We start from the raw sequence: 56,392 nt of genomic DNA, 5'->3' as shown, positions 1-56,392 counted from the left end.
TGGTCTTGGTCAGCTTCTGGGCTGCCAGTGTTCCGAGATAGGCGATGGCCGCGATGATCAGTACGACTGCGTTTGCCGCCTGGGTGTAGTGGTAGTCGACGAGCCGCAGCGAATAGGTCGTGAGCACGTCGGTGCTGGGCACCGCGAGGATGACGAACAGGCTGAGGCCCTTGATGCCCGAGATGAACGGCAGCAGCACACCGGTGACGAGCGAGCCTTTCTGGATCGGGATGACGATCGACATCATGCGGCGGAACCAGCCGGCACCGGCAATCTGGGCGGCCTCTTCCGGATCCTTGCCGAGTTGGGTCATCGCCGAGATTCCGGCCCGCGAGGCGTAGGGCATCTGGTCTGCCATCAAGGCCAGCACCAGGATGGTGACCGTGCCGTAGAGCGCCGGCATTGGGCCTCTGGGAACCGCAAAGAGCGAGAGATAGGCGGCCGCAAACGCAATGCCCGGCACCAGATAGGGCAGGAACGTCACCTGGCGCAGATAGACCGACAGGGCCCGGACCGGCGTACGGATGACGACATAGCCGACGAGCAGGCCGAGAATGCCCGAGGCCAGTGAGGCGAGGCCGACGATCATCAGCGTATTCTTGGCAGCAGCCCAGAGATCGGGGCTCAAGAGCACGCCGGTCTGCAGCGCCACCGTGTGCAGGTCCTGGCCGATCCAGTAGTCGAGCGTGAAGTTGTCGAGCGTGAACTGCGCCGGCAGCTTCATGATCGTCGACAGGAACAGGGTCAAAAGCGGCAGGCCGACGCTCAGCATGAAGATGGTCGCGGCAAACCCCGTTGCCGGAAGCCTCAGCTTGCCGAGGCGGCTTTGCCGGTTCATCGAGCCCTTGGAGCCGATGGTGACGAAGCGGCGCGCTTCACGCACCAGCCGCGCATCGATCATCAGGGTGATGATGCCGATCAGCATGATGGACGCGGCAACGACACCGGCGACGCCGGTCTGGCGGGAGGCGATGCTACGAAAGAGCGAGGTAGAAAGCACCTCGAACTTGACCGGCAGGCCGAGAACGTAGGGCACGCCGAACTCGCCGAGGCATTTTGCGAAGATCAGGATCATCGACGACATCAGCGCCGGACGCATCAGCGGCAGGATGATCTGCATCGCCACCTGGTAGCGCTTGGCACCGAGAATGCGCGCGGAATCTTCGAGCTGGGAATCGAAGCGCCGAAGCGCCGAGCCGAACAGCAGGATGACAAAAGGGGTATAGTGCAGGGCGAGAATGATGGTGATCGGAAAGCGGCCATAGGCGACCCAGTCCGGCGGCGTCCATCCCAAAGCCTCGAACCAGCCGGGTTGACCGCCAACCGTGCGGTTCTTGAACAGCGTCGTCCAGGCAAGCGCGAAGGTCCAGGCGGGCAGCATGTAAGGCACGATCAGGGCGGTCGCGAACCAGCGCCTTCCGAACATGTCGGTGCGGCTGATCAACCAGGCGAGAATGGTTCCGATCAGCAGCGACAACAGGATCGCGCCGACGGCAACCGTCAGCGTGTTGAACAGTGGCCGCCAGAAGAGATCGACGGAGACAGGGGACAGGAACGTCCTGTCGAGATAGTACGGCGTCAGATCGCCGAAATCCTTGCCGAGCCGGCGCTCATGGCCGAACTGGACCCGCACGGCATCGAGCACGATGGAGATGATCGGCACGACAATCAGATAGGTAAAGAGCAGCGCCGTCAGCACGCCGATCAATGTCGTCGGCTCCCGGGAGGCGACCTTCAACCGATATCGCCAGACCTGCCAAGACGAAGGCACAGCCGCCTCGCCGCTCGCTGCCGGCGGCGCCTTCGCTGAATCACTTAGAAAAGCCATGCTCTTTCCCCTTGAGACCTCGTCTCGCAACGCGATCCGGCTATGCGCCGAGCACCTTGCGGCCGAGCGAACATGCGAACGGGGAGGATCAGGGAAAGCCGCGCGGTGGGCCGCCCCTGCTCCATTTCGAGCAAGGCAACCTGCCGCGAGGACGCGATACGTCGTCATCGATCCAATCCTCCCTATCCGCGACTGACCCCGTTCAAACGATCCTGTCCGGATCGGGTCCGACGGCAGCCAGCCACTCCTCAGAGGCCGGCGCCATCATCACGAACATAGACGGAACAGAAATTCCATTTCGGAACCGCCTATGGAATGCATGATCCATTGAGAGGGCGCGCTTGTCAACAAAAAAATGCACACGTGCGCAATGATCTATCATGATGTTTTTATTTATTATTTTTAATGGACAGATGCACTTTTTTCGAACACGTGATCACTGCCACGTGACCACTCGGCGATGACGCGCCAGCGGCATACGGAATGGTGAACCAAACAGCCGGATTTCCGGCGGGCGCGCGGCGCTCAGGCGACAGTGCCAGCCGAGGCAAACGATACTTTTTCGTTGGAATGAACCGGCTTTTGTGGCCCAGATAGCCGCGAGCTGATTCTTGAGGGAACCCATGGCACGAGGGTTCGTCACCGCCGAGGAAGTCGCAAAGCGCGCAGGTGTTTCGCGCTCGGCGGTCTCGCGAACGTTCACACCGGGCGCCAGCGTCTCGCAGTCGGTCCGGCGCAAGGTGCTGCAGGCAGCGCGCGAGCTCGGGTACCGGGTCAATCGGCTGGCTCAGGGATTGAACAATGACCGTTCGAACCTGATCGGCGTCGTCGGTACCAACCTCAGTGCACCGTTCATTTCCAAACAGCTCGATCTTCTCAGCATCGGCCTGCTCAGACGCGGGCTTCAGTGCCTGCTGTTGAACGCCGCGGATGCCCGCAAGGATATCGCGCCGCTGATCGAGCTGCTGTTCGAGTTCCGCGCCCAGGCGATCGTCGTGCTCTCCGGCGAGCCGCCGTCATCGATCGTCGACGAATGTATCGCCAACGGCGTGCGGCTGATCCTGGTCAATCAACGGCTCGACCGCACCGACACCAACATGGTGCTGAGCGACGATTCACGTGGGGCGGATCTTGCCGCGCTCCGGCTGATTGCAGCCAAATGCAAGAAAGTTGCCGTCGTCTCCAGCGGCAGTCAGACACCGGCCCAGGTTCGCCGAGCGACGGCGTTTACGCAAAGGGTGCAGACCGCCGGCATCGAGGTGGTCGCCTGGTCGGACGGGCCGACGAGCTACGAAAGCGGCTATCAGGCCGGGTGCGATCTCTTGAGGGACAAGAGGATTGACGGTGCCTTTTGCGTCACCGACCTGCTGGCGCTCGGCTTCCTGGACGCCGCGCGCATCGAGATGCATCGTCGCGTGCCGCAGGACGTGTCCATCGTCGGTTTCGACGATATTCCGCAGGCGGGCTGGAAGAGCTATGAACTCACCACCATCGCGCAGTCATTATCGGCTCTAACCGACAACGTGTTGGTGGCACTCGGCTCTGACGAGCCCGCGACTCGGCTGCAGGTGGTGCCGGTCTCCATGATCGAGCGCAAGACGGTGCGTTAGTCCTTCCTCCGGGCGGCGCGTTGAAATCAGCGGACCTGCCGGATGCGACTTTCGATCAACAGACCGCTGTCATCGAGGATCGGGTGCGCAACCGACGCGATATGGGCATTGATGCGCTTGAGGTCGCGCAGCATATCGAGGTGCAGCGAACTGGTTTCGATGCTTTCCGCCCGACCGTCGCGCAGGCGCTGCAGGTGCTGTTCGGCCGATTGCCGCTCTAGGCGGCGCACGTCTTCCTTCACCTCCACCAGCCGCCGGGCCAAAGCCGCATCGCGGGTGGCAAACACCGTCTGCGCCATACGCAGATTGTCGAGCGTGATTGCAAAGAGCCGCGTCAGTTCCTCGTGGCCATCCCTCGAAAACGTCAAACCCAGCGCGATCTTCTTTGCGAGTTCGGCAAGGAGGCCCTTCTCGATGATGTCGCCGATATGTTCGAGATTGATGGCGTAGTCGACGACATCCATTGCCCGCCGGCGGTTGTCGTCGCCAATGTCGGCCTGGCCGAGGCGCGAGACATAGACCTTGATCTGATGCTGCAGCCGATCCACCCGGCCTTCGAGCGTGCTGATCCCAGCCAGCTTTGCCGGGTCCGCATGCTGCAGCGCATCGCTTGCCTGCACCAGCATGCGTTCGATCAGATCTCCGACGCTTAAGACCTCGCGGCTTGCACCGGCAAGCGCTGCGACCGGCGTCGAAAGCTTGTCCTCGTCGAGATAACTCGGTGCGTCCAGCATCTGCTTCGGTTCCGGCAACAGCCGCGCAAGCGGTCGCGACAGCGGCCAGGCAAGCATTGCCAGCGCCAGATTGAAGATGAGGTGTGCATCGACAGGCAGCTTGTCATGCGATAGCGGCAGGATGTCGAGCAACTGTGCCGAGTAGCCAGCAAGCGGCAACGCCACAAGGCAGCCGATGGCGCGCACGATGAGATTGCCGATCGTCACGCGTCTCGCGCTGATCGGCGCACGCAACGTCGCCAGAACCGGCGGCACGGCGCCGCCGAGATTTGCGCCGAGAACCAGGACGATGATGAGCCCGGTGGAAATGCCGCCCGTTGCCGCAAGCGACAGGATGAGCACGACGATGGCAAGGCTTGAAGATGCAAGGATTGCCAGGACGGCCGAGAAGACGAGGGCGACCGGCCAGGCATTGTCGAGCATCGCAAGAAAGGCCGAGAGCGCCGCAGACGCGCGCACCGGTTCTGTCGCAATGCCGATGAGATGCAGCGACAAGAGCATGAGGCCAATGCCGACAAGGGCAGAGCCACCGCCCTTTCGCGCATTCGACGTTCCGCGCGAAAGGATAACGCCGACAAGGATCAGAAGCGGCGAGAGCCAGCCGATCCCGAGCGATACGATCCAGGCGGTCATCGCGGTTCCGACATTCGCACCCAAAAGCACGATCTGCGCCATACGCGGCGCGACGAGATTGCGTTCGGCGAAGGATGCGATCATCAGCGCCGTCGCGGTCGAACTCTGGAGTGCGACCGTCGCGACCAGTCCGGCGAGGAAGGATCGCACACCGTCGCGCGTGCCGGCGGCCAACCCCGCCTTCAGCCTGGCGCCAAAGGCGCGCTGAACGCCGTTCTTGACCTCCGACAGCCCGAACAGCAGCAGCGCCACGGCGCCGAAGAGATTGATGCTGACAATGGTCGATTCCATGGACTTAACTCTGCTCGGACGATCCGTTTTGGCCTATTGCGGCTGACGGCAGCGCTTTACTGCCTGCCGCGCCGCAGCTCCTCGCGGAAGAGTTGTTGGAACGCAGCGTATTTCTCAAAGCCCAGGTCGTTGACGAGCCGCATCACCGTGGTGGTCGAAACGCCGGCGCGCTCAGCCACTTCCCGTGCGCTGGCAAAGGCGACGTCATAGGGATGCGACAGGGTGAACTTGGCGACCTCGAGCCGCCCGCCTTTCAGCCCGCGGGCACGAAGGCGAAACGCTTCCTTCAATTCGGGAACATTCGCCGGCGGTTTCGGCCCCCGGCTGGGCAAGACAAACGACTGCTGGTCCATGGTCAAACAACCTCCTTCGCTTCCGGTTGCAAGATGATCTCGATCTGCCGCGCACCGGTTTCCGCTCGGTCGAGGAAAGCGGCAAACGCGCCGAGGAAGATCGACAGAAAACTGGCAGCAGAGCCGTTCCACCCCTCTTCCGGTTCCCGGCCGAACTGGTCGGAAAGGGCGCGGTAAAGCCGCAGCCGCTCTTGCGATATGGCGGGCAACGCCAGGAAGCCGGCCTGGCGCAGGCAGTACCAGTCGGCGATCACATCGATCATGCCGCAAGCCGCGACCTGTTCCGCTGTCATTCCAGAAGATTTTGCAAGCGCGTGCAACGCCGGTGCTGCTGCAGTAGCTCCAAGGAGCTCCATGCAGACATCGGCAAGTGTGGCATCCGAGACGCGGCTCACGACATCCTGCGGCCACTCCTTAGGGAAATAGCGGTGATGAACCAAAGCCAGCTTATGGGCACGCAGGAAGGCGCCATAATTCCCGGCACTAAAGGCGACATCGTCAGCTTCCCGGAGGCGCGCCGTCTCGCGTCGATAGGCCTGCGACAGACGCGGATCCACCGCCGTCACCGATAACTCGATGGTATCGACGACGATGCCGCCGGTCGCCGGCTGGATGACCTTGAAAGCCGGCGGATAGGCGACAAGCGAGGGCACTGCCACATTGGTGAGCTGACGCTCGGCACGCCCGCGCCGCGTCACGCCCTCGACATGAAGGTGGCCGCTGAAATGCACACTCAGCCCGGCGCCAAGCAAGGCGTCGGTTACGGCGTCGCGGGGCGTGCGCCGGGCGACGTTGGTTTCTCCGAAGAGCACGCGCTCGGCGCCGGTCGCGCCGTCGAACGGATCGAGCGCCGGGTAATGGGAGAAGGCGAGCACAGTCTTGCCCAGCGCTTTTGCCCGCGCGCAGACGTCCGTGATCCAGGAAACGATGAAGGGTTTCAGACGCAGCATGGCATTCCAGCCGGCGGCGGTGCTGTCGACAAAGGCCGCGTCTTCGCCGTTGATGAATGTGCCGTCCCGCGGCTCGAACACATTGGCGTCGATCATCAGTAGCCAGATACCCGGCTCCGGCTCCACCAGATAGGAGGCATCCATCAACGCATACCGGTTGCTTCCGTCCGGCGAGGCGACCTCGTAGCGCCGGCTTTCGATGTCGTCGGAAAGACCGAACGGCGTCTCCCAATGGAGATATTCCGGCTTGCGGAAATAGCCATAGGCGGCCATCGGGCCGAGACCGGTTGGATATCCCTCGCAATACATGCGTGGGGTGACGATCGCGCCCGCCGCTGCCGATGCCGGGTCGCTTGTCACCCAGACCCCGGCGCCATCCTGATCCAGGAATTCCTTGGTGTGGTGGCGTCCCGTCGGGCCGAAAATATCGTGATTGCCAGGCAGGACGTAAAACGCGGTTCCGTGTTGGCTCGTGTGCCGGTCAAGGATGCGGCGCAGGCTTGAGGTCGTCTGCCGCTGGCCGTCATCCGTGTAATCACCGAGCAGGACGACGTGCCGGATGCCGCGATTTCTGACCTCGTCCAATGCCACTGAAAGTGCCCTGACGCTTTCGTTAAAAACACGGGTCGACTGGCGGGTTTCCGCCCAGCTGCGAACCATCATCCGCTGACCGTCGATGGTCATGCCAGGGAAATCGAAGTCGCCTTCAAGATCGTGGAAATGCGCGTCGGCGATGACGGCGATGCTAGGTTGGCTGCGCTTCAACATCAGCCCTGCCCGGAGGTCTTGCCGGCGATCATGTCGATCCATCCGGACGCCCGGCGTGCCGCCTCGTAAAGCATCGGCTTGGGTGTTTCGAACCATTCGTCCGGACGCAATTCACGGTGTTCGCGGATATGGGCGACGGCAGCGTCAAGCGTCGGGAACAGCTCCGGCTGCTGCTTGTGCAGGAACAGCGCCACGAGCGAGACCGATCGGCTGCGTCCGCCGCGGCAGTTGACCAGCACATTGCCGCCATCGGCAAAGGGATAGGTTTCGCGCTTCGGCATCGCCTGACGCAACGCGCCATCGAGGATGTAGTAGGCGCCGAGCATCATCGTGTCTGGGCTGCCTTCGCCGTCGATCAGACCAAGCTTGTAATAGCGAATGTCGGCGTAGCCGCTCTGCCGCAGATCGCCGTTGTCCTCAGCCTCGATCTCGCGCACCCAGTTGATGTCAAGATTGATCGCGCAGTTGACGACGATCGAGATGCCATGTCGCTTGAGCAATTCAAGATCGCGTGCGCCGTCGCTGCCACCGATATAGAGATCGGATTTGTGCGGACCCAGGCCCTTGGCGATCAGACTGATTGCCGGGCGCGCATATACCGGTGCATCCATGCCGTTTCCCTTTCCAGATCGGGCGGTGCCGAAAGGCATGCCCATGATTCTCAGTCTCCGCGTCTTTTGGCGCAGCCGTTCAGGCGAGCCGCAGTTCGGCAACTGGCCCATCTGCCGACGCGATCGGTATCCGCGATGCCCGGCTTACTCCACCGGCGATGCCCGGAGCGGACGCGAGAACCGGTCCACCACCGCGAAGGCTACCGATCTCCATGAAGGGGCAGACGTCGCCGCCAGCCTCGGCAACGAGCAGCAATCCGGCCACGCAGTCCCAGGAGTTCATATGCAGTTCGACATAGGCATCCGAACGGCCGTCGGCGACATAGGCGAGTGCCAGCGCGCCCGAGCCCGCCCTGCGCACATTGGTGCCGAGCGCCAGCAGATCGCGGATCGTTTCGAGATAAATCTCGTTCGACACGCGACCGGACCAGCCCATCTCCACCGACGCCGTTTCGAACGCCGTGGTGGCGGAAACGGCGATCGGTTGACCATTGCGGGTCGCGCCCGCGCCGCGTTGCGCGAAATAGAGCTCGTCCAGCGCGGGGTTGTAGATGGCGCCGATCTCCGCCCGGCCGTTTTCGATATAGGCGATCGAGATGCAAAAGTGCGGAATGCTGCGGGCGAAATTGGCCGTACCGTCGACGGGATCGACCACCCAGAGACGATTGCTGATCGAGCCGCCGCCCTCTTCGCCAAAAAAGGCGTCGTCAGGAAAGTGGTCGGCGATCGCCTTGCGGATATGCGCCTCGGAGGCAGCATCCGTTTCGGTCAGAAAGTCCTGCGGACCCTTCATCGAATAGCCGCGCGTCGCGCTGTTTTCAAAGCCGCGAAGCACAAGCGCTCCGGCCGACAGGATGACGTCTCGGCACAGCTTTGCCCGACCCTGCAGATCGTTCGAATAGAGTGGTCGTTCGAGGTTCATTCGGGCATGACTCCTTTGCACACGCGAGCATCTTTGCACGCGCGTTCATTGGTGACAAGCCCCCGTTTTGCGCTGGGTCGAGCAGCGAACATCTCGCTCGTTGCCAATGACCGGTGTTGGGCGCACGCACCTCATGTCGGCAATAGCGCCCCCACCTTAAATCACCTTGCTCGTGCGCCAGTGCGCAAGTCGGCCAAACGCCAAAGCATCCTCCCGATGCACCCCTGGGCACTTGTTTTCAAACGTGAGTTTACAAAAGTATTATTATATGATTTTTTGAGCCCGCTGCGAGGAGAGCAGCTTTCTTTGGGAGGAAATCATGAAATTCGCCAAAGCACTCGCGAGTGCAACGATCCTTGCTGCCTGCACGTTTGGCAGCGCATCTGCCGCAGATCTCGTTGTCGGTTTTTCGCAGATCGGCTCGGAGTCCGGCTGGCGCGCTGCGGAAACGACGCTGACGAAACAGCAGGCCGAAGAGCGCGGCATCGATCTGAAATTCGCCGATGCCCAGCAGAAGCAGGAAAACCAGATCAAGGCGCTGCGCTCGTTCATTGCGCAGGGCGTGAACGCAATCCTGCTTGCCCCCGTCGTCGCCACCGGTTGGGATGAGGTCCTGCAGGAAGCCAAGGATGCCGAGATCCCCGTCATCCTGCTCGACCGGACCGTCGATGCTTCCGACGACCTCTATATGACTGCTGTCACTTCGGACCTCGTGCATGAGGGCAGCGTCGCCGGCAAGTGGCTTGCCGACACGGTTGCCGGTAAGCCGTGCAACGTCGTCGAACTCCAGGGCACAACAGGTTCTTCGCCGGCCATCGACCGCAAGAAGGGCTTCGAACAGGCCCTTTCCGGCCACGACAACCTCAAGATCGTCCGCAGCCAGACCGGCGACTTCACCCGCACCAAGGGCAAGGAAGTCATGGAAAGCTTCCTCAAGGCAGAGGACGGCGGCAAGAACATCTGCGCGCTCTACGCCCATAACGACGACATGGCCGTCGGCGCCATCCAGGCGATCAAGGAAGCCGGCCTGAAGCCGGGCAGTGACATCCTCGTTGTTTCGATTGATGCCGTCCCGGATATCTTCGAGGCGATGGCCGCAGGCGAAGCCAACGCCACAGTCGAACTGACGCCGAACATGGCGGGCCCCGCCTTCGACGCGCTTGCCGCGTTCCAGAAGGACGGAACTAAGCCGCCGAAGTGGATCCAGACGGAATCGAAGCTCTACACCCAGGCTGACGATCCGAAGAAGGTCTACGAAGCGAAAAAGGGCCTGGGCTACTGATCCCAAACATGACCGGCGCCTGTGCAGGACGCTTGCCCGCATGTCTGCCTGAACCGAGTGAGATCCGGGGAGAAAATCATGCGGCAGCTTTCAAGCACTGCGGCGCCGGCTGCCGGCAAGCGGATGCGGGTTGCCTCGGCGCCTCATCCTATCTCGGGCAATAGACGCCTGCGGAAAGGTCGATGAGACGGCACGCCGACTTCGTCGACCTCGAGGCCTCAATGCTCCGCCGGCTTGCCGCATTCGGCCATCGAGGCCGAGAGCGAGGCACGTGTTGCGGCACACTGAAGCAATGTGGAGCGCCCGACCGGGCGCTCCACGTTCCACTCAGGGAGGGATCATGCAGACCGCTGGCGACAACCTGCTTTCAGCGACCCGGATCGACAAGGTCTTTCCCGGCGCGAAGGCCCTGGACAAGGTCGACTTTCATTTGCGCAGGGGCGAGGTTCATGCGCTTCTCGGCGAAAACGGCGCCGGTAAGTCGACGCTGGTCAAATGCCTCACCGGCGCCTACCGGCGCGACGGCGGGACGATCCTGCTCGACGGCGTCGAGGTCGATCCGCGCGACACGTTCAATGCGCAGAAACTCGGCATCGGCACCGTCTATCAGGAGGTCAACCTGCTGCCCAACCTGACGGTGGCGGAAAACCTCTTTCTCGGACGCCAGCCGCGCCGGTTCGGTTTCGTCGATGTCGGCACCATGAACCGCCAGGCGCGCGAACTGCTTGAAAACTATGAACTTGACCTCGACGTCACCCGCGCACTCGACAGCTACTCCGTAGCGATCCAGCAGGTCGTCGCGATCGCCCGTGCAGTCGACCTGTCGGGCAAGGTTTTGATCCTCGATGAGCCGACCGCAAGTCTCGACGCCCATGAGGTCGAGATGCTGTTTCGCATCGTCCGACGGTTGAAGGCCCGCGGCCTCGGCATCGTCTTCATCACCCACTTCCTCGAACAGGTGTACGAGATTTCCGACCGCATTACCGTGCTTCGCAACGGTCAACTGGTCGGCACCCGTGACACGGCCACGCTCGAGCGGCGCGATCTGATCTCGATGATGATCGGCCGCGAGCTTGCGGCGGAGATCCACTCTGCGCGCAAGGAGCCGGATGTCACCGGGCCGGTGCGCTATCGCTTCAAAGATTATGGCCGCAAGGGCCACATCTCTCCCTTCGACCTCGACGTGAGGGCCGGAGAGGTTGTCGGCATTGCCGGGCTTCTCGGCTCCGGCCGCACGGAGACGGCAGAGATCCTCTTCGGCGCCCATCGCGCCGACAGTGGCACGGCCGAGTTGGACGGCAAGGCCGTCCAGCTATCGTCGCCGCGCCGGGCGATCGCGCAGCGGTTCGGCTTCTGCCCTGAGGACCGCAAGACCGCGGGCATCGTCGGCGATCTCTCGGTGCGCGAAAACATCGTGCTGGCGCTTCAGGCCAGACGCGGCTGGACCCGTCCGATCTCCCGCACCGAGCAGAACCGCTTGGCGGACCACTATATCCGCGCACTCGACATCCGCACGGCCGATCGCGAAAAGCCGATCAGGCTGCTTTCCGGCGGCAACCAGCAGAAGGCCATTCTCGCCCGCTGGCTGGCGACAGAGCCCGAATTCCTGATCCTCGACGAGCCGACGCGCGGCATCGATGTCGGCGCGCATGCCGAGATCGTCCGGCTGATCGAGGGCCTGCGCGAGAAGGGCATGTCGCTGATGGTCATATCGTCGGAAATTGAGGAGCTTGTCGCCTACAGCACGCGCATCGTCGTGCTTCGCGACCGACAGCATGTGGCCTCACTCGAAGGCGAGCGGATCACGGCGGACCAGATCATCGAAGCCATCGCATCGTCGAACGAACGGGGAGCGGCATGACAGCAATACTAAGGAGCTATTCGCTCAGGCTCCTGCCGCAGCTCATCGCGCTGGCAGCAATTCTCCTGATGGTATCCTTCGTGTTCCCGGGTTTCTTCCGCCTCGAAATCCAGAACGGCCGCCTCTATGGCAGCCTCATCGATATCTTCAACCGCGGCGCCCCGGTGGTTCTTCTCGCCATCGGCATGACCGTCGTCATCGCCACCAGGGGCATCGACCTTTCCGTCGGCGCCGTGATGGCGATCTGCGGCGCAGTCGCCGCCTCGTCGATCACGTCGGGCCACTCCCTGGCGATGACACTTCTGATCACGCTCGGCACGGGCATTCTCTGCGGTCTGTGGAACGGTGTCTTGGTCGCGATACTTGATATCCAGCCGATCATCGCGACGCTGGTCCTGATGGTCGCCGGGCGCGGCATCGCCCAGCTGGTGACCGAGGGCGCGATCCTCACCTTCAACGATCCGGGATTGATCTTCCTTGGCAGCGGCTCGTTTGCATGGTTGCCCCTGCCCGTGATCATCTGGCTGGTCTTCGGCATCCTGGTGGCCCTGATCGTGCGCAAGACCGCGCTTGGCATGCTGATCGAGGCGATCGGCGTCAACCGCCAGGCTAGCACGCTATCCGGCGTATTGACCCCGGTCCTGCTGATCGCGGCCTATATGCTGTCCGGGCTCTGTGCCGCGATTGCCGGCATCATCGCAGCCGCCGACATCAAGGGCGCCGACGCCAACAATGCCGGGCTCTGGCTCGAACTCGACGCCATCCTCGCCGTGGTCATCGGCGGCACCTCGCTTCTCGGGGGCCGCTTCAGCATCGCCGCCTCCGTTCTCGGCGCCATCATCATCCAGTCGATCAACACCGGCATCCTGCTTTCCGGCTTCCCGCCGGAATTCAACCTGATCATTAAGGCGGCGATCATCGTCTTCATTCTCGTGCTGCAGTCGCCGCCGGCACGCAACGCCTTCACCTTTTTAGCGCTCCTGCGCGCCAGCAGAAAACCGACGGAGCGGCAAGCGCGATGAACCCCAAATACCTGCCGCTGACCGCCACCATCGTCATCTTCGTGCTGAGCTATGCGCTTTGCGTGGCGCAATATCCCAACATCCTGTCGACGCGGGTGATCGGCAACCTCTTGACCGACAATGCCTTTCTCGGCATCGCCGCCGTCGGCATGACCTTCGTGATCCTCTCCGGCGGCATCGACCTGTCGATCGGCTCCGTCATCGCCTTCACCGGCGTGTTCCTGGCCGTCGTGCTGGAGAATACCGGCATTCATCCGCTCGTCGCCTTTGCGATGGCCCTTCTCATCGCGACGCTTTTCGGTGCGGTGATGGGCGCCATCATCCACTACCTGGAGATGCCAGCCTTCATCGTCACGCTCGCCGGCATGTTTCTGGCGCGCGGCATGGCCTTCGTGCTGTCGATCGATTCCATCGCGATCAAGCATCCGTTCTACGGCACATTGAAGGGGCTCTACTACAAGCTTCCCGGCGGTGGTCGGATCACGCTCATCGGCGGGCTGATGCTGCTCGTCTTTGGCATCGGCATCCTCATTGCCCATCGCACCCGCTTCGGCACCGACGTCTATGCCCTTGGCGGCGGCACTGCCACCGCCAAGCTGATGGGTGTCCCAGTCGGCCGCACCACCATCATGATCTACGCGTTGTCAGGCCTGCTCGCCGGGCTTTCCGGTATCGTGTTCTCGCTCTACACCTCGGCCGGATATTCGCTTGCGGCCGTCGGCGTCGAGCTCGATGCGATAACGGCAGTGGTGATCGGGGGCACGCTTCTAACCGGCGGCTCCGGCTTTGTGGCCGGAACCTTCATCGGCATCCTCATCCAGGGATTGATCCAGACCTACATCACTTTCGATGGCTCGCTCTCCAGCTGGTGGACGAAAATCCTGATCGGCCTGCTGCTGTTCGTCTTCATCCTGATGCAGAAGGGCATCGTCTACGTATCGCGCAGCGAACGGCGGCATGCCTAGAGCATTTCCAGGAAAAATGCGAAGCGGTATTCCGTCCGTAAATGCAGTAAAAACCAAGAGATAGAGCGTTTCTGCGATCCCGTTTAAGCTGAAAACGCTCGAGGAAAGGGCCCAGTTGCACCTCATGCTGCCAGGAACCTTCGCAAAGCAACCGGTGAAACGCTCGAGCCATGGCCATGTCGTGGACGAGCTCGGGCGCGCGGTGATCGGCGGCGAGTTCGCAGCCGGCGATATTCTGCCTGGTGACATCGAGCTGGCGGCGCGTTTCAAGGTGTCGCGCACCGTGCTGCGGGAGGCGATGAAGACGCTCGCGGCCAAGGGCCTGGTCTTCCCGCGTGCGCGCATCGGGACGCGGGTGATGCCGCAGGCGCATTGGAACCTGTTCGACAGCGACGTGCTCTCCTGGCATTTCAGCGTCGGCGTCGACGAGGACTTCTTGAACCATCTGAGCGAAATCAGGCTGGCGCTCGAACCCTCTGCGGCGGCACTTGCCGCCGAGCGCGCCACCGACGCCGACATTGCCCAGATGATGCGGCTCGCCGTTGCCCTGGGCAATGAAGACCACAGCGCCGAAACGCTGGCCCATGCCGACCTCGAATTCCATCTGCACCTGCTCGAGGCGTCGCTCAACCCGTTCATGCGCACGGTCGGCAGTCTGATCGAGGCCGCGCTCATCGGCGTCTTCAAGCTCACCAACCCGACCGCCGACCGGAGCGAAATCGACCGCGTCGCCGTTACCCATATCCGCATCGTCGAGGAAATTCGCCGCGGTGACGCCGAAGGCGCGCGGCATGCGATGCAAGACGTGATCCGGGCCGGCCAGCAGCGGCTGATGTCGGACCTGACGATGCGAAGAGCCAGGCCGTCATAACGGACTGGAGATTTCCTGCAGCCGATGTGGGACGCGCCGAAACACCGGCTCGGCGCCGGTGCCCCCTGCTAATCGTCGCAACCGCCATTTGCGAAACCTTTAAGATTCCGGCGCATAACGTCGCTCAGAATCCAGGAGTGGACGGTGGAAGCGCTACATACCCCGACGATCATGATCAGCTCCTTCGCGACGCTGGTGGTTTTCGCAGTTTACTTCGCGCTCGCCTCACGCCAGGAGCGCAACAGCCTGGAACTGCGGCTGTGGTCCTGTGCATTTCTGGTTGCGGCCCTCGGATTTACCCTGCTGGCTCTCAGAGGCCCGGGCTATTCCTTCGTCCCGGTTTCGCTCGGCAACGCTCTGGCGGTTCTGGGGTTGGCGCTGATCTGGCTTGGCTTGCGTGCTTTCGATAATCAGCCGCTGAAGATCGCGTCCGCATTGGCCGGACCCGTGTTGTGGCTGTTGGCCACAGGCTTTTCCGACTATGTCCAGAACAGTGTCACCAGCAGGATCGTGCTGTTTTCGGCGCTGATCTTCGTCTATTCGGCGATGATCGCGGTCGAGATTTTCCGGTCCGACAATTTCCGCAAACTTCCAAGCTCCTACATCGTCGCCTTTCTCTTCGCGACGCATGGGCTGTTCTATCTCGTGCGCATTCCGTTGATCTTCGTCTGGCCGCTTTTCGGCAACACGGCTTCGGGCGCAGAGCAGCCGCTGTGGTATCAGCTCCTGACGTTCGAACTGTTCATTCACAGCCTTGCGGGCGGGTTCTCGTTCTTCGCGCTGATCAAGGAAAGAACGCAATACAGATACAAGCTGGCTTCGGAAACCGACGCTCTCACCGGTGTGCAGAACCGGCGCGCCTTCATGTCGAAACTCGACGACTATATGGCGACGGCGTCGGGCGAAGGCGCTTTGATGTACATGGACATCGACCACTTCAAGGCGATCAACGATCGCCATGGACACGCCGTCGGCGACAAGGTGCTCATCGAGTTCGCCGCTGTCGTCTCGCAAGCGATAAGTGGCCAGGCCTTCCTGGCGCGCATGGGCGGCGAAGAATTCGCGGCCTGCTTCCCAGGGGTCGGTCGGCCGCAGGCCGCCGCGATTGCCGAGGATATCCGCAGCGCCTTCGAGGAGGCGCTGGTCAGGGCCGGCAATGCCACGCTTTCGGCGACTGTCAGCATCGGCGTGGCCTTTGTTGGCAGGCAACAGGAGGCAAGCGAGCTCCTGTCTTGCGCCGACCGAGCGCTCTACGCGGCAAAGGCCGCAGGGCGAAACGCGGTCTGGATCGCCGGCAAGGATGGCGCTCCCCAGTTCGCATCGGGGCTGGCGGCCCAATCGAGCAAGAGAGCGCCCTCCCCGGGGAGGACCGAGAGTGGTCCGATGGCGAACTGCGCCTAACCTTCGGCCCTTGCAGCAATCATCGCATCCGCAGTTCAGACGCAGCTGGTCACCAGCGAGAACCTCGTCTAGGCCTTCTGCATCAAGGCGATGGCGCGATCGAGGGCGGCTCCGAATCCCTTGAGCGAGATAGAAAAGCTGACCTCCTTCTCCGTGTCGCTGGCAAAGGCGACCAGCTTCAGCACGTTGCCGCCACGCAGAAGCTTGATCGTCTCCTCGGTAAATGTCAGTGCGGCGATGCATCCGACCGGCATGCAGGTGCGAAATCGCGACGGCTTGCTGCCTGTGGCATCATCGACCCCAAGGGAGACACCCTTGTCGAGATAAAGGCCAAAAGGCAGCGCCAGCTTGCCCTGAACGCCTGTCCCGTCGGCCGGTTCCAGTTCCAGCGTCAGTACGCGCTGCCCGCTCTGGTGAACCTGGCGTTGCGATAGAACGCACCTGCGACTGCCGTCTGTCGTTGAGCAGGCGACGCTCCAGTCGTCATAGGTCTCGGCAAGCGAAGAAGGAGCCGGCCCGTCCTTCGGCGCCTCCTGCGCATGGAGCGGGCTGATGGCGACGATCGTCGCCATCAGCATTGGGGAGGCCCAGCGTACAAGCCGCATCAGAAGCGCACGTCAAGCTTGGCATCGATGGCATTCTGCGTCGTGCCGGAGCCGAACTGCCCGGTGTAGGTGATGCCGAGGCTCGCATTGCCGGTTAGTGCGAAATCGATGCCGGCCTCGATGATCGCCGCATCCTCGGCGATCGGCGTACCGGCAACCGAGAAGGCACTGCCCGTGCCGAAAGCCACCGTCGAGAGGGGCGACGTGTCGCCAAAGGCGTGCTGCCAGCCGAGCATGCCGCGCACCTTCGCATCAGTGGTGCCAAGGCTGAGAGGAGCCGAGGCGCGCAGGCCGAGCGTGGTGAAGGTCGTATCGGTCGTGTTGCTCCTGCTCGACAGAGCCGCCGCAGCGCCACGCTCGGTGAAGCTATCGGTATGCAGGCTGACATAGGCGAGGTTGGCGAAGGGCTCGAGCGCCACGCTCGGCAGGTCGATGCGGTAGCCGACTTCGCCGAATGCCTGGAACGTCCCGGCATCGTAGTCGGCTTTCAGCTGATCCCTGAAACCTGGGAACGCGACGGTTCTCTCCGTATTGATCGAATGCCAGGTGTAGGCGAGCCCGGAGCGCAGGGCGACATCGCCCCAACGGCCGCCACCGTAAACGCCAAGGTGGTAGTTGTCGCTGTCACCCGACGACGAGCGACTGTCGACGTCGAAGTTCGACCGGCTATAGCCCGCCATCAGGCCGACCAAGGTGTTTTCGGTGACTGCCGCGTCGAAGCCGGTGACGAAACCGCCTGTCGACTGATCCAGCTCTCCCGAATTGCCGTTGCCGTCCGTGTTGCTCCAGGCACCGAAGACCTGGCCCCAGCCGACGATCGCGGCAGGCTCGACCGATGCGGCATCGATCGCACCGACAGCCGCGCTCGTCTTGCCCTTGCCTTCGGGGCCGTAGGCAAGAACCGGAACATTGGTCGCCGCCACGTCGTCAAATGCCGCGCGGATGCGGTCATTGGCCGAATTGCGCAGCAGCTGGCTATCGTTGATCAGTGCCGTCTTCACCGATGCGTGAACTTCGCCGGACAGGCGCTCGAAAGCGCCGCGCGCATTGTCGGCGTTGAGCTCCAGTAGAATGTTGTAAAGCGCAAGCGATGGCCCGCTCTGCGCAAGCGTGTTGAGGGCTAGGGCCGTGTTCCTCTGATTACCGTTGATGGCGACGCGTTCGAACCTAGCCGATGTGCCTGGTGTGCCGGGATTTGGGTTTCCAGGGTTGGGATTGCCTGGGTTCGGGTTCCCGGGATTCGGATTGCCTGGATTGGGATTCCCCGGATTTGGGTTGCCGGGGTTGGGGTTACCTGGATTGGGGTTCCCCGTGTCCTTGATCGCGATCTTGAGGTCTACCTGCTTGTCCTTGTGTTCCAGCGTGACATCGAGAAAGGCGGACTTCGAAATTGCCTGGGCAAACTGGCCGTCGACGCCGTTTTCGGCGGTCAGAATGGTGTAGGTGTGGCCGTTCTGATAGCTGGTATTGGCATCGAGCGCGGTCACCTCGACGTTGACGCCATCGCCGATCGTCGCGACACCGTCGCCCCGCACACCGTTCTGCAGGCCCCTGACGGCGATCCTGTCGGAGCGGCCGTCACCGGCGATATCGGCCTCATAGATCGAGCCGTCGCTCATTTCCAGCTGCCCCATGATCGTCAGCGTGCCGATCGAATTGTTTCCCGGCGCAATGACCGCTCTTTTGTCGACCGCCGTGGCGCCGATGGTGCCGGAACCGCCAAGACGGCCAAACGCCGTCGAGGTCGGATTGCCGATACGGTTCAGCGTTTCCCCCCAGACGACGACGGAGTTGGTGTAGGTCTGCCCGCCGAGAAAATTTGTCTGCACTCTTCCCGCTTCGCCATCGACGATCAGGGTTCCATCCTTCACGTCGAACCGGGTCGTGCTGTAGTCCACGGGGCCCGTGTCCGCGTCGTTATCGATAGTGTCGAGGTTGCTCTTGAGAACCAGCTTACCGCCGGAGACGTTCACCTTGCCGTAGAACTTCGTCAGGTCGCCGGTGACAATGGTCTCGCCGGAGAAATTATTGATCGCGCCCTTGCCACCGATCGTGTTGGCGAAGTCGTAGCCGGTGTTCGTGTGGTTGAAATTGACGTGGCCCTGTCGTGGGCCGAAATCGATCTTCGTCGAGGGATCGACCGTGCCGGCCGCTTGCGCCTGCCGAGCGATCGGACCGCCGACACGATCCATGTCGACCTTGCCGCCGATCGAAAGGCTGCCCATGCCTTCCCGGATCGCGCCACCAACGCCAGAGAGGACAATACCACCGCCGGCTGAGAGCTTTGCGCCGTTGGCAACCGAAAGATTGACGTCTCCGGCCTCACCGATCATCAGCTTGTCGTTGACCTTGAACTCACTGCCGGCGCCATCGACATACACATGGATGGTGTCGACGCTCTCATCCTCCCGCAGGGTCGCAGTGTTGGTGGAGACCACGGCGCCCTTCTCGATCGTGAAGTTGTCGCCGATCGTAAAGTCGCCGGTGTTGATCCAGCGCGAATTCTCGCCGCTCACCAGAACCGTGCCGTTCTCGAAAATGGCCTTGTTGGAGTTGATGACGCCACCGTCCTCGATCCTGACCGCGCCAGTGTTGAGCTTCAGCGCGCCGAAGGCGACCCCCAGAAAATCGGTACTGAGCATGGATCCGGCACCGCGCACCACAAGCGTTCCATTGCCTTCCTGCAGGGCTCCGATGTAGGTCTCCTTGGCGGAGACTTTGCCACCATTCTCGACGATCAGCGTGCCCTTGCCACCGTAAATGCCACTCTCGAAACCGCCGACGAAAAGCATGCGGTAGCCGCGCGGATCGGGATCGACGATATCCCAGGTCGAGCCAGGACCGGAGATGACGACCGTTCCGACCGTGCCCCTGCCGTCAGCGATGTAGCCGCCCTTGCTCTCGACGGAGGCGCCGTCCTTGATCGTCAGCGTGGCGCCACTGGGACCGCCGCGGATCACGAGATTGCCGTTGATCGTATGGTCGGTGGTCCAGGTCGTGTCGTTTGGAACGAGCAATCCGGCCGCCTTCGCCGGCGACGGGACGAACGGTACGGCCAGCATGATCGAGACAAGACCGGCGCGTCCAAGCGCAGTCGAGCTCAGAAGGTTGATCCTCAAAACGTCCGCCTTCACACAGGTATTCAATGTCTGCCCCTTTTCATTTGCGTTCGTCAGCGCACAACCCCCAGGCGAATACGAGCCGGGGGGCGGCGGGTCATGGGGCGCTATAGCAAGCCGGGGAAAGGGGAGAATTCTGCTTTCTGCAAACGGCAAATTGCAGCGCCGAAAGGTTGGGGCTTTCTGCAAACGGCTCGATTTCGCCGACGAACGGCAATCGACAACCATCTCGGCTTGAGGGATAAACCCACATGGCACGAGGAAATGACACGGCTTCGCCGGAAGAGACTCAGTATACCGCAGGTGTTCGCCGTGCGACGCTTTCCTTCGGCTTCCTCTATCAATTCATGCAGGGCGTCATCAGCAGCGTATTATGGGCAGTCCTCGGATATGACCCAATAGAAGTTGCGCCGATCACCTTGATCCTGGTGTTGAACGGCACGCTGATGTCCTATGCGATGGCGGCCACGCTCTTCAGGTGCAGGGAGCGTTCCATTCTCTTCAAGCTCCTGGTCGGCTCCGCCTTGTCGCTCGTCGCTGCAGTGATCAACGCCGGCGTCGACCTCGCTTGCCACTTTCTTATCGCGCATGGCGATCCGGCGGACGTCAACTGGACCAATGTCACCTATACCGTCATCTATTGCCTGGCGCTGTTCCACGGATGGGCTTTCTTCTGCATTGCGCTTCTCTCCAATTTTGAGCTGCGCGAACGCGAACGGCGCCTGGCCTTGACGCGAGAAGAGGCGTTAGCGGCGCAGATGCGGGCGCTGCGCTACCAGGTCAACCCGCACTTCCTGTTCAACACCTTGAATTCGATCGCCGGGCTGATCGAGGAAGGTTCTTCGACGGCGGCGGGTCGAATGGTGCTTTCACTCTCCTCCTTCCTGCGCACGACGCTCGAACTCGACCCAATGCAGGACGTCTGTCTCGCCGACGAACTGGCACTGCAGATCGGCTATCTCAACATCGAGGGCGAGCGCTTCTCGGACCGCATGCGACTGAAGCTCGACATCGCACCCGGCCTGGAGCAGGCGCTCGTGCCGAGCCTCATTCTCCAGCCGCTGATCGAGAATGCGGTGAAACACGGCGTCGGCAGTTCGGCCGGCGCGGTCGAAATCCTGATCAGTGCGGCACGCCACGGTGAAACCCTCGAGCTTTCCGTCGAAAACGATCTGACGACCGAACCGCAATGCGCGATCAAAAAGCCTCCGGGAACGGGCACAGGCCTCAAGAATGTCGCCGACCGCATCAGGGCCCGATTTCCCGAGATGGGGGCCTTCATCTCCGGTCTTGTCGCACCACACCGCTTTCGGGCGGCGATCACCATGCCCTTGAGGCTGGCATGCCCCTAAGGCCTCCGCGGAGCGGCAAGCCGGCAAAAGCAAGGGGGTTTGCATTCCGCAAGCGGCAAATGGCAGCGCCCGAAAGGTCAGGACTTTCTGCAAACGGCTTGATTTCGCCGACCAACGACAATCGACATTGGCGGCCGGTTGAACGATAAAAATGGCATGAAACCCAAGGACGAAACAAAATCGCGGGACGAAAGCGCCTATATCGGCAGCGTTCGGCGCACGACGCTCTGGCTCGGTTTTCTCTATTGGTTCGTGGAATTCCTCATCAGCAGTATCCTGTGGGGCATACTCGGAATCGATCCGATCGTGTCTGCCCCCGGCAAATTGCTGCTGATGTCCTGTGGCATGGTTCTTTCCTACGGTATCGCGGCGGCGATGTTTCGGGTTAGGCACCGGCATATCGCCACCAAGATCGTCGTTGGATTCTCGACCTCTCTCATTGCCGCCTTTGCCAATACCGGCATCGACTTCCTGCTCTATGTTTTATTCGTGCGTCCCGACCCGATCACGGTCGACTGGACGAATACCGGTTACACGCTCGTCTACAGCATGGCGACGTTCGTGGGGTGGTCGTTCTTCTTCGTCGCGCTGCTCTACAGCTTCGAGCTGCGTGAGCGCGAACGGCGCCTGGCGATCTCGCGCGAGGAAGCACTGGCCGCGCAAATGCGTGCGCTCCGATACCAGGTCAATCCGCACTTTCTGTTCAATACGCTGAACTCCATCACCGGCCTGATCGAGGAAGGGCAGACCATTGCAGCGACGCGCATGGTGATGTCGCTTTCGAACTTTCTGCGCACGACGTTGGAGCTCGACCCGCTGCACGACGTGCGGCTTGCGGATGAACTTGCCCTGCAAACCGGATATCTGCATATCGAAGGCGAGCGTTACTCCGACCGGATGAAGCTGCGGATGGACATCGCCAATGGCCTGGAAGAGGCTCTGGTGCCAAGCCTGATCCTGCAGCCCTTGATCGAGAACGCCGTGAAACACGGCGTCGGCCGCTCTCCTGATCAGGTTGAGATCGTCATCAGCGCGGCCAAGGTCGGCCATGCGCTCGAGATCGCCGTCGAAAACGATATCGCGCCGGAGACCGGGGGCGGGCGACGCCAGTCTTCCGGCACCGGGATCGGTCTCAAGAATGTCGCCGATCGGGTGCAGGCGCGCTTTCCAGGCGTCGGCGCCTGTGTATCCGGCCTTGTAACGCCCAAGCGTTTCAGAGCAGCAATCACAATGCCCCTGAGGCTCGCATGAACGAAATCCAGATAGAGCCCCTGTCGATCCTCGTCATCGATGACGAGCCCCTGGCGCGGCGCCGCCTTATACGCCTGCTCGGGGCTATGTCCGGGATCAAGATCGTCGGGACGGCCGGCAATGTGGAGCAGGCCTGCGTTCTCGTCGCCGAACTTTTGCCGGACGTGATCCTGCTCGACATCCAGATGCCCGGCGGCACCGGCTTCGACATTTTGGAACGGCTGGGCAACAACGCACCTGCCGTCGTTTTCGTGACCGCCTTCGACCACTATGCCCTTCGCGCCTTCGAGGCCGCCGCGGTCGACTATGTCACCAAACCGATCGAGCCCAATCGTCTACGAACCGCGATCGACCGGGCCCGCATGGCGATTGCGGCACGAACAAGCGCCGAACGCGTGCTGGAACTCAACGAAACCGTGCGGGCGCTCCGGCAGGCGCTTCGCAAGCAGGAAGCGCAGGTCGCCGATATCTGGGTGAAGGCCAGAGGCGAGTTCATTCGCATCGCGCTCGATCGCGTGGTGCGGTTCCAGGCGGAGCGCGACTATGTCCGCATCCACACCGAAAACAAATCCTACCTGCACCACGAGAGCCTGGCGTCACTGGAAGGCTGGCTGGACCCGGCTGAATTTCTCCGGCTCCACCGAAGCTCGATCGTTCGGCGCCATTGCATCGTCGGCTTGCGCCAGGCGCCCTTTGCCGCCTTGATCGCGCTTCTGTCGGACGGAAGCGAAATCCGCGTCGGGCGAACCTACGTAAAGCACGTGCGCCCCCTCTCCACAGAGCGCTAGAGCATTTCCAGGAAAAAGTGCGAAGCGGCATTTCCGTCAGGAAATGCGTAAAAACAAAGAGATGGAACGTTTCTGCGACTCCGTCTAAACCGGAAACGCTTTAGCACGCCGGCCGACCGCAGCATCCAACGGCGCACTGTCGCCGATGGCAAAGGTCAGGCTACCATCCCCCTAGTCCTCGGTAAAGATCGGGTCCTGCGTGAACAATCCGCCCTGGTAGACGGCCAGCGGCGACGATACCTCCGGCCGGCCGGGGGAGGTCTCAAGTTCGGCGCGGAAGCGCTCGGCATTGTCGCGCGGCCGCCAACCGAGATAGGCGGCGTGTGAGTTGTCCCACCAGCGGCTGTCATTGTCTGAGATCCCCCAAAGGATCGGGCAACCGAGCATCGGCGCTCTAAAGACGCAGGCGATCAGCGCCGCAAAATCGTCATAGGACATCCAGGTCGAAAGCATGCGGTGGTTCACCGGCTTCTCCATGCAACTGCCGATGCGAACCAGCGCCGTCTCCTGGCCGAATTTCTCGAAATACATGCGGGCCAGTGCCTCACCGAAACATTTCGACACGCCGTAGAGGCCATCGGGACGCATCGGCGCATCCGCCTCCACGTGCTCGTCCTGCCGGTAGAAGCCGACCGTATGGTTGGAGCTGGCAAAGAGAATGCGCGGCTGTCCATAGGCCCGTGCTGCTTCGTAGAGATTGTAGAGACCCAGCAGGTTCGCATTGAGGATCTTGGAGAACTTGTCTTCGACCGAGATACCGCCCAGATGGAGAATGGCATCGCAGCCCTCGACCAGCCGATGCACGGCAGCCGCATCGCCGAGATCGCAGGACATGATCTCCTCATGCGGCGCTGCGGTGCCAAGATCGGCGATATCCGAGAGGCGTACGACCTCGGCTAGATGGGCCACCCGCCCCCGCATGGCGCGACCCAATGCGCCCGCAGCACCTGTGATCAACAATCGCTTCAAGTCTCGTCCTCCGCAACCGGCGCGCCGCGCAGCCGGTATCGATGCATTGCATTTACGCTCAACTCATCATACAGGTTGAGGCAATGGCGTCAATAAATCGGACATGGGATGCAAGCGCCGATGAATTTGGCATACAGGTTGGCCAGGTAGCCGGTAGCATGCCAACGACCACAAGAAGGAGACGAGATGAGCGTTCAGGTGAAACTGGAGCCGGGCACCGGAACAGGCACGTTGACGTCGAGGCTCGGCGACACGCTGCGGCGCGCGATTGCCGCCGGCCAATTTCCCCCGGGCAGTAAGCTGCCGAGCGAGGCGCAGCTCTCCGAAACCCATGGCGTTAGCAGAACGGTCGTGCGCGAGGCGATCGCCGCACTTCGGGCAGACAGGCTGGTCGAAGCGCGCCAGGGCGCCGGTGTTTTCGTGCTCGACACTCCGCCCGCCGCCGGCCCCGTAGCGCTCTTCCTGCAGCATATCGACCCGGCACGGGTATCTTCGATGATCGAACTGCTGGAATTGCGAACGGCAGTGGAGGTGGAAGCCGCGGGGCTTGCAGCGCTTCGCCGGTCGCCGGCGCAGGAAGAGGTGATCATCGAACGGCACTATGCGGTGCGCGCCTGTCTCAACGCCGGCGTCTCCAGTGTCGAGGCGGATTTTGCCCTGCATCTCGCCATAGCCGAGGCCACCAACAACCCGCGCTTTCGCGAGTTCCTGGCCATGATCGGCCGAAACGTCATCCCGCGCGGGGCGCTGCGCAACGACGACAGCGAACAGGACCAGTCGGCCTATATCGCTATGCTCGACAATGAGCACAACGACATCGTCGTTGCCATATCGAACGGCGACGAGGAGGGTGCCCGGGAAGCAATGCGGCGGCATCTGCGCGGCAGCCAGGCACGCTACCGGACGTTGCTACGCGAACAGCGAGAACCTGTACGATAAGCTGTTGACACAAATTCATCATACATGTACGACAACATTGCCAGAGGAGGCAGGCAGAGGAAATCCAGCATGACGCCGCAAGAAATCAAGGCCGCGCTTGGCGCCGGCCTGCTGTCATTCCCCGTGACGCATTTTGACACGGAGCGAAAGTTCCGTCCCGAAAGCTACCGTCGCCACGTCGAATGGCTTTCCGGCTTCGACGCTCCGGTGCTGTTTGCCGCCGGCGGAACCGGCGAGTTCTTTTCGCTTTCACCGAAGGAAATACCCGGCATCGTCGCCGCCGCGAAGGAGGCTTCCGGCAAGACCGCGATCGTTTCGGGATGCGGCTTCGGCACCGAGATCGGCGTCGAACTGGCCCGCGCGGTCGAAAAATCAGGCGCGGACGGCATCCTGCTTCTGCCGCATTACCTGATCGACGCGCCGCAGGAAGGGCTCTTCGTTCATGTGAGAGAGATCTGCCAATCTGTCGGCATCGGCGTCATGGTCTATAACCGCGACAACTCGGTGCTGGCGGTCGATACGCTGAAGCGCCTGTGCGACGAATGCCCCAACCTCATCGGCTTCAAGGATGGAACGGGCGATATCGGCCTCATCCGCCAGATCACCGCTACGATGGGCGACCGGCTCACCTATCTCGGCGGCATGCCGACGGCCGAACTCTTCGCCGAAGCCTATCTCGGAGCGGGCTTCACCACCTATTCGTCAGCCGTCTTCAACTTCGTGCCGGGGCTCGCCGTCGAATTCTACAGGGCACTGCGCGCCGGCAATCGGACACGCTGCGAAGAAATCCTGCGGGATTTCTTCTACCCCTTCATGGCCATCCGCAACCGCCGCAAGGGCTATGCCGTCGCCGCGATCAAGGCCGGCGTCCGGCTGCAGGGTTTCGATGCGGGCAGCGTTCGACCGCCGCTCGACGACCTGACGCCTCAGGAAGAAGACATGCTCGCAACGCTCATTGCGCCCTGGAAACGCTAGGATGAAAATCACGGCCATCCGCACGCATCTGCTGGAGCATCGCCTTGCGGTGCCGTTCGAGAGCGCGTCGATGCGCTTCGACCGGCGCGCCCATGTGCTGGTGGAGATTGTCTGCGACGACGGCACCACCGGCTGGGGTGAATGCCTCGGCCCGGCAAGGCCGAACGCCGCAGTGGTTGGCGCCTATACACCCTGGCTTGTCGGCACCGATCCACTGGAAACCGAAAAGATCTGGGCGCGGCTCTACAATGCGCTGCGCGACCAGGGCCAGCGCGGCCTCGCGCTCACTGCCCTGTCGGGGATCGACATCGCGCTTTGGGATATCAAGGGCAAATATTTCGACGTACCTGTCTCCACGCTTCTCGGCGGGCGCTTCCGGGAAACGGTCAGGGCCTATGCGACCGGCAGCTTCAAGCGCGACGGTATCGACCGCGTCGAGGACAATGCTGCAGAAGTCGCGCGCTATCACGCAGAGGGTTTTCACGCCAGCAAGATCAAGATCGGCTTTGGCGTCAGCGAAGACCTCGCCGTCGTGCGTGCTGTGCGCGACGCCGTCGGGCCGGACATGCGACTGATGGTTGACGCTAATCACGGCTACGACGTGCTCGAAGCGCTCGAATTCGGGCGCAAGGCCGCCGAACTTGATATCGATTGGTTCGAGGAGCCGGTCGTGCCGGAACAGCTCGGCGCCTATCGCGAGGTGCGCGCCGGCCAGCCGATACCGGTGGCCGGTGGCGAAACCTGGCACAGCCGCTGGGGCATGCGCGAACCGGTCGAGACGCGCGCCGTCGACATTCTCCAGCCCGATCTCGCCGGCGTCGGCGGGTTCACCGAGGCTCGGCGCGTCGCCGATTTGGCAGCACTCCACGGCATCCGCGTCGTGCCGCATGTCTGGGGCACGGCGGTTCATATCGCTGCAGCCCTCCAGTTCATGGCATCGATGGTACCCAATCCGGTACGCGTCAATCCGATCGAGCCGATCCTGGAATTCGATCGCACTGAAAACCCGTTCCGACAGGCGGTGATCAAAACACCGATCGAGCATGACCAGGGGGTTGTCAAAATCCCCGATGGCCCGGGACTTGGCATCGAGATCGACCGCGATGCGCTTGCCGAGTTCCGGATGAGGGATGATTGAGATGCTGGTCAGAATGCTCTCCGGTCGCCCGCCCAAAATCGCGCTGCCAAGAGGCACGGTTGACACGCAGATGCATATGTATCTGCCCGGCTTTCCCGCCCGCCCGGGCGGGCCAGCGCTGCCCGCCGGCGCCCTGCCCGATGCGGATCAATATAGAGAATTCATGCGCTGGCTCGGCATAGACAGGGTCATCATCACCCAGGGCAATGCCCATCAGCGCGACAATGCCAACCTGATCGCCTGCCTGAACGCGATGGGCCCCGTGGCCCGCGGCGTCGCAGCCTTCGGCGCGGAAACCTCGGAAAGCGAGCTGAATGCCCTATCGGCCGCAGGGGTCATCGGCGCAAGGATCATGGATCTGCCTGGTGGCGCCGTCGGCCTCGACGAACTCGAAGCGGTGGATGAGCGCGCGGCAGCACGCGACTGGATGGTTGCCGTCCAGTTCGACGGCAGCAACATCCTTGAGCACGAACCAAGACTGAAGACGCTAAAATCCCGCTGGGTCCTTGATCATCACGGCAAGTTTTTCTCCGGCGCGGCACCCGATGGGCCCGAAATCGCCGCGGTCAGGCGACTGATCGACGCCGGCAATTGCTGGTTCAAGTTCGCAGGCGTCTACGAATCCTCAAAAGTCGGCGGCCCCGACTTTGCCGACGTCGCCGCGCTGTCGCGCGCGATTGCCGCGCACGCGCCCGAACGCGTCGTCTGGGGCAGCAACTGGCCGCACAACCTCGCAAAGACCAACGCCGACTATCCCGACGACGCCGAACTGACAGACACGGTTCTGGGCTGGCTGCCCGATGCTAAAGCCCGTCATCGCGTGCTCGTCGAAAATCCTGAACGGCTCTTTGGCTTGAAGCCATTCACGGACGGAGGTGCCTGAAGCCACCCGCATTCGTCCGGAGCGAGGAGGCTTCGGCGCTACAAGAAGGAGGAGGACAAAATGAACATCGCAAAAACGCTTTGCCTGGCCCTGGGCGTTGCCCTTGGCGCCGGCACCTTGCAGGCGCAGGAAATCACATTGCGCTCGGCCGACATCCACCCGGATGGTTATCCGACCGTCGAGGCGGTGAAATACATGGGCGAGCTGGTTGCCAAGCGCACAAATGGCCGCATCAAGATCGACGTCACCAACAACGCAGCGCTTGGCAGCGAGAAGGACACGATCGAGCAGACCCGCTTCGGCGTCATCGACCTGAACCGCGTCAACGCCGCACCGTTCAACAATCTGGTGCCGCAAACCGTGGTGCTCGGGCTTCCTTTCCTGTTCCGCTCGACCGAGCACATGCACAAGACCGTCGACGGACCGATCGGCGACGAGGTGCTGGCCGCCTTCGAACCGCACGGCCTGATCGGGCTCGCCTTCTACGATTCCGGCGCGCGCTCGTTCTATTCGACCAAGAAGCCGATCGAGAAGCTGGCCGACCTCAAGGGCATGAAGGTTCGCGTCCAGCAGTCGGATCTGTGGATCGCGATGATGGAAGCCTTCGGCGCCAACGCCACTCCGATGCCCTTCGGCGAGGTTTATTCGTCGCTTGAGACGGGTGTCGTGGATGCCGCCGAAAACAACTGGCCGTCCTACGAATCCTCCAGGCATTTCGAGGTTGCCAAGAGCTACACCCTGACCGAACACTCCCTCAATCCGGAGATCCTCGTGATTTCCAAGATGAGCTGGGACAAGCTTTCGCCCGACGACCAGAAGGTCCTGAAAGAAGCGGCGAAGGAATCGGTGGTGAAGATGCGTGAACTCTGGACGGCACGGGAGAAGGCGTCGGAGGAAACGGTTCGCGCAGCCGGGGCCAACGTCATCACCGTCGACAAGGCCGAATTCTCCGCGGCGATGAAGCCGGTCTACGACCGCTTCGTCACTGATCCCCAGATGAAGGATCTTCTCGAACGGATCCGCGCCATCAACTAGCGGCATCCCGCGACCTTACGGAGTGTCCGGCTCGATGGGGCGGACACTCCGCTCGTCGGCAGTCTACGGAGGAAAAGGCAATGTGGCGTTTCATGCAGGCCGTCAGGCCTGTGCTTGCCCGGCTTAGCCGGCTTTCGCTCTACATCTCGGGCCTGGGTCTCGTCACCATGACGGCAATCGTCGGCTGGCAGGTCTTCGCCCGCTATGTCCTCAACGACACGCCCAGCTGGTCGGAACCGCTGTCGCTGCATCTGATGTCGTGGTTCATCGTGCTCGGAGCTGCCGTCGGCGTGCGCGAGAGCGTGCATCTCGGCCTCGACTTCATCCGCCATTCGGCGTCCCCTGCCGTACAGCGCCTGATGGACCTCGTCAGCCTCTCCCTGATCGTGCTCTTCGGCCTGGCCATGAGCTTTTATTCGACCCTGCTTGCCGCCGGCACCTGGGCCGCGACGATCCCCGTGCTCGGCTGGCCGGGCGGCGTCGATTTCTTTCCGATGATCGCAGGTGGCCTGCTGATCGCGCTGTTTGCGGCGGAGCGGCTCGCCGACGTGTCTCTGGGCGCAGCTCCGGTAGCCGACATCGTCATTCAGGAGGCAGCATAGTGGCCTACAGCATTCTCTTCGGCACCTTCACCATACTGATGATGATCGGCATGCCGATCGCCTTCTGCCTCGGCATCGCCTCGCTCGCGACCGTCATCTACATGGGGCTGCCGCCGATCGTCGTCTTCCAGCAGATGAATTCCGGCATGAACGTCTTTGCCATGATGGCCATTCCGTTTTTCATTTTCGCCGGCGACCTGATGGTGCGCGGTGGCATCGCCGACCGCCTGATCCGCTTTGCCGCCGGCATCGTCGGCCATCTGCGCGGCGGCCTCGGCCAGGTCAATATCGTCGCCTCCACGCTGTTCGGAGGGATTTCCGGATCCGCCGTTGCCGACGCATCCGCTGTCGGCGGGTTGATGATCCCACAGATGGCGGCGCGCGGCTACGACCGCAGCTACGCCGTCAACGTTACGGTCAACGCGGCGATCATCGCGCTGATGATCCCGCCCTCCCACAACATGATCCTCTATTCGATCGCGGCCGGCGGCAACGTCTCCGTCGCCGATCTCTTTACCGCCGGCATCCTGCCCGGCCTGTTGCTGGCCGCCGCCCTGATGGTCACGGCCTATGTGGTGGCGCGGAAAAAGGGATACCCGTCGGAGCCCTTCCCGGGCCTGCGCCGCCTCGGCTTCTATCTGCTGGCTTCGCTTCCGGGGCTGCTCTTGATCGGCATCATCTTCGGCGGCGTGCGCTCGGGCGTGTTCACGGCGACCGAAAGCTCGTGCATTGCCGTGTTCTACGCCCTTCTCGTCGCACTCCTCGTTTACCGCGAACTTGATTGGAACGGCTTTGTCGAGGCCGTTCTGCAGGCGGTGCGCACCACCGCGATGGTGCTGCTGGTCATCGGCACCGCCGCCTCCTTCGGCTGGCTGATGGCGTTCCTGCAGGTTCAGCAGGGCATGGTCGCGGCAATCAGTGCGATCTCCGACAATCCAATCATTGTCCTACTGCTGATCAACGTCATTCTGCTGCTGCTCGGCACCTTCATGGACATGGCGCCGCTGGTCATCATCAGCACGCCTGTGCTTCTACCTGTCGTCAAGGCGTTCGGCATCGACCCCGTGCATTTCGGCGTGGTGATGATTTTGAACGCCGGCATCGGCCTCAACACGCCACCGGTCGGCACCGTGCTCTTTGTCGGCTGCGCCGTCGGCGGGATCTCGATCCGCGAGGCGATGCGCACGATCTGGCCGTTCTTCGGCGCAAGCATCGCCGTGTTGATGCTCGTCACCTATATCCCCGGCCTATCCCTCTGGCTGCCAAGCCTGTTCCGGTAGCCGGCGGCTCCACGCGTCTCACATAGACGAGGTTGTGGATCAGCCCGAGCGTCAAGCTCGGGCTGATCCACAATTCGACCGCATTGCCCCGGCACCGCACCAGCGGCACTGGCAAGGGGGCGATTCGCGTGGCTCGGCGATCGGACGATAGACGTTTCACATCGCTCGAAGCGCGCATCGACGCGGCCGCGCACCGGCTGCTCGACCGGCTTCCCGACAGCGGCCTGCTTGGCGGTCTGACGGAACTGCTGGTTTTCGGCATCAAGCAGGCCTTCGCATGCCTTTTCGGCGGCGCGCTGCTGGCGCTGATGATCGCCACCAAACTGTTCTGGCCGGACGAGATCGGCCTTGCCCGTTACGATTTCCTTTTCCTGGCTGCACTCGGCATCCAGCTTCTCATGCTCGCCTGCAAGCTCGAGACCATTGCCGAAGCCAAGGTTATCCTGATCTTCCATATCGTCGGCACGCTCATGGAGATCTTCAAGACGTCCGTCGGCTCCTGGATCTATCCGGAGCCCAGTTTCTTTCGCATCGGCGGCGTGCCGCTTTTTTCGGGGTTCATGTATGCGGCCGTCGGCTCCTACCTGGCGCGCGTGACCCGTATTCTCGAGCTGCATTACACCCACTATCCGCCGCGCTCTGCGACGGTACTGCTGGCTCTCGCCATCTATGCCAACTTCTTCACGCACCACTTCGTCTTCGACCTGCGCTATCTGCTTTTTGCGATCATCGCGATCCTGTTCTGGCGCACGACCGTGCACTACCGCGTCTTCCGGTTCCGCCACCGCATGCCGCTGGTCATTGGTTTTCTGCTCATCGCCCTGTTCATCTGGTTTGCCGAAAACATCGGAACCTGGTCCCGCGCCTGGATCTATCCCTCGCAGCATGCCGGCTGGACACCGGTATCGCTGCATAAGCTGGGCGCCTGGTACCTGTTGATGATCCTGTCCTTCGTGCTGGTTACGCTCGTCCATCGACCGCGACCGCTGCCGGCGGTGCTTCAGCCGCGGTCGGCCGGTAACCTGCATGCGGCGACCGGTGATGGGGGTGCCATCGTCGGCGAGGCACCGCAGATCAGCCGGTGATATCAGCGCAAAAATCCGTGGAGGAAGCTGCGGCGGTCGTCATTTCAGCACAGCCCTGAGCCGAGGGGCGGCGAAATCGACGAAGGCCCTGAGTTTCATCGGCACGTGGCCCTGCGGCAGATAGACCAGTTGAACCGGCAGCGCCGGATGCTCGAAAGGTTCCAGCAACGGCACGAGCAAACCGTCGGCGACGGCGCGTGCCGCCTGGTAAGACAGAACGCGCGTCAGGCCGAGCCCGGCAACCGCAGCGTCGACCGCGGCCTCTGCAGTGTTGACCGCGAGGCGTGACCGGATCGGTGCGGCCATCTCGCCCCTCTCATCGGCAAAGCTCCAGCTACGGTTCGACATCAAGCCTTCGAACGTGATGCAATCATGGTCGGCAAGTTCCTGCGGATGGCCCGGCTTGCCATGTCGGGCGACATAGCTCGGGCTCGCGTAAACGACCCGCCTTATCGTACCGAGCTTGGTGGCGATCAGATTGCTGTCGCGCAGATTGCCGATCCTGAGTGCGACGTCGATGTGATCGTCAACGAGGCTGACGAGCCGATCGCCAAGCGACAGGCGCATGTTGACCTCAGGGTTGGCTTTCAGAAAATCGACGACGACGGGCAGCACATGCAGCCGTCCGAAGACGATCGGCGCCGTCATCGTCAGATCCCCCTTTACCGCGCTGTATTCGCCGGCGGCCACCCGCTCCGCCTCGTCGACCCGAGCGAGAATTTCCCGTGCCGCTTCGACATAGGATCGCCCCGCCTCCGTCAGCTGGACCCTGCGGTTCGTCCGGGTGAGTAATTGCGCGCCGAGGTGGGCTTCAAGCTCCGACACCTTGCGGCTGACCGTTGCCAGCGGCATGCGCAGCTGCCGCGACGCAGCAGACAGGCTTCCGCCCTCGACGACACCGAGCAGCACGGTCATTGCATCCAGTCGATCCATCTGCCTTCCAATATTCAAGAGCCCATCTATCAAGAACGCACTCTACAGCTAAAATCTGGAAGGGCATAGATTGCTGGGGAAGGCAGTTCATTCCGAACCGTCCGAAACCGCGCCAGGCGCTCCGATGATCCGGTTTTCGCTACCGCAGACGCAGGCGAAATGGGGCGCATGGAGCGTCTGCCAGTGCTCCCGATCCACGGGCTCCGCTACCAAGAGGAAATTGCAATGAAACTCTACCGCCATCCGCTTTCGGGTCACTCGCACCGCGCACAGCTCTTCCTGGCTCTGCTTGGCGTGCCGCACGAACTGGTCGATGTCGACCTCCTGGCCAGGGCGCACAAGGCGCCGGATTTCCTCAAGCTCAATTCCTTCGGGCAGGTCCCGGTGCTCGACGACGACGACACTGTGGTAACCGACTCCAACGCCATCCTCGTTTATCTCGCCAAGAAGCTCGGCCGCACCGACTGGCTGCCAGAAGACGCCGTCGGTGCGGCGAAAGTACAGAAATGGCTGTCGGTCGCCGCCGGCGAAATCGCCTACGGACCGGCCGCCGCACGGCTGGTTACCGTTTTCGGCGCAAGCCTTCGCCCCGAAGAGGTGATCGCGAGAGCGCATCGGATCCTGGAGCGGATCGAGGCCGAACTCGCCGACCGCGACTTCCTGCTGGGCAGCCGGCCGTCCATCGCCGACATCGCGCTCTACAGCTATGTCTCCAGTGCGCCCGAAGGCAATGTCGACCTCAGCGGCTACGCCAACGTCAGGGGCTGGCTCGGGCGCATCGAGGCCTTACCGGGTTTCGTCGGCTTCCAGAAAACGGCGGCAGGCCTTGCCGCATAATTGCCCTTGCCAGGGCGGATTGCTTCGCCCTGGCCTTTCCCGTCAGCAAGGAAGCCACCGATGCCGGACACGATCGAACCGAACCGCGCCGCGTCACCGTGGCATGAGGGCGAACTCGCCATTCAACGCAGCCTCGGCGTCGTCGACCGCATGGACGCGCCGGGCCGCAATTTCGTTCGCACCTTCATGCCCGAACAACATCAACAGTTCTATCCGCTGCTGCCCTTCATCGTGCTTGGGACCGTCGATCCCACCGGCAATGTCTGGGCAAGCCTGCGGGCGGGCGAACCGGGTTTCATGCAGGCGCCCGACGCCCATGCCCTCGATGTTCAATTGCCACGCGACCGGAACGACCCCGCCGATGTCGGCATGGAGGACGGAGCCGCGATCGCCATGCTCGGCATCCAGCTGGAAACGCGGCGGCGGAACCGATTGAACGGCACGATCCGACGGATGGACGACGATCGCTTTGCCGTCGCCGTCGGCCAGAGCTTCGGCAACTGTCCGCAATATATTCAGCTTCGGGATTTTTCATTCGTGCGCCAACCGAACGCTCCGCCGGAGACGCGCCCCGTCCACCTCGACGATCTTGATGCCCGTGCGAAGGAGATCATCGCCAACGCCGACACGTTCTTCGTCGCCTCCTACGTCGACCGCGACAACGGCGGGCGTCAGGTGGACGTCTCGCATCGCGGCGGCAGGACCGGCTTTGTCCGTGTTAGCGAGGATGGCGTGCTGACGATCCCCGACTTCGCCGGCAACCTGTTTTTCAACACGCTTGGCAATTTCATGCTCAACCCCAAGGCGGGTCTGCTCTTCGTCGATTTTGCGACCGGAGACATGCTGCAAATGACGGGCGAGGCCGAAGTCATCCTCGCCTCGCCGGAAATCGACGCCTTCCAGGGCGCCGAACGCCTCTGGCGCTTTCGGCCGCGGCAGGTGGTCTACCGGCCGGACGGATCGCCGCTTCGCTGGTCGTTTGGCGAAGCTGGCCGGTCGCCCAATTCGCTGATGACAGGCGATTGGAAGCAGACGGAGGATCGCCTGCGCGCCGCTGCACGTGCCGGAGAATGGCGGCCTTTTCGGGTCATACGCACGCAGGCGGAGAGCACGACCATCCGCTCGCTCTACCTTGAGCCGGCGGACGATGCGGGACTGGTACCGTTTCGCGCCGGCCAGCATCTGTCGATCCGCATCAAGACGGCGGGCAAGCCGGCCGTTCGAAGCTACACGCTTTCGGCCGCCGCTTCCGATGGAGCCTACCGGATCAGTATCAAGCGTGACGGCACCGTCTCGTCCTTTCTCCACGCCCTCGGCCCGGGCGACATCGTCGAGGCACGGGCACCGGCCGGCAGCTTCGTCATCGACGCGACCGAACGGCGGCCGGCGGCGCTTCTTGCCGCCGGCGTCGGCATCACGCCGATGATCGCGATGGTGCGCGACATCCTCTATGAGGGGCAGCGCAAACGGCGTATCCGCCCGACATGGCTGTTCCAATCGGCCCGCAATCTCGATGAACGCGCCTTCGACCAGGAGATCGCATCGCTGATCGATGCCGGCCAAGGCAAGATCCACTTGACGCGCGTGCTCAGCCAACCGGATGGAGCCCGCATTGGCGAGGACTACGACGCCGCCGGCCGCATCGACATCCCGTTGCTGCAATCAATCCTGCCCTTCGACGACTACGACTTCTATCTCTGTGGTCCGCGGCCTTTCATGCAATCGCTCTATGACGGCCTGCGCGCGCTGAACATCGCCGACGCCCGCATCCATGCGGAGACCTTCGGTCTTTCTTCACTCACGCGCAGCCCCGATATCGGATTGTCGGCAACGGCGAAGCCACCGGCCAGCACACCGGTCCGCGTGATTTTTGCGGCCTCCGGCAAGGAAGCTCGCTGGCAACCGGGCGAAGGTACTCTGCTCGACCTGGCCGAGGCCCGCGGCCTTTCGCCAGAATATGGCTGCCGCAACGGCAGCTGCGGCAGTTGCAGCACGCCGGTTCTGGAAGGCGACGTCGCCTATCCGCAGCGGCCCTCGTTCGAGGTCAGCCAAGGCGAGGCCCTCATCTGCTGCGCTGTGCCGGCGAAAAATGACGGGCGGGCACTCCAGCTGGCCGTTTAGGTCCGCGGCATCAATCGCCCGACGACGCTTCGGCACCGTTGCTGCGAGCCATTCGGAGAATCGTGCAAGAATACCGGAGTGCTGTTCTACCGCTCCTTCAGCGGGACGGCGCATGGTGACTTTCGGAACCGGGGAGGTCCTCAGTCTATCTCGAAAGGAACAACATGTCCGAGCTTCAAGGCAAAGTCGTTGCCATCACCGGTGCCAGCAGCGGCATTGGCGAGGCCGCCGCGCGATATCTGGCCGCCGCCGGCGCCCGCGTCGTCCTCGGTGCACGACGCACCGATCGGCTGTCGGCCCTTGCCGGCGAAATCCGCGCCGCCGGCGGCGCCGCCAGCTTCAAGGCGCTTGATGTCACCGACCTTGATGATATGCAGGCCTTCGTCGCCCATGCCGTTTGCGAATTCGGCCGGCTCGACGTCATCGTCAACAATGCGGGCGTCATGCCGCTGTCGCCACTTTCCGCCGTCAAGGTCGATGAGTGGAACCGGATGATCGATGTCAACATTCGCGGCGTGTTGAACGGCATTGCCGCAAGCCTGCCTGTCATGAACGAACAGGGCAGCGGCCAGATCATCAACCTGTCATCGATCGGCGGTCACGCCGTCTCGCCGACCGCCGCCGTCTATTGCGCGACAAAATTTGCCGTCCGGGCGATCTCCGATGGCCTTCGCCAGGAAACCGATCGGATCCGCGTCAGCGTCATCTCGCCCGGCGTCACCGAATCGGAACTGGCCGAGAGCATCTCCGACGAGACCGCCCGCGGCGCGATGCGCGACTTCCGGCGGATCGCGATACCGGCCACCGCAATTGCCCGGGCAATCGCCTATGCCATCGAACAGCCTGAAGATGTCGATGTCAGCGAAATCATAGTGCGCCCGACGGCAAGCCCGCACTGACCCGGTTCGAGGGAGCGCCCGCAGATGAACCGCACTCTTCGAACATGGATGGCGATGGGCCTTGTCCTTTCCGCTCTCTCGCCAGATCCGCTATTCGCACAGGAAAAAACCATGCAACAGGCACTGCACCCCTATATCGGCATGTGGGCAACCGAAGATGGGCATGTCCGCCACCACCTCCTGCCCGACGGCCGCTATGACGAAGCGCGCGGCAAACGGCAGAGCGCCTATCAGGGCCGTTACTGGGTGACCAGCAATCATATCGACTATGTCGACGATACCGGCTTTACCGCCGACGGCGATTTTATCGACGGCGTGCTCTACCATGCCGGCATGGTCCTGCGCCGCGAAGATTAGACCAAGGGGGCGGCGGCTGACGACGTCTGCCGCTCCCGCCCCATATATCCCGTTGAACTTGCGCCCGGGAAAGGTCAGCCTGCGCCGGACGCCAAACCCGCACGAAGGAAAACGGCCTTGGGCGATCTCGAAGAATTCCAACGTCTGATGGAGCGCAACAGCGGCATTGACGGCGTGCTGTCGACAGCGATACCGCGCCTCATTTTGATCCGGTCGTCGAGCCCGACCGAGCCAATCCATACGTTGCACGTGCCCGCTGTCTGCTTCATTGCGCAAGGATCCAAGCAGGTGATGCTGGGCGACACAGTCCACAGCAACGATCCCAATCGGTATCTCACCGTTTCCGTCGACCTGCCGATCATCGGCCAGGTCATCGACGCATCATCGGAAAAGCCCTACCTCTGCCTGCGCCTCGACCTCGACCCGACCATGTTGAGCGCAATGGTGGTCGAGGTTGGATCGTCGCTGATCGATGGCGGTTTGCCCGGACCGGGCCTGTTTCTCAGCGACACCACGCCGGAGCTGCTCGACGCGATCGTCCGGCTGCTGCGCCTGCTCGACAGACCCGATGAAATCGCCGTCCTGGCGCCGCTGGCGGAACGCGAGATCCTCTACCGCCTGCTGATGGGCGAGCAGGGCCACCGTCTGCGCCAGATCGCCCGGGCCGAGAGCAAGCTGACCCAGGTCAACCGCGCGATCGACGTTATCAAGCGCGACTTCCGCAAGCCGCTGCGCATCGAGGACCTGGCGGAGCGCGCCAATATGAGCCTTTCGTCCTTCCACCAGCACTTCAAGACGGTGACGGCGATGAGCCCGCTGCAATATCAAAAGCAGCTCCGGCTGCAGGAAGCCCGCCGCCTGATCCTTAGCCAGGCAATCGACGCAGCCACGGCGGGACATCATGTCGGCTACGATAGCCCTTCGCAATTTTCGCGCGAATACGCCCGCCTTTTCGGCGCGCCGCCGCTACGCGACATTGCCCGGCTGCGGGCGGCGCCATCCTATCTGCTCGAGACCTGAACCGTGGCGGGCCCTGGAACCGCACAGAGCCTTGAGGGGTTGCTTGTTCTCATGCCGGACTCGGCTATTGATAATGCGTGAGGCTAATGCCAACCGCAAAACCACCGGCAGCTCCAACGCGGGACAAGCAATGAACGACCAACAGATCCGCGACATCATCCTGTGGCTGTCCGAAGAAGGCCTGAAGGGCCTGGAGGAGCCCGAGATGCTCGCTGGCTTTTGCGAGCGTTGCCTGGCGGCGGGCATGGACATTGCCCGGGCGCAGGGACTGATCGACACGCTGCATCCGGAATTCGAGGGACGCGCGTTCCAATGGAACAGCGAAAGTGATGTGACGCCGGAGGTCGTGCAATATTCCTCGACCACGGGAGGAGAAGCGCAGGCGAACTGGCATCGCTCGATCTTCTACCACATGCTGACGGCGCGCGAACCGGAGCGGCGCGTGCGCCTCGCCGATGAACCTTCGGTGCCATACCAGGTGCTCGACCGCCTCAAGGAAGAGGGCCATACCGACTGCCTCAACATGATCCACCATTTCACCGACCGGGGCCGCGTCGGCGAAATGGACTGTTTCTATTCCTATTGGACCACACGTCGGCAAAGCGGCTTTGCAGACGAGGATATCGCCGCGCTTCGCATTCTTCTGCCGACCCTTGCCCTTGCGGTGAAGACCACCTCCTGCGTCCGGATCATCGGCACGCTTGCCGATGTTTATCTCGGCGCCGACGCCGGCCGGCGCGTGGTCGAGGGCAGCATCGTGCGTGGAGAGGCCGAGCGGATCGAAACCGTGATGTGGTTTTCGGACCTGCGCAATTACACCCGGATCTCCGACACAGCCGCCCCAGAGGACATCATCCCCTTCCTCAACGACTATTCGGGGACGGTGATTTCGGCCATTCATGATCACGGCGGCAGCGTCCTCAAACTGATCGGCGACGGCGTGCTCGCCATCTTCAACGCCGACGAGCCGGCGACCGCCTGCGCCAACGCGATCGCCGCCGAGCGGCAACTGCGGCGCATGCTGGTAGTGCTGAATGCTCGTCGCGAAGAAGAGGGAAAGCCGACCACCGATGTTTATCTCGGTCTGCATATCGGCGAGGTCTTCTACGGCAATATCGGCAGCCAGAACCGCCTCGATTTCACCGTCGTCGGCCCGGCGGTCAACGAGGTCAGCCGCATCGCTTCGATGTGCCGCTCGGTCGAACGGCAGGTGATCATGTCGGCGGATTTCGTCGAGGCCTGCCCGCCGCAGCTTCAGGCGGACGCTGTGTCGCTGGGGCGCTTTGCCCTGCGCGGGATCGCGCGGGCCAAGGAACTGTTCACCTGGGATCCAGAACTGCCGGCGGATTGAAGATCCGCTATCGAATGTTGCCCGCAGCGAACACGCCGGCCAGCCAGTCGATGAAGACGCGCACGCGCGGTGAAAGCTGGCGGTTGCGCGGATAGAGCAGGAAAACCGGCGTCGGCGTCGGACGGCAGCTTTCGAGAAGCTCGACAAGCGTACCCGCATGCAGGTCTCGCTCGACGTGATATCGCGGCACCTGAATGAGCCCGAGCCCGAGCCTTGCGGCGGCAACGAAGCTTTCGGCAGCGTTGACCGCGACCGTCACCGGCAGCGCGACATGTTCGACCTTGTCCCCGACCTGGAATTCGAGCGGTATCGGAACGCCTGTTATCGACGAACGGAAGCCGACCATGCGGTGTCCTTCCAGGCCGCCGAAGCTTTTGGGCCTGCCGTGGCGGGCGATGTAGTCGGGCGACGCGCAGGTAACCTCGTCCAGCATCGTCATGCGCCGCCCGATCATGTCGCTGTCCTGCGGTTCGCCGACCCGAAGCACGCAATCGATGCCCTCCCGGACGAGATCGACCAGACGGTCGCCCTCGCTCATGTAGAGCTCGATCTCCGGGTAGGCTGCGAGAAAGGCGGGCAGACTCGGCAGCACGAAGTGTCGCGCCAGCGTTCCATGCACGTCGATGCGCAGCAGGCCCTTGGGCCTGGCACCGGCAAAGGCGCCCTCGGCATCTTCGATGTCGTCGAGAATGGAGATGCAGCGCAGGTGGTAGGCAGCACCGTCCAGCGTCGGGCTGACATGGCGTGTCGTGCGCTGCAGCAGGCGAACGCCTAGCCGTGCCTCCAGCTGCTTGACGGCGTCGGTCACCGTCGAGCGCGGCAGGCCGAGATCCTCCGCGGCCTGAGTGAAACTGCGCCTTTCGACAACGCGCGAGAACACGCGCATGGCATCGAATCTGTCCATTTGTTCGTACTTTCCGGATTATGATGCAGAATTATGCATGATTATCCGGAATGTGAAAGGCGTCATCTTCTCCTCACCAACGAAGCCAAGCCGCTTCACAACGAAGGAGAAAGATCATGCAACAACACACCGACAGGGTCGCGATCGTTACCGGCGCCTCGCGCGGTATCGGCGCGGCGATTGCCGAGCGCCTGGCCACCGACGGCTTCACAGTCGTCATCAACTATGCCGGCGACGCCGCTTCCGCCGAGAAACTGGCACGCAGGATCGAGGAAAAGGGCGGCCGCGCCCTGACCGCCAGGGCCGATGTTGCCGACCCTGATGCGGTCAAGCGGATGTTCGACGCAACCGAGGCGGCCTTCGGCGGCATCGACGTGCTGATCAACAATGCCGGCATCCTGAAGACGGTGGCGCTTGCCGAAACCAGCGACGAAGAGTTCGACCGTCACTTCGCCATCAACACCAAGGGCACCTTCAACACCCTGCGCGAAGCGGCAAAGCGCATGCGCAACGGCGGCCGGATCGTCAACTTCTCCTCGACAACGCTCGCCCTCAACCTGCCGGGCTATGCCGTCTACAACGCCACCAAGGCCGCCGTCGAAGCCCTGACGCATGTCTTTGCCAAGGAGCTTCGCGGCCGCGACATCACCGTCAACACTGTCGCGCCAGGTCCGATTGCGACCGATCTATTCCTGTCGGGCAAGAGCGAGGAGCTTGTCGCGCAGTTTGCCAAGATGCCGCCGCTTGAGCGGCTCGGTCAGCCGGACGACATCGCCAGTGTCGTGGCCTTCCTTGTCGGTCCCGATGCCGGCTGGGTCAATGGCCAGGTGCTGCGCGCCAACGGCGGCGTTGCCTGACATTCCCGCCCATCCCATCGTCGAACCAAGGAAAAGAACCATGTCTTCCGTCATTCTTGTCACCGGCGCCGGCTCAGGCATCGGCAAACTTTCCGCAGAAGCGCTCGCCCGCGCCGGGCACACGGTCTACGCCTCCATGCGCGGCATTGATGGCCGCAACAGCGAACGCGCCTCAGCGATGCGCGCCGCTGCCGAGCGCGATGGATACGATCTGCGCCCGCTCGAACTCGACGTGGTGTCCCAGCCCTCTGCGGACGCCGCCGTTGCGGCGATCATTGCGGAACAGGGCCACATCGACGTGGTCATGCACAATGTCGGCCATCTCGTCATCGGTCCGACCGAGGCGTTCACGCCGGAGGAACTGGTCAAAGTTTTCGACACCAACCTCTTCGGCGTGCAGCGGGTCAATCGCGCCGTGCTGCCCGAAATGCGCAAGCGTGAGCACGGGCTTGTCCTGTGGATCAGCAGCACCACCACCAAAGGCGGCTTTCCGCCCTTCCTTGGGCCCTACGCCGCTGCCAAGGCCGCAATGGATTCCCTTGCCGTCACCATGTCCTACGAACTGACGCGTTTCGGCATCGAGACCTCGATTGTCGTGCCCGGCGCCTTTACCCGTGGGACCAACCATTTTCCGACCGCGGGACGTCCGGCGGACAAGGAAACGGTTGGGGCCTATTCCCGTTATGACGGTCTTTTGGACCGGGTCGGCGAACGTCTCAGCGAACTGACGCCGGATCATGCCGATCCGCAGGCCGTCGCTGACGAAGTCGTGCGCATCGTCGGCTTGCCGGAAGGATCGCGCCCCGCTCGATCGGTCATCGATTTCGTCGGTGACGGCGCTGCCGAAGTGATCGAGATCGCCGAGCGCATGCGCATCGACTTCGCCCGGCGCATCGGCATTGCCGACCTTCTGTCGATCGAAAAGCCCCAAGCTTGAACTTGGGCTATCCGGTGACAGCGCCCTTTCAACCCAATTTCGAGGATATGTCATGACCGTGCAAACAGAACCAACCGAGCGAGCGCCTTTTGCCTGGAAGTACAATCTGCTGACGGTCGTGGCGGCAACCACCGCCGCCATCGCTGCCACCACGTCCGCAAGCATCGGCTGGCCCGTCTGGGCGATGTTCATGGGGTGGGTTGCCTTCTTTACCCGTGGCCATAGCGCTAGCGAGGCACTGAAGAGCTACACCTGCCTTGTCGTCGGCATCGCGATCGGCATGGCCGCGGCCCTCGCACTCCAGGCATTGATGCCGGCAATGGGCGCCCTGGCCTTTGGGCCGGTCGTCTTCATCGTCGCGATGATAGTCGTCTCCTTGCGCGCACTTGCGCCCGTCAATAACGTGCCCGCCTACTTTCTTGGCCTGATCACGTTCTTTGCGGCGCATCTTGAGCCCGGATGGCTCGCATTTTGCGAGCTGGCGGGCGTCGCCGCTCTCGGTTGTGCGGCCGCTTGGCTGGCGCATCGCTTGCAGGGCGCCATTGCGCGCTGACGATCATGGCTCCGGCGGACACGCCGGGGCCATTCCTCGTTGGTGGTTCGACCTAAGCGCGGGCCGAGCTGTCGAATTACTGGCTTACCGCGCCAGCGGAAAGCCGCGACTGGTGGCGCTGCCAAAGCTCGGCCTGGACCTCGGCCTGGAACGCCATGACCTGCTCCCGCATTTCGGCTTCGGAGCAGCCGATCGCAAGCAACTCGTCGGCAAGCAGCCGGCATTCGCGCCGCCAGTATTGCACGGCGTCATCGCCATGAAGATCTTCGAGTTCGGCGGCGCAGAAGCGAATGGTGCTCAGTCTTCTTGCCATCGGAAACGGGACGACGTCACGTCCGCCAAACACCGCTGCTTCATCTGATCGATCGCCTGCCATTGCTTCATTCGCTCCCCTGGTGATTCCTTGTTCTACGGAGCTTATGGTTAACGTTTTCTTCCTTCCGCCCCGCGTCATGCCTCGTCCGGGGACCACACGCCCGGGTTGGTGCGTCTGGTGGCAGCATCGATGCACTTTTTCGGTCGCATATCTGTTGGCTTCCGGGTAGAAACATGACATTTGAACTCAAATTTTACGGCCGTACCCAAGCGGCTGCCCATGTGAGTGCGGTTGTCATGTTGAAGCGCTTCTTCGCGTTCTACCGGCCCTATCGCGGCCTCTTCATTCTCGATTTCACCTGCGCGGTGCTGTCCGGCCTGCTGGAACTCGGCTTCCCGGTCGCGGTCAAGTTGTTCGTCGACCAGTTGCTGCCGAGCCAGGAATGGACGCTGATCCTCCTGGCCTCCGTCGGTCTTCTCGTCGTCTACCTCGTCAATACAGGCCTGATGGCGACGGTCACCTATTGGGGACACATGCTCGGCATCAACATCGAGACCGACATGCGTCGCATGGCCTTCGACCACTTGCAGAAGCTCTCCTTCAGCTTCTTCGACAATCAGAAGACCGGCCATCTCGTCGGCCGCCTGACGAAGGACCTGGAAGAGATCGGCGAAGTCGCGCATCACGGCCCTGAGGATCTGTTCATCGCGATCATGACCTTCATCGGCGCCTTGCTGCTGATGCTGACCGTGCATTGGCAATTGGCGCTGATCACGGCGGCCGTCGTGCCGATCACCGCCTGGGTCACCAGCCGCTACGGCGGTCGGATGGCCAACAACTTCCGCAACCTTTATGGCCGCGTCGGCGACTTCAATGCCCGCATTGAGGAGAATGTCGGCGGCATCCGCGTGGTCCAGGCTTTCGCCAACGAAGAGCACGAGCGCAGCCTGTTCGAGACCGACAACCAGAATTACCGCCAAACGAAGCTCGAGGCCTATCGCATCATGGCCGCCAGCACATCGCTCAGCTACATGAGCATGCGGCTGACGCAATTGATCGTGATGATCACCGGTAGCTATTTCGTATTGACGGGACAATTGAGCAATGGCGGTTTCATTGGCTTCCTGCTTTTGGTCGGCGTCTTCTTCCGTCCGGTCGAGAAGATCAACTCGGTCATCGAGACTTATCCGAAGGGCATCGCCGGTTTCAAACGCTTCATCGAACTGATGGAAACCGAGCCTGATATTGAGGATCGTCCGGGCGCTGTCGACGTGTCGGGCCTGCGCGGCGACATCACCTATCGCAACGTCTCTTTCGGCTACAGCGCTGACAAGCCGACCATCGCCAACATCGACCTGACGATCAAGGCCGGAGAGACGGTGGCGTTCGTCGGCCCTTCGGGTGCCGGCAAGACGACGATCTGCTCGCTGCTGCCGCGCTTCTACGAGGTCGCCGAAGGCAGCATCACCGTCGACGGCATCGACATCCGCGACATCAAGCTCGCCTCGCTTCGCGGACAGATCGGCATCGTGCAGCAGGATGTCTTCCTGTTCGCCGGCACGATCCGCGACAATATCGTCTATGGACGCTTAGGCGCGAGCGAAGCCGACATTCTCGATGCTGCCCGGCGGGCCAAGCTCGAAGGCATGATCGCGGACCTGCCTGATGGCATGGACACGGTTATCGGCGAGCGCGGCGTCAAGCTTTCCGGCGGCCAGAAGCAACGCCTGGCGATCGCCCGGATGTTCCTGAAGAACCCCTCGATCCTGATCCTCGACGAAGCCACGTCGGCGCTCGATACGGAAACCGAAAAGGCGATCCAGCAATCGCTGGCCGAGCTTTCGAAGGGCCGCACCACATTGGTCATCGCCCATCGCCTGGCAACGATCCGCGATGCCGATCGCATCATCGTCGTCGACGCGAACGGGATCAGCGAACAAGGGCCACACGACACGCTGCTGGCCGCCAAGGGCACCTACAGCCGGCTTTATCACGCCCAGGCCGGATTGCGCTGAGGAGACACGGAGCGCTGTTGCAACTGCACGGACGGAGCGGTAGGTACGAAACCGATCCGCCCGGCCGGGCGGCAGGTTCCTTCCCGACCGACTGGCATTGCACACCATGAACACCCTGGATCTTCCCGCCCTCGAACGAGCCATCCTTGCCTTGCCGCAGCGGTACAACGGGCCGGGCGGCGTCGTCGGCGTGGTCAGGGATGGCGAGGTGACCCTGAAGCACGTCTGGGGCTACGCCGATCTCGCTGCACGCAAGCCGATGACTTCAGGCACGCTGCTGCCGATCTGCTCGATCAGCAAACACTTCACCTGCGCGGTGCTGCTCGACACGGTCGGCGATCCCACCAGGCTCAACAGCGCACTTAATGCCTACCTGCCACTCATCGAAGGCAAGCGCCCTGACGTTGCACACCTCTGTCACAACCAATCAGGCCTGCGCGACTACTGGGCCTTGACCGTGCTGCAGGGGGCCATGGCCGACGGCGTCTTTCGCCGCGAGGACGCCCGGCCGCTGCTGTCGCGCGCAAGCTCGACCCATTTCGAGCCTGGCACGCGCTATTCCTATTCGAACGGCAACTTCCGTATCCTGGCCGACCTCATCGAAAACCATAGCGGCAAATCGCTGTCCGAACTCTACGGTCGCTGCGCTTTCGATCCGGCCGGCATGACAACGGCCGCCCTCACTCCAGATACCAGCGTCTCGCCGAACGGCGTGGTCGGATACGAGGGCAACGAGGCGACAGGTTATTTCGAGGCGGCGAACCGGATCTATTGGGCGGGTGACGCCGGTATTTCGGCAACGCTCGACGACATGCTGGCTTGGGAGTGCTTCATCGACCGGACGCGTAACGACGAAGGCGGTCTCTACCGCAGGCTCTCCGCACCGCAGTCCTATACGGATGGGCGGGCCGCGCCTTACGGCTTCGGTCTTGCCCACGAAAAGATCGGCGACGTCGCGATCACCGGCCACGGCGGCGCCTTGCGCGGTTTTCGCAGCCGCCGCCTTCACGCCGCAAGCGAACGCCTCTCGATCGTCGTGATGTTCAACCACGAGGCCGACGCCCATGCCGCCGCGACGGCTCTGATGAAGGTCGCGCTCGGTCACCAGGATGTCGAGAGGGCAGCCGGCGTCTGGGATGGCCGGCAATTCGGCACCTATCTCGAACCGGAGACCGGCCTTGCCCTATCGACGCGCCCCTTGGGACCGGGGCGGATCGAGCTGCGCTTTGCGACCGCAGGAGAACCTCTGCAGATCGCAGCGGACGGCATTGCCCGCTCCGGCGCGGTCTCGCTGACGGCAAACGGCACCGGCCTGCAGATGGAACGGGAACGCGAAAATCTGGCCACGACCGCCGAAAGGGTCGTCGGCAAGGCGAAGCCGGATATTGCCGGGCGCTACCACTCCGCAGAACTCGACGCTGACATCGAGATCGTTTCGACCAACGGTATGTTCTTTGCCGGCTTCGACGGCATGCTCGGCAAGGGCGCGATGCATGCGATGCAGCCGTTTGCCGACGATGTCTGGCTGCTCAGCTGCAAGCGCTCGATGGACGCGCCGGCGCCGGGGGACTGGACCGTGCGGATCCACCGCGACAGACAGGGCGCTATTTCCGGTCTGACGATCGGCTGCTGGCTTGCCCGGCAAATCGACTATATCAAAATCGGCTGAACGACAGTTCCGAGACGCCGCGAGACGCGCGCCGGCAGCCAGCGATAGACGGAGACGACCCGAAGTGAGGCAGAAGCGGCCGACAGCAGGACGAGGCGAAGGCTCCGGCCGCATGACCGGCGAGGTCGGCAAGCGCGTGACCATCGCCCGCGCACTGTCCAAACTCGGTTACTGCTCGCGAACGCAGGCCGAAAAGCTCGTGCTTGAAGGGCGTGTCAGCATCGGCGGGAACAAGGCCACCGACCTTTCGCAATGGGTCGATATCGAAAAGGACCGCATCGCCGTCGATGGTATGGCCGTTCTGGCGGAAGACAAGATCTACCTGATGCTCAACAAGCCCCGTGGTCTCGTGACGACACGCCACGACCCGGAGGGGCGCCCGACCGTCTTTGACTGCCTGAGCGATGGCGATGCGCAGTTCGTTTCCCCGGTCGGCCGGCTGGACAAGGCGAGCGAAGGCCTGCTGCTCTTCACCAACGACACCGTACTTGCCCAGCGCCTGCTCGATCCCGAAACCCATCTTGGCAAAGTCTACCGTGTGCAGGTCACCGGCGAGATCGACGACAGCCAGCTTGCCGTAATGGTCAACGGCGTCGACGAGGGCGGCGAGCACTTGCGCGCCGCGCGCGCCGAACAGTTAAGGGGCGGCGAGAAGAACAGCTGGATCGAGGTTGAGCTGCATGAAGGACGCAATCGACAGATCCGCCGAATGCTCGATGTCCTCGGTTTCGAGGTCTTGCGGCTCGTGCGCGTCTCGATCGGCGACATCGCACTTGGGAAGCTTGCGAAAGGCGCCACACGCCCGCTGACAACAGACGAAGTGCGGTATCTGAGGCAGCGTACGGGACAATCGTAGCCACTGAGCATCCAGTCGGAGGCCGCGTCGGCGAAGCCAGTCTCACGCGCGGCGCTTGCAATGGGTGGAAATCCACCCACCAGACGGGCCCCTTGTTTCCAAATCCACCCAAATTCAGACAATCGGCAGCAGAAATGCGCGGCGGTGCGCAGCTAACCCGTTGTCTGTGCTAAGATTGCATTTGCAAATGGGTCAACCAGAATCGGCGTGGGAGGAGCCTTGCCGGCTGGTCGATATTTCATCCGGGAGGAAAAGATGAAAACCCTGAATGCGCTTCTTGGCGCCGTTGCCGCGCTGTCCCTGTTTGCCGCTTCCGCCAATGCGCAGACCTATCCCGAACGCTCGATCACCATGGTCGTCCCGTTCTCGGCCGGCGGCCCGACGGACACCGTCGCGCGCCTCGTCGCCGAATCCATGTCGAAGGACCTCGGCCAGCAGATCATCGTCGAAAACGTCGGCGGCGCCGGCGGCACGTTGGGCGCCGGCCGCGTCGCCCAGGCTGATCCGGACGGCTATACCGTATTGCTCCACCACATCGGCATGGCGACCAGCGCCACGCTCTACCGCAAGCTCGCCTACGACACGCTGAACGCCTTCGAATATGTCGGTCTCGTCACCGAAGTGCCGATGACGATCGTCGCGCGCAAGGATCTCGAGCCGGCCGATCTCAAGGGCCTCGTCGAATACGCCAAGGCGAACAAGGACACGGTCACGGTTGCCAATGCCGGCATTGGTGCCGCCTCGCACCTGTGCGGCATGATGTTCATGAGCGCCATCGAAACGCCACTGACCACCGTTCCCTACAAGGGTACCGGTCCGGCGATGACCGACCTGCTCGGCGGCCAGGTCGACATCATGTGCGACCAGACCACCAACACCGCCAAGCAGATCCAGGGCGGCACCATCAAGGCCTATGCCGTTACCTCGCCCGAGCGTCTCAAGGTCTTCCCGGATCTGCCGACGACGACGGAAGCCGGGCTTCCCAATCTGCAGGTCGGCATCTGGCACGGCGTCTATACGCCGAAGGGCACCCCGGCCGACGTCAATGAACGCCTGTCGAAGTCGCTGCAGGTGGCGCTGAAGGACCCGAACGTCGTCGCCCGCTTCGGCGAACTCGGCACCCTACCGTCGAGCGAAGCCGATGCGACCCCGGCAGCCCTGAAGGCGAAGCTTGAAGGTGAAATCACACGCTGGAAGCCGGTGATCGAAGCCGCTGGCCAGTACGCCGATTGATCTAAGTCCACTGCCCGCCACGATCCTTCGGCCGAAGTGCCGCGATCGTGGCGGTTTTTGCCGTTTCAGGCATAGTATCCGGCAAGGACAAGTAAGCGTTCATCCCGGTGGCCTTCTGCCTTGGACGTCCAGAAAGTGCCGTCCAGGCGCCGCCGCCGCGCCGCTGATAACAGGCAGTTCGGGTTTGGCTGCGGTCCTTTCCGGCCGACGCTCGGCTCCAATAACCAAATGGGGACACGATGAAACCAATCTCCTTCGACACCACCAATGCGCTCTGTGGCGGCATCCTGACGGCTGTCGGGCTGTTCTTTGCCTGGCAGGCTTTCAATCTCGAGCTCGGCACCGCCTTCCGCATGGGGCCGGGCTATTTCCCGCTGGTGCTGGCCACCATCCTGACGCTTCTCGGCATCGTGATCCTCGTTCAGTCGGCACGGGTTCACGGAGAGCCGATCGGAGCGATCGCCGTACGCGGTATGCTGTTCATCCTGCCCGCGCCAATCTTCTTCGGCCTGACGGTGCGCGGTCTCGGCTTCGTCCCGTCGTTGTTCTTCACCGCGCTGATTGCCTGCTTTGCCTCCGGCCGGATGAAACCGCTGACGGCCATCGCGCTGTCGCTGGCGCTCACTGCTTTTTCCGTCGCGGTCTTCAGCTACGGCCTCGGCTTGCCCTTCCAGCGCTTCGGCCCCTGGACGCAGTTCTAGGAGACGGATGATGGATCTCTTCAACAATCTCGCACTCGGCTTCTCCACGGCCGCATCGCCCGAAAACCTGCTCTTCTGCCTGATCGGCGTTCTGCTCGGCACGCTGATCGGCGTACTTCCCGGCATCGGTGCGACGGCGACTATCGCCATGCTGCTGCCGATCACCTTTCAGCTGGAGCCGGTCTCCTCGCTGATCATGCTCGCCGGCATCTATTACGGCGCGCAATACGGTGGCTCGACCACGGCGATCCTCATCAACATGCCGGGCGAATCTTCGTCCGCCGTGACGGCGATCGACGGTTACCAGATGGCTCGCAAGGGCCGCGCCGGTGCAGCACTTGCAATTGCCGCACTCGGCTCGTTCTTCGCAGGCACGGTCTCGACATTCCTCGTCGCGGTCTTTGCCCCGCCCCTGACCGAGATCGCGCTGAAGTTCGGCGCAGCCGAGTATTTCTCGCTGATGATCGTCGGCCTGGTGTCGTCGATCGCGCTGGCGCACGGATCGATCGTCAAGGCCTTGGCGATGGTGGCGCTCGGGCTGCTGCTCGGCCTCGTCGGTACCGACATCTACACCGGCACGCCGCGCTTCACGCTCGGGATACGGGAGTATGCCGACGGCCTGAATTTCGTGGCGCTGGCGGTCGGTGTCTTCGGCATCGCCGAAATTCTCCGCAACCTCGAAAACGAACGCACGCGCGAGGTTCTTATGGCCAGGGTAACCGACCTGATGCCGACGCGCGACGACTTCAAGCGCATGGTCGGCCCGGTTCTGCGCGGCACGGCGATCGGCTCGGCCCTCGGCATTCTGCCGGGCGGCGGCGCCATCCTGGCAGCATTTGCCTCCTATACCGTCGAAAAGCGCGTCTCCGACCGGCCTGAAGAATTCGGCCATGGCGCCATCGCCGGTGTCGCGGGCCCGGAAAGCGCCAACAATGCCGGCGCCCAGACCTCGTTCATCCCGCTCCTGACGCTCGGCATTCCGGCAAACCCGGTGATGGCGCTGATGATCGGCGCGATGATCATCCAGGGCATCGTGCCCGGACCCAACGTTGCGGCAGAACAACCGGCTCTCTTCTGGGGCATCATCGCCTCGATGTGGATCGGGAACCTGATGCTGGTGGTGCTGAACCTGCCTCTGATCGGGCTGTGGGTGCGGTTGTTGAAGATCCCATACTACGTGCTCTTCCCGATCATCATGGCGTTCTGCTCGATCGGCGTCTACAGCGTCAACTCCAACGTCTACGACCTCTATGCCGTCGCCTTCTTCGGCCTCGTCGGCTACCTCCTGTTGAAGCTGCGCTGCGAGCCTGCTCCGCTCCTGCTCGGCTTCGTGCTCGGTCCGTTGCTGGAAGAAAACCTGCGGCGGGCGATGATCCTGTCGCGCGGCGATCCGACCACCTTCGTCACACGCCCGATCAGCGCGATCCTGCTGTTGATCGCAGCCATGGTGCTGGCGGTGGTTTTCCTGCCGAGCGTCAAGGCCAAGCGCGAGCAGGTCTTCGTCGAGGAAGATTGATCGGAGGGATGCGGCATTCTGCCCCTGCGCGGTTTGCCACATTGAGATTTGTCAATAACGTCGCCTATCCCTGAGCCAGCAGATTGGCATAGGGATAGGCAAACCGAATGAAGCCTCGCACGAGGATCAGAATGCAGCAGGTCATGCGTTTGTTTTGCGCATTGGCCGTGCTGCTTCTCGGCTTCGCGCACCAGGCGCCCGCAGCGGCAACAGCGCTGTCGGCGACAGAACGCGCGCAGTTCGCACTGCCTGATGGTTCGTTGCCCGATCTCTGCCTGCCCGGAGCCGGTGACGACGACGGCAGCGGAAAACCACTCTCCCACAGCCATTTCTGCGGCGCCTGCCGCATCTTCTGGGTCGTCCTGCCTGCGCCGGCCGACGCGGCGCGCACGATCGTCCGCAAGACCAAAATGGTGCTGCCGCCGGGGCAGCCGATTGCATCCGCTCGATCGCAGCTCCCGCCCAATGCCAGCCCGCGCGGTCCGCCAGAGCCAAGGTTCCAAGCCTGAGCCCCAAGTCACGCCCGATCGTGACTGAACGCTGATGCCTGATCTCCGGCGCGTCGCTGCACGACCATCCCGACGAGATCGCAATACGGATCGCCGACCATGCCCGATACGATCACCTTCGCGGAAACAACGCTTCCGCCCCCGCCGCCGGCCGCTTTCTCGACAGCAAAAGTCTCTCCCAATCGGCAGCGTCTCGTTGGAGAACATGCCACATTGCTCTTCCAGGGAGGGCGGAACCGCCATCTCTATCGCGTCGTCGACGGCTGTGTCGCGCTGTCGCAATTGCTCGACGACGGGCGCCGACAGATCACCGATGTGCTCGGCCCCGGGCGCCTCTTCGGCTTCACCCATGACGGCCGCAATATCGCCACCGCCGAAACACTGACATTTGCCCGGATAGAGACGCTCGCCGGCAGCCAAGTCGAAGACGGCGGCCACGAGCCGAGCGTCGCCGCCGAACTCAAGGCGACGCTGCACCGGATGCAGGCGCATGCGACGCTGCTCGGCCGCAAGACCGCGACGGAGAAGGTTGCAACAGCGCTCATCGATCTTGCCGATCAGTTCGCCTGGCGCGGGCGCGCAGCCAGCACGGCCAGGTTCAGCTTCAACCTCTACCTCTCGCGCGCCGATCTTGCGGATTGGCTGGGCCTGACGGTCGAGACCGTCAGCCGCTGTCTCAACCGCTTCAAGCGCGACGGCCTGATCGACTTCAACCACCCGAAGACGGTGCGCATCCTCGACGAACACCAATTACGGGCAATGGCGGGCCTGACGCGCAGAGACTGACCCTCGCGCAAGGTCAGATACCCCAACAGATCACGGTGGGTTTCGCCCCCCGAAAGAAAGGCTTGAAAACAATGATTGCGAAAATGGTCTATCACGTGCCGGTGTTCGGCTGGATGCTCAAGGAAGCGGCTGAGGGCTCGGGCACCGCCAAGGTGCTGTTCCTCATCAACTGCATGCTGATCTGGCTGCTGGCGATCATTGCCTTCGGATATCCCGCCATCATCATCCCGGCGCTCGCCCTTGTGCCGACGGTCTTCGTTCTCCTGATCCTGATCACCACGGGCTAGCCGGCGCCGATCACTCAGAAATCGAGAGCGGCATTGTCGACCACTTCCTTCATGACGAAGAATGTCCGCGTCTGGCGGACGCCCGGCAGCGCAATCAGCTGCGTTCCGTGGATGCGATTGAAGTCGGCCATGTCGCCGACGCGAATTTTCAGGAAGTAGTCGAAGTCACCGGCGACGAGATGGCAGTCGAGGATGAACTTCAGTTTTTCGACCGCCTTTTCGAAGTCGCGAAAACTCTCCGGCGTCGACCGATCGAGCACGACGCCGACCATGACCAGTGCGCCGCGATCGACCTTCTGCGGCGCCACGAGCGCGCGGACGTTGGTGATATAGCCTTCCTCGAACAGCCTCTGCGTCCGGCGATGGCACGTCGCGGCACTGACATCCACCATCTGCGCCAATTCCGCATTGGTCAGCCGGCCGTTCTTCTGCAGCAGACGCAACATCCTGAGATCGATACGATCAAGTTCACCTTGCATGAAAGAATCTTCCTCTTTTAGCGCAATAGACGGATGCAATCTATTATCAGGCGCGGCATTCCTAGAGAAATACAAAATTCTAACACGATATTAGAGAGCACCTTTCACATCATGGGTGGTAGCGTTTCCTGACTTTCAAGACGGAAGGAGGGAACAACATGCTGCAAAAATTCGAACGCTACCCGCTGACCTTCGGGCCGACGCATATCGAGAAACTCAACCGGCTCTCGGGCCATCTAGGCGGCAAGGTCGAGATCTACGCCAAGAGGGACGATTGCAATTCCGGCCTTGCCTTCGGCGGCAACAAGCTGCGCAAGCTGGAGTACATCATTCCGGACGCGCTCCGCTCCGGCGCCGACACGCTGGTGTCCATCGGCGGCGTTCAATCGAACCATACGCGCATGATCGCCGCCGTTGCCGCCAAGATCGGGTTCAAGTGCCGGCTCGTTCAGGAGAGCTGGGTGCCGCACGAGGATGCCGTCTACGACCGCGTCGGCAATATCATGCTCAGCCGCATCATGGGCGCCGACGTCCAGATGGTCGACGAAGGTTTCGACATCGGCATCCGCCACAGCTGGGAAGCGGCGATCGAGGACGTCAAGGCGCATGGCGGCAAACCCTACGCCATCCCCGCCGGCGCCTCCGTGCACAAATATGGCGGGCTCGGCTATGTCGGCTTTGCCGAGGAGGTGCGGGCGCAGGAGAAGGAACTTGGCTTCAAGTTCGACTACATCGTCGTCTGCACGGTCACCGGCTCGACCCATGCCGGCATGCTGGTCGGTTTTGCCAAGGACGGACGCCAGCGCCGCGTCATCGGCATCGACGCCTCCTTCACACCGGCCCAAACAAAAGCACAGGTCCTCGACATCGCCCGCAGGACCGCCGATCTCGTTGAACTCGGCACCGAGCTCACCGAAGAGGACGTGGTCCTGCTTGAGGATTACGCCTATCCGGTCTACGGCGTGCCCTCCGACGAAACCAAGGCGGCCATCCGCCTTTGCGCCCGCCTCGAAGGCATGATCACCGACCCTGTCTATGAGGGCAAGTCGATGCAGGGCCTGATCGATCTCGTTCGCAAGGGCTATTTCCCCGAGGGATCAAAGGTTCTCTACGCCCATCTCGGCGGCGCCCCGGCGCTCAACGGCTACGGCTACACCTTCCGCAACGGCTGATATTGTCTGCCGCTGTGCGTCTCGACCGAACACTGCAAGATGCCACGGCCGGAAAAGACTGTCCGGCCGTGGCCAAAACCCTGTCACGCCCCCCGCGACGCGACGGCGCCCTACAGTTTCCTTGCGGTCTCAACCGAGAGCGAGATCGACAGCCGCAAGCGCGTGCAGTTCCGTGGTATCGAAAACCGGAACCGGGCTGTCGGCCTGGGAAATCAGCAGCATGATCTCGGTACAGCCCATGATGATTGCCTGGGCGCCCCGCTCCACAAGCCGCTGAATGACCTGCCGATAGGCGTCCCGCGAGGCGGCCTCGACACAGCCAACCACAAGCTCCTTGTAGATAATGTCGTGAACGGTTTTCCGGTCCTCGTCGCCGGGCACCAGAACGTCCAGCCCGTGCCGTTTGATCAGCCGCCCCTTGTAGAAATCCTGTTCCATGGTGAAGGCCGTGCCCAGCAGGCCGACGCGGCTGAGGCCGAGCGCCTTGATCTTTTCTGCCGTCGGGTCGGCAATATGCAAGAGCGGAATGGCGACGGCCGCGGACACTGCGTCGGCCATCCGGTGCATGGTGTTGGTGCAGATCACCAGAAAATCAGCGCCGCCGGCTTCAAGGCGTCGGGCGGCAGCGGTCATCTCACCTGTCAGGGCTGACCAGTCGCCCTTATGCTGCAGCCGTTCGATCTCGCCGAAATCCATCGACCACATCAAGCTCTTGGCCGAGTGCACACCGCCGAGGCGCGCCCGGACTTCCTGATTGACGATACGGTAATATTGGGCAGAGCTTTCCCAGCTCATGCCGCCGATAAGTCCCATGACCTTCAATGCGTTTGTCCTTCCTGATTGCGTGCAACCCCCTGCGTGGCGTGCGCAAATCCTTGCCACATTCCCAAGCGGGCACCAAGCGGCATTGGCGGGATTTCAGCCCGGATCGCGTGACAGACTAACGGATCTCGTGCCAGACATCCGCCCCGCAGCGTGGGCATGGCGGCACCGTCTCGTCAGGCGAAAGCTCGACGACTTCTGCGCACTGCACGCAGGCAAGACGGCGTTTCTCCCGAACGGCGGATCCGGAGCGAAACTGTGTCGGCTTGCTGACGTCCCAGGGCGGCTCGATGGACAACCCCTGCCTCGACGGTTCGTCGAATGTGAAAACCGAAAGCAGCCCGTTGGTTTCGAAATAGGCAGCCCGCACCTGCCCGAGATGTCGAACTTGCTTCAAGCGGAGCTGCTCGAACAGCTCGTCGTGGCCGACATTCAGCTGCTTCAGCGCCTTCCAGAGGATGCCGCCATCGCGCACCACCTCGACGCTGATGCCCTCGATCACGTCCTCGAGCTTGCGGTCGCGAGCGACGATATAGCTCAACGATTTGTCCAGAAGCACGACTACCGTGATGACGACCATGCAATGCACCAAGGGGACGTCGGGATAGAACATCGCATCGCCGACGGCGGAACCAAGCGCGATCACCAGCAGGAACTCCACCAGCGAGAGCTGGCCGATCGACCGGCTGCCGATCCAGCGGATCAGAAGTAACGTATAGGCATAGATGATCAGCGTCCTGAGCGCGATTTCGAGCAGGAAAAGCGGCGGCTCGTCCCCGAACACCATCCTGCCGAGATCGAAAGCCACGACGGGCTCATTCATGGGTAGCACTCCTCAAGAAGGCGCCATGAGGCGCGGACGTTTGTTCACTCATCATCTGTGGCGGTGGAGCAGAAAGACGAGGCGAACAGCCGTGCGGACGCTCGCAGCGTCGTCGTATTCCCGAACTTTTTGCCGCGATGAATGAACCAAAGCCGGCACGAGGCGTTTGCCTATCAGTGCAACCACAACGTCAGGAGTACTCGCAGATGGATTGGAATCGTGTTGAAGGCAATTGGAAGCAGTTCAAGGGCAAGGTCAAGGAACAGTGGGGTAAGCTGACCGACGATGACCTCGACCAGATTGCCGGCAAGCGGGA

53 protein-coding genes (2 of these 53 running past the window's edge) are annotated in these 56,392 nt (G+C 62.5%); 38 read left to right on the top strand and 15 right to left on the bottom strand.

Annotated elements, in window-relative coordinates:
* Positions 1-1,828, bottom strand: partial view of an ABC transporter permease gene (locus tag AC244_RS06400; RefSeq protein ID WP_053247965.1) — the 5' portion only. The gene continues 26 nt to the left of window position 1, outside the view; 1,828 of the gene's 1,854 nt are visible here — the first part of the coding sequence; its start codon is at positions 1,826-1,828; its stop codon lies off the left edge, out of view.
* 623 nt (positions 1,829-2,451) lie between these two features.
* On the opposite strand from AC244_RS06400, the gene AC244_RS06395 reads away from it, so the two are divergent.
* Positions 2,452-3,438 (top strand): LacI family DNA-binding transcriptional regulator, encoded by a 987-nt coding sequence (locus AC244_RS06395; RefSeq protein WP_053247964.1) that lies wholly within the window; start codon positions 2,452-2,454, stop codon positions 3,436-3,438.
* Between the two features lie 26 nt (positions 3,439-3,464).
* On the opposite strand, the gene AC244_RS06390 is transcribed toward AC244_RS06395, so the two are convergent.
* From AC244_RS06390 to AC244_RS06370, 5 genes are all read right to left on the bottom strand, one after another.
* A complete protein-coding gene (locus AC244_RS06390) occupies positions 3,465-5,096 on the bottom strand; it encodes a Na/Pi cotransporter family protein (protein WP_053247963.1) in 1,632 nt (543 codons plus the stop codon).
* Positions 5,097-5,152: 56 nt separating this feature from the next.
* Positions 5,153-5,449 (bottom strand): MurR/RpiR family transcriptional regulator, encoded by a 297-nt coding sequence (locus tag AC244_RS06385; protein ID WP_053247962.1) that lies wholly within the window; start codon positions 5,447-5,449, stop codon positions 5,153-5,155.
* A 2-nt stretch (positions 5,450-5,451) separates the two neighbouring features.
* Positions 5,452-7,167: a metallophosphoesterase family protein gene (locus AC244_RS06380; RefSeq protein WP_053247961.1), complete on the bottom strand. Its 1,716-nt coding sequence runs from the start codon at positions 7,165-7,167 to the stop codon at positions 5,452-5,454.
* On the bottom strand, positions 7,167-7,778 hold the full coding sequence (locus AC244_RS06375) for a dual specificity protein phosphatase family protein (protein WP_053248392.1): 612 nt from the start codon (positions 7,776-7,778) through the stop codon (positions 7,167-7,169). Before AC244_RS06375 ends, AC244_RS06380 begins: the two co-directional genes overlap by 1 nt.
* Before the next feature lie 79 nt (positions 7,779-7,857).
* Positions 7,858-8,700, bottom strand: coding sequence for an inositol monophosphatase family protein (locus tag AC244_RS06370; protein WP_053247960.1), 843 nt, complete (start codon positions 8,698-8,700; stop codon positions 7,858-7,860).
* A 319-nt stretch (positions 8,701-9,019) separates the two neighbouring features.
* On the opposite strand from AC244_RS06370, the gene ytfQ reads away from it, so the two are divergent.
* From ytfQ to AC244_RS06340, 6 genes are all read left to right on the top strand, one after another.
* The gene (gene ytfQ, locus AC244_RS06365; RefSeq protein ID WP_053247959.1) at positions 9,020-9,982 is read left to right on the top strand and encodes a galactofuranose ABC transporter, galactofuranose-binding protein YtfQ; all 963 of its coding nucleotides are present in this window, start codon (positions 9,020-9,022) and stop codon (positions 9,980-9,982) included.
* Between the two features lie 340 nt (positions 9,983-10,322).
* Positions 10,323-11,843, top strand: a complete 1,521-nt coding sequence (ytfR, locus tag AC244_RS06360) for a galactofuranose ABC transporter, ATP-binding protein YtfR (RefSeq protein WP_053247958.1) — start codon at positions 10,323-10,325, stop codon at positions 11,841-11,843.
* Positions 11,840-12,865, top strand: coding sequence for an ABC transporter permease (locus tag AC244_RS06355; protein ID WP_053247957.1), 1,026 nt, complete (start codon positions 11,840-11,842; stop codon positions 12,863-12,865). The genes ytfR and AC244_RS06355 overlap by 4 nt, the downstream gene beginning before the upstream one ends.
* Positions 12,862-13,830: a galactofuranose ABC transporter, permease protein YjfF gene (gene yjfF / locus AC244_RS06350; protein ID WP_053247956.1), complete on the top strand. Its 969-nt coding sequence runs from the start codon at positions 12,862-12,864 to the stop codon at positions 13,828-13,830. Before AC244_RS06355 ends, yjfF begins: the two co-directional genes overlap by 4 nt.
* A 124-nt stretch (positions 13,831-13,954) precedes the next feature.
* Entirely contained in the window at positions 13,955-14,701 is a 747-nt protein-coding gene (locus AC244_RS06345; RefSeq protein ID WP_053247955.1) for a FadR/GntR family transcriptional regulator, read from the top strand.
* A gap of 144 nt (positions 14,702-14,845) precedes the next feature.
* Positions 14,846-16,102, top strand: coding sequence for a GGDEF domain-containing protein (locus tag AC244_RS06340; protein WP_152975867.1), 1,257 nt, complete (start codon positions 14,846-14,848; stop codon positions 16,100-16,102).
* Between the two features lie 68 nt (positions 16,103-16,170).
* On the opposite strand, the gene AC244_RS06335 is transcribed toward AC244_RS06340, so the two are convergent.
* The gene (locus tag AC244_RS06335) at positions 16,171-16,680 is read right to left on the bottom strand and encodes an invasion associated locus B family protein (protein ID WP_234716862.1); all 510 of its coding nucleotides are present in this window, start codon (positions 16,678-16,680) and stop codon (positions 16,171-16,173) included.
* Between the two features lie 26 nt (positions 16,681-16,706).
* Positions 16,707-19,826, bottom strand: coding sequence for an autotransporter domain-containing protein (locus AC244_RS06330; RefSeq protein WP_161807844.1), 3,120 nt, complete (start codon positions 19,824-19,826; stop codon positions 16,707-16,709).
* 251 nt (positions 19,827-20,077) lie between these two features.
* Between AC244_RS06330 and AC244_RS06325 the strand changes: the two genes are divergently transcribed.
* The 3 genes from AC244_RS06325 to AC244_RS06315 all read left to right on the top strand — a co-directional run bounded on the left by AC244_RS06325 (position 20,078) and on the right by AC244_RS06315 (position 23,217).
* Complete coding sequence (locus AC244_RS06325; RefSeq protein WP_053247951.1) at positions 20,078-21,178, top strand: sensor histidine kinase; 1,101 nt, start codon at positions 20,078-20,080, stop codon at positions 21,176-21,178.
* A gap of 156 nt (positions 21,179-21,334) precedes the next feature.
* Complete coding sequence (locus AC244_RS06320) at positions 21,335-22,429, top strand: sensor histidine kinase (protein WP_053247950.1); 1,095 nt, start codon at positions 21,335-21,337, stop codon at positions 22,427-22,429.
* Entirely contained in the window at positions 22,426-23,217 is a 792-nt protein-coding gene (locus AC244_RS06315) for a LytR/AlgR family response regulator transcription factor (protein ID WP_053247949.1), read from the top strand. The genes AC244_RS06320 and AC244_RS06315 overlap by 4 nt, the downstream gene beginning before the upstream one ends.
* A 171-nt stretch (positions 23,218-23,388) precedes the next feature.
* Here AC244_RS06315 and AC244_RS06310 read toward each other — a convergent pair whose 3' ends face one another.
* Complete coding sequence (locus tag AC244_RS06310) at positions 23,389-24,186, bottom strand: NAD-dependent epimerase/dehydratase family protein (protein ID WP_053247948.1); 798 nt, start codon at positions 24,184-24,186, stop codon at positions 23,389-23,391.
* Between the two features lie 186 nt (positions 24,187-24,372).
* Here AC244_RS06310 and AC244_RS06305 point away from each other — a divergent pair, with 186 nt between their 5' ends.
* From AC244_RS06305 to AC244_RS06270, 8 genes are all read left to right on the top strand, one after another.
* Positions 24,373-25,125 carry a FadR/GntR family transcriptional regulator gene (locus AC244_RS06305; protein ID WP_053247947.1) on the top strand — a complete coding sequence of 251 codons (753 nt, stop codon included), beginning with the start codon at positions 24,373-24,375 and terminating at the stop codon, positions 25,123-25,125.
* A gap of 69 nt (positions 25,126-25,194) precedes the next feature.
* Positions 25,195-26,100, top strand: coding sequence for a 5-dehydro-4-deoxyglucarate dehydratase (gene kdgD, locus AC244_RS06300; protein WP_053247946.1), 906 nt, complete (start codon positions 25,195-25,197; stop codon positions 26,098-26,100).
* A 1-nt stretch (position 26,101) separates the two neighbouring features.
* Positions 26,102-27,238 carry a mandelate racemase/muconate lactonizing enzyme family protein gene (locus tag AC244_RS06295; RefSeq protein WP_053247945.1) on the top strand — a complete coding sequence of 379 codons (1,137 nt, stop codon included), beginning with the start codon at positions 26,102-26,104 and terminating at the stop codon, positions 27,236-27,238.
* A 1-nt stretch (position 27,239) separates the two neighbouring features.
* Positions 27,240-28,121: an amidohydrolase family protein gene (locus AC244_RS06290; RefSeq protein ID WP_053247944.1), complete on the top strand. Its 882-nt coding sequence runs from the start codon at positions 27,240-27,242 to the stop codon at positions 28,119-28,121.
* Between the two features lie 60 nt (positions 28,122-28,181).
* Entirely contained in the window at positions 28,182-29,156 is a 975-nt protein-coding gene (locus AC244_RS06285) for a TRAP transporter substrate-binding protein (protein WP_053247943.1), read from the top strand.
* Positions 29,157-29,236: 80 nt separating this feature from the next.
* Complete coding sequence (locus AC244_RS06280; protein ID WP_053247942.1) at positions 29,237-29,758, top strand: TRAP transporter small permease; 522 nt, start codon at positions 29,237-29,239, stop codon at positions 29,756-29,758.
* Complete coding sequence (locus AC244_RS06275) at positions 29,758-31,038, top strand: TRAP transporter large permease (RefSeq protein ID WP_082366756.1); 1,281 nt, start codon at positions 29,758-29,760, stop codon at positions 31,036-31,038. Before AC244_RS06280 ends, AC244_RS06275 begins: the two co-directional genes overlap by 1 nt.
* A 128-nt stretch (positions 31,039-31,166) precedes the next feature.
* On the top strand, positions 31,167-32,123 hold the full coding sequence (locus AC244_RS06270) for a DUF817 domain-containing protein (RefSeq protein ID WP_053248390.1): 957 nt from the start codon (positions 31,167-31,169) through the stop codon (positions 32,121-32,123).
* Positions 32,124-32,162: 39 nt separating this feature from the next.
* Here the strand turns inward: AC244_RS06270 and AC244_RS06265 are convergent, their stop codons facing one another.
* Positions 32,163-33,056 carry a LysR family transcriptional regulator gene (locus tag AC244_RS06265; protein WP_053247941.1) on the bottom strand — a complete coding sequence of 298 codons (894 nt, stop codon included), beginning with the start codon at positions 33,054-33,056 and terminating at the stop codon, positions 32,163-32,165.
* 225 nt (positions 33,057-33,281) lie between these two features.
* On the opposite strand from AC244_RS06265, the gene AC244_RS06260 reads away from it, so the two are divergent.
* The 6 genes from AC244_RS06260 to AC244_RS06235 all read left to right on the top strand — a co-directional run bounded on the left by AC244_RS06260 (position 33,282) and on the right by AC244_RS06235 (position 39,641).
* Complete coding sequence (locus AC244_RS06260) at positions 33,282-33,893, top strand: glutathione S-transferase family protein (protein ID WP_053248389.1); 612 nt, start codon at positions 33,282-33,284, stop codon at positions 33,891-33,893.
* Positions 33,894-33,953: 60 nt separating this feature from the next.
* On the top strand, positions 33,954-36,014 hold the full coding sequence (locus AC244_RS06255; protein WP_053247940.1) for a pyridoxamine 5'-phosphate oxidase family protein: 2,061 nt from the start codon (positions 33,954-33,956) through the stop codon (positions 36,012-36,014).
* Positions 36,015-36,178: 164 nt separating this feature from the next.
* Complete coding sequence (locus AC244_RS06250; protein WP_053247939.1) at positions 36,179-36,913, top strand: SDR family oxidoreductase; 735 nt, start codon at positions 36,179-36,181, stop codon at positions 36,911-36,913.
* Between the two features lie 48 nt (positions 36,914-36,961).
* A complete protein-coding gene (locus AC244_RS06245) occupies positions 36,962-37,270 on the top strand; it encodes an Atu4866 domain-containing protein (protein ID WP_414735888.1) in 309 nt (102 codons plus the stop codon).
* A gap of 117 nt (positions 37,271-37,387) precedes the next feature.
* Positions 37,388-38,290: an AraC family transcriptional regulator gene (locus tag AC244_RS06240; RefSeq protein WP_234716861.1), complete on the top strand. Its 903-nt coding sequence runs from the start codon at positions 37,388-37,390 to the stop codon at positions 38,288-38,290.
* Positions 38,291-38,420: 130 nt separating this feature from the next.
* Positions 38,421-39,641, top strand: coding sequence for an adenylate/guanylate cyclase domain-containing protein (locus AC244_RS06235; RefSeq protein ID WP_053247938.1), 1,221 nt, complete (start codon positions 38,421-38,423; stop codon positions 39,639-39,641).
* A 7-nt stretch (positions 39,642-39,648) separates the two neighbouring features.
* Here the strand turns inward: AC244_RS06235 and AC244_RS06230 are convergent, their stop codons facing one another.
* Positions 39,649-40,545, bottom strand: a complete 897-nt coding sequence (locus AC244_RS06230) for a LysR family transcriptional regulator (RefSeq protein WP_053247937.1) — start codon at positions 40,543-40,545, stop codon at positions 39,649-39,651.
* Positions 40,546-40,661: 116 nt separating this feature from the next.
* Between AC244_RS06230 and AC244_RS06225 the strand changes: the two genes are divergently transcribed.
* The 3 genes from AC244_RS06225 to AC244_RS06215 are packed head-to-tail and all read left to right on the top strand — an operon-like array spanning position 40,662 to position 42,892.
* The gene (locus tag AC244_RS06225) at positions 40,662-41,402 is read left to right on the top strand and encodes an SDR family oxidoreductase (RefSeq protein ID WP_053247936.1); all 741 of its coding nucleotides are present in this window, start codon (positions 40,662-40,664) and stop codon (positions 41,400-41,402) included.
* Between the two features lie 40 nt (positions 41,403-41,442).
* Positions 41,443-42,339, top strand: a complete 897-nt coding sequence (locus tag AC244_RS06220; RefSeq protein ID WP_053247935.1) for an SDR family oxidoreductase — start codon at positions 41,443-41,445, stop codon at positions 42,337-42,339.
* A 52-nt stretch (positions 42,340-42,391) separates the two neighbouring features.
* Positions 42,392-42,892, top strand: a complete 501-nt coding sequence (locus tag AC244_RS06215) for a DUF1097 domain-containing protein (RefSeq protein WP_053247934.1) — start codon at positions 42,392-42,394, stop codon at positions 42,890-42,892.
* Between the two features lie 76 nt (positions 42,893-42,968).
* Here AC244_RS06215 and AC244_RS37940 read toward each other — a convergent pair whose 3' ends face one another.
* On the bottom strand, positions 42,969-43,205 hold the full coding sequence (locus tag AC244_RS37940) for a DUF6074 family protein (protein ID WP_234716874.1): 237 nt from the start codon (positions 43,203-43,205) through the stop codon (positions 42,969-42,971).
* A gap of 299 nt (positions 43,206-43,504) precedes the next feature.
* Between AC244_RS37940 and AC244_RS06205 the strand changes: the two genes are divergently transcribed.
* The 9 genes from AC244_RS06205 (at position 43,505) to AC244_RS06165 (ending at position 52,780) form a co-directional block, all read left to right on the top strand.
* A complete protein-coding gene (locus AC244_RS06205; RefSeq protein WP_053247932.1) occupies positions 43,505-45,223 on the top strand; it encodes an ABC transporter ATP-binding protein in 1,719 nt (572 codons plus the stop codon).
* A 106-nt stretch (positions 45,224-45,329) separates the two neighbouring features.
* Entirely contained in the window at positions 45,330-46,892 is a 1,563-nt protein-coding gene (locus AC244_RS06200; RefSeq protein ID WP_053247931.1) for a D-aminopeptidase, read from the top strand.
* A gap of 64 nt (positions 46,893-46,956) precedes the next feature.
* Entirely contained in the window at positions 46,957-47,748 is a 792-nt protein-coding gene (locus AC244_RS06195) for a pseudouridine synthase (RefSeq protein ID WP_053247930.1), read from the top strand.
* A gap of 255 nt (positions 47,749-48,003) precedes the next feature.
* Entirely contained in the window at positions 48,004-48,981 is a 978-nt protein-coding gene (locus AC244_RS06190; RefSeq protein ID WP_053247929.1) for a tripartite tricarboxylate transporter substrate-binding protein, read from the top strand.
* Between the two features lie 239 nt (positions 48,982-49,220).
* Positions 49,221-49,682 carry a tripartite tricarboxylate transporter TctB family protein gene (locus tag AC244_RS06185; protein WP_053247928.1) on the top strand — a complete coding sequence of 154 codons (462 nt, stop codon included), beginning with the start codon at positions 49,221-49,223 and terminating at the stop codon, positions 49,680-49,682.
* 10 nt (positions 49,683-49,692) lie between these two features.
* On the top strand, positions 49,693-51,198 hold the full coding sequence (locus AC244_RS06180; RefSeq protein ID WP_053247927.1) for a tripartite tricarboxylate transporter permease: 1,506 nt from the start codon (positions 49,693-49,695) through the stop codon (positions 51,196-51,198).
* 131 nt (positions 51,199-51,329) lie between these two features.
* The gene (locus AC244_RS06175; RefSeq protein WP_053247926.1) at positions 51,330-51,707 is read left to right on the top strand and encodes a hypothetical protein; all 378 of its coding nucleotides are present in this window, start codon (positions 51,330-51,332) and stop codon (positions 51,705-51,707) included.
* 99 nt (positions 51,708-51,806) lie between these two features.
* Complete coding sequence (locus AC244_RS06170; RefSeq protein ID WP_082366753.1) at positions 51,807-52,493, top strand: Crp/Fnr family transcriptional regulator; 687 nt, start codon at positions 51,807-51,809, stop codon at positions 52,491-52,493.
* A gap of 71 nt (positions 52,494-52,564) precedes the next feature.
* Complete coding sequence (locus AC244_RS06165) at positions 52,565-52,780, top strand: hypothetical protein (RefSeq protein ID WP_053247924.1); 216 nt, start codon at positions 52,565-52,567, stop codon at positions 52,778-52,780.
* 14 nt (positions 52,781-52,794) lie between these two features.
* Here the strand turns inward: AC244_RS06165 and AC244_RS06160 are convergent, their stop codons facing one another.
* The gene (locus tag AC244_RS06160) at positions 52,795-53,259 is read right to left on the bottom strand and encodes an Lrp/AsnC family transcriptional regulator (protein ID WP_053247923.1); all 465 of its coding nucleotides are present in this window, start codon (positions 53,257-53,259) and stop codon (positions 52,795-52,797) included.
* 158 nt (positions 53,260-53,417) lie between these two features.
* Here AC244_RS06160 and AC244_RS06155 point away from each other — a divergent pair, with 158 nt between their 5' ends.
* The gene (locus AC244_RS06155) at positions 53,418-54,431 is read left to right on the top strand and encodes a 1-aminocyclopropane-1-carboxylate deaminase (RefSeq protein ID WP_053247922.1); all 1,014 of its coding nucleotides are present in this window, start codon (positions 53,418-53,420) and stop codon (positions 54,429-54,431) included.
* Positions 54,432-54,560: 129 nt separating this feature from the next.
* Here AC244_RS06155 and AC244_RS06150 read toward each other — a convergent pair whose 3' ends face one another.
* Entirely contained in the window at positions 54,561-55,253 is a 693-nt protein-coding gene (locus AC244_RS06150) for an aspartate/glutamate racemase family protein (RefSeq protein ID WP_053247921.1), read from the bottom strand.
* A 118-nt stretch (positions 55,254-55,371) separates the two neighbouring features.
* A complete protein-coding gene (locus AC244_RS06145) occupies positions 55,372-56,076 on the bottom strand; it encodes a YetF domain-containing protein (protein ID WP_063934079.1) in 705 nt (234 codons plus the stop codon).
* Positions 56,077-56,282: 206 nt separating this feature from the next.
* On the opposite strand from AC244_RS06145, the gene AC244_RS06140 reads away from it, so the two are divergent.
* On the top strand, positions 56,283-56,392 hold the 5' portion of the coding sequence (locus AC244_RS06140; RefSeq protein ID WP_053247920.1) for a CsbD family protein. 91 nt of this gene lie beyond the right edge of the window; only the first 110 of its 201 coding nucleotides appear in the window; its start codon is at positions 56,283-56,285; its stop codon lies beyond the right edge, outside the window.

Origin of the sequence: Ensifer adhaerens (assembly GCF_001270265.1) — a bacterium.
In the GTDB taxonomy this organism is placed as follows: Bacteria; Pseudomonadota; Alphaproteobacteria; order Rhizobiales; family Rhizobiaceae; genus Ensifer; species Ensifer adhaerens_B.
This window is presented reverse-complemented; position numbering and strand designations above follow the sequence as displayed.

What these genes read in the sequence shown, in the direction of transcription:
- AC244_RS06345 (WP_053247955.1), top strand. Translation starts at nt 13,955, where the DNA reads ATGCTGCCAGGAACCTTCGCAAAGCAACCGGTGAAACGCTCGAGCCAT.
- AC244_RS06245 (WP_414735888.1), top strand. Translation starts at nt 36,962, where the DNA reads ATGGCGATGGGCCTTGTCCTTTCCGCTCTCTCGCCAGATCCGCTATTC.
- AC244_RS06185 (WP_053247928.1), top strand. Translation starts at nt 49,221, where the DNA reads ATGAAACCAATCTCCTTCGACACCACCAATGCGCTCTGTGGCGGCATC.
- AC244_RS06180 (WP_053247927.1), top strand. Translation starts at nt 49,693, where the DNA reads ATGGATCTCTTCAACAATCTCGCACTCGGCTTCTCCACGGCCGCATCG.
- AC244_RS06170 (WP_082366753.1), top strand. Translation starts at nt 51,807, where the DNA reads ATGCCCGATACGATCACCTTCGCGGAAACAACGCTTCCGCCCCCGCCG.
- AC244_RS06395 (WP_053247964.1), top strand. Translation starts at nt 2,452, where the DNA reads ATGGCACGAGGGTTCGTCACCGCCGAGGAAGTCGCAAAGCGCGCAGGT.
- AC244_RS06225 (WP_053247936.1), top strand. Translation starts at nt 40,662, where the DNA reads ATGCAACAACACACCGACAGGGTCGCGATCGTTACCGGCGCCTCGCGC.
- AC244_RS06145 (WP_063934079.1), bottom strand. Translation starts at nt 56,076, where the DNA reads ATGAATGAGCCCGTCGTGGCTTTCGATCTCGGCAGGATGGTGTTCGGG.
- AC244_RS06370 (WP_053247960.1), bottom strand. Translation starts at nt 8,700, where the DNA reads ATGAACCTCGAACGACCACTCTATTCGAACGATCTGCAGGGTCGGGCA.
- AC244_RS06355 (WP_053247957.1), top strand. Translation starts at nt 11,840, where the DNA reads ATGACAGCAATACTAAGGAGCTATTCGCTCAGGCTCCTGCCGCAGCTC.
- AC244_RS06255 (WP_053247940.1), top strand. Translation starts at nt 33,954, where the DNA reads ATGCCGGACACGATCGAACCGAACCGCGCCGCGTCACCGTGGCATGAG.
- AC244_RS06290 (WP_053247944.1), top strand. Translation starts at nt 27,240, where the DNA reads ATGCTGGTCAGAATGCTCTCCGGTCGCCCGCCCAAAATCGCGCTGCCA.
- AC244_RS06165 (WP_053247924.1), top strand. Translation starts at nt 52,565, where the DNA reads ATGATTGCGAAAATGGTCTATCACGTGCCGGTGTTCGGCTGGATGCTC.
- AC244_RS06175 (WP_053247926.1), top strand. Translation starts at nt 51,330, where the DNA reads ATGCAGCAGGTCATGCGTTTGTTTTGCGCATTGGCCGTGCTGCTTCTC.
- AC244_RS06320 (WP_053247950.1), top strand. Translation starts at nt 21,335, where the DNA reads ATGAAACCCAAGGACGAAACAAAATCGCGGGACGAAAGCGCCTATATC.
- AC244_RS06205 (WP_053247932.1), top strand. Translation starts at nt 43,505, where the DNA reads ATGTTGAAGCGCTTCTTCGCGTTCTACCGGCCCTATCGCGGCCTCTTC.
- AC244_RS06380 (WP_053247961.1), bottom strand. Translation starts at nt 7,167, where the DNA reads ATGTTGAAGCGCAGCCAACCTAGCATCGCCGTCATCGCCGACGCGCAT.
- AC244_RS37940 (WP_234716874.1), bottom strand. Translation starts at nt 43,205, where the DNA reads ATGGCAAGAAGACTGAGCACCATTCGCTTCTGCGCCGCCGAACTCGAA.
- AC244_RS06200 (WP_053247931.1), top strand. Translation starts at nt 45,330, where the DNA reads ATGAACACCCTGGATCTTCCCGCCCTCGAACGAGCCATCCTTGCCTTG.
- AC244_RS06335 (WP_234716862.1), bottom strand. Translation starts at nt 16,680, where the DNA reads ATGCTGATGGCGACGATCGTCGCCATCAGCCCGCTCCATGCGCAGGAG.
- AC244_RS06190 (WP_053247929.1), top strand. Translation starts at nt 48,004, where the DNA reads ATGAAAACCCTGAATGCGCTTCTTGGCGCCGTTGCCGCGCTGTCCCTG.
- AC244_RS06285 (WP_053247943.1), top strand. Translation starts at nt 28,182, where the DNA reads ATGAACATCGCAAAAACGCTTTGCCTGGCCCTGGGCGTTGCCCTTGGC.
- AC244_RS06375 (WP_053248392.1), bottom strand. Translation starts at nt 7,778, where the DNA reads ATGGATGCACCGGTATATGCGCGCCCGGCAATCAGTCTGATCGCCAAG.
- AC244_RS06280 (WP_053247942.1), top strand. Translation starts at nt 29,237, where the DNA reads ATGTGGCGTTTCATGCAGGCCGTCAGGCCTGTGCTTGCCCGGCTTAGC.
- AC244_RS06230 (WP_053247937.1), bottom strand. Translation starts at nt 40,545, where the DNA reads ATGGACAGATTCGATGCCATGCGCGTGTTCTCGCGCGTTGTCGAAAGG.
- AC244_RS06305 (WP_053247947.1), top strand. Translation starts at nt 24,373, where the DNA reads ATGAGCGTTCAGGTGAAACTGGAGCCGGGCACCGGAACAGGCACGTTG.
- kdgD (WP_053247946.1), top strand. Translation starts at nt 25,195, where the DNA reads ATGACGCCGCAAGAAATCAAGGCCGCGCTTGGCGCCGGCCTGCTGTCA.
- AC244_RS06390 (WP_053247963.1), bottom strand. Translation starts at nt 5,096, where the DNA reads ATGGAATCGACCATTGTCAGCATCAATCTCTTCGGCGCCGTGGCGCTG.
- AC244_RS06235 (WP_053247938.1), top strand. Translation starts at nt 38,421, where the DNA reads ATGAACGACCAACAGATCCGCGACATCATCCTGTGGCTGTCCGAAGAA.
- AC244_RS06315 (WP_053247949.1), top strand. Translation starts at nt 22,426, where the DNA reads ATGAACGAAATCCAGATAGAGCCCCTGTCGATCCTCGTCATCGATGAC.
- yjfF (WP_053247956.1), top strand. Translation starts at nt 12,862, where the DNA reads ATGAACCCCAAATACCTGCCGCTGACCGCCACCATCGTCATCTTCGTG.
- AC244_RS06265 (WP_053247941.1), bottom strand. Translation starts at nt 33,056, where the DNA reads ATGGATCGACTGGATGCAATGACCGTGCTGCTCGGTGTCGTCGAGGGC.
- AC244_RS06160 (WP_053247923.1), bottom strand. Translation starts at nt 53,259, where the DNA reads ATGCAAGGTGAACTTGATCGTATCGATCTCAGGATGTTGCGTCTGCTG.
- AC244_RS06220 (WP_053247935.1), top strand. Translation starts at nt 41,443, where the DNA reads ATGTCTTCCGTCATTCTTGTCACCGGCGCCGGCTCAGGCATCGGCAAA.
- AC244_RS06295 (WP_053247945.1), top strand. Translation starts at nt 26,102, where the DNA reads ATGAAAATCACGGCCATCCGCACGCATCTGCTGGAGCATCGCCTTGCG.
- AC244_RS06215 (WP_053247934.1), top strand. Translation starts at nt 42,392, where the DNA reads ATGACCGTGCAAACAGAACCAACCGAGCGAGCGCCTTTTGCCTGGAAG.
- AC244_RS06325 (WP_053247951.1), top strand. Translation starts at nt 20,078, where the DNA reads ATGGCACGAGGAAATGACACGGCTTCGCCGGAAGAGACTCAGTATACC.
- ytfR (WP_053247958.1), top strand. Translation starts at nt 10,323, where the DNA reads ATGCAGACCGCTGGCGACAACCTGCTTTCAGCGACCCGGATCGACAAG.
- ytfQ (WP_053247959.1), top strand. Translation starts at nt 9,020, where the DNA reads ATGAAATTCGCCAAAGCACTCGCGAGTGCAACGATCCTTGCTGCCTGC.
- AC244_RS06250 (WP_053247939.1), top strand. Translation starts at nt 36,179, where the DNA reads ATGTCCGAGCTTCAAGGCAAAGTCGTTGCCATCACCGGTGCCAGCAGC.
- AC244_RS06385 (WP_053247962.1), bottom strand. Translation starts at nt 5,449, where the DNA reads ATGGACCAGCAGTCGTTTGTCTTGCCCAGCCGGGGGCCGAAACCGCCG.
- AC244_RS06155 (WP_053247922.1), top strand. Translation starts at nt 53,418, where the DNA reads ATGCTGCAAAAATTCGAACGCTACCCGCTGACCTTCGGGCCGACGCAT.
- AC244_RS06260 (WP_053248389.1), top strand. Translation starts at nt 33,282, where the DNA reads ATGAAACTCTACCGCCATCCGCTTTCGGGTCACTCGCACCGCGCACAG.